At 43.6% G+C, this 57,671-nt stretch carries 44 protein-coding genes (2 of these 44 cut by a window edge); 28 read left to right on the top strand and 16 right to left on the bottom strand.

From position 1 onward, the window contains the following. On the bottom strand, positions 1-35 hold the beginning of the coding sequence (locus AC1DXF_RS15675; protein ID WP_477449664.1) for a TlpA family protein disulfide reductase. The gene continues 553 nt to the left of window position 1, outside the view; the window shows 35 of its 588 coding nt (coding positions 1-35); its start codon is at positions 33-35; its stop codon lies off the left edge, out of view. A 327-nt stretch (positions 36-362) separates the two neighbouring features. Between AC1DXF_RS15675 and AC1DXF_RS15670 the strand changes: the two genes are divergently transcribed. The 13 genes from AC1DXF_RS15670 to eutC all read left to right on the top strand — a co-directional run bounded on the left by AC1DXF_RS15670 (position 363) and on the right by eutC (position 16,962). Beyond that, positions 363-911: a hypothetical protein gene (locus tag AC1DXF_RS15670; RefSeq protein WP_477449663.1), complete on the top strand. Its 549-nt coding sequence runs from the start codon at positions 363-365 to the stop codon at positions 909-911. A gap of 243 nt (positions 912-1,154) precedes the next feature. Further along, positions 1,155-2,087 (top strand): hypothetical protein, encoded by a 933-nt coding sequence (locus AC1DXF_RS15665; RefSeq protein ID WP_477449662.1) that lies wholly within the window; start codon positions 1,155-1,157, stop codon positions 2,085-2,087. Between the two features lie 28 nt (positions 2,088-2,115). Continuing rightward, positions 2,116-3,669 carry a vanadium-dependent haloperoxidase gene (locus AC1DXF_RS15660; RefSeq protein ID WP_477449661.1) on the top strand — a complete coding sequence of 518 codons (1,554 nt, stop codon included), beginning with the start codon at positions 2,116-2,118 and terminating at the stop codon, positions 3,667-3,669. A 28-nt stretch (positions 3,670-3,697) separates the two neighbouring features. Next, on the top strand, positions 3,698-4,513 hold the full coding sequence (locus AC1DXF_RS15655) for a hypothetical protein (protein WP_477449660.1): 816 nt from the start codon (positions 3,698-3,700) through the stop codon (positions 4,511-4,513). Positions 4,514-4,610: 97 nt separating this feature from the next. Then, the gene (locus AC1DXF_RS15650) at positions 4,611-5,720 is read left to right on the top strand and encodes a hypothetical protein (RefSeq protein WP_477449659.1); all 1,110 of its coding nucleotides are present in this window, start codon (positions 4,611-4,613) and stop codon (positions 5,718-5,720) included. A gap of 203 nt (positions 5,721-5,923) precedes the next feature. Next, a complete protein-coding gene (locus AC1DXF_RS15645; RefSeq protein ID WP_477449658.1) occupies positions 5,924-6,388 on the top strand; it encodes a RidA family protein in 465 nt (154 codons plus the stop codon). 175 nt (positions 6,389-6,563) lie between these two features. Then, the gene (locus AC1DXF_RS15640; protein ID WP_477449657.1) at positions 6,564-7,697 is read left to right on the top strand and encodes a D-TA family PLP-dependent enzyme; all 1,134 of its coding nucleotides are present in this window, start codon (positions 6,564-6,566) and stop codon (positions 7,695-7,697) included. Positions 7,698-7,708: 11 nt separating this feature from the next. Next, positions 7,709-8,779 (top strand): dipeptidase, encoded by a 1,071-nt coding sequence (locus AC1DXF_RS15635; RefSeq protein WP_477449656.1) that lies wholly within the window; start codon positions 7,709-7,711, stop codon positions 8,777-8,779. 323 nt (positions 8,780-9,102) lie between these two features. Continuing rightward, positions 9,103-11,700: an MGH1-like glycoside hydrolase domain-containing protein gene (locus tag AC1DXF_RS15630; protein ID WP_477449655.1), complete on the top strand. Its 2,598-nt coding sequence runs from the start codon at positions 9,103-9,105 to the stop codon at positions 11,698-11,700. Between the two features lie 417 nt (positions 11,701-12,117). Beyond that, on the top strand, positions 12,118-13,050 hold the full coding sequence (locus tag AC1DXF_RS15625) for a sugar phosphate isomerase/epimerase family protein (RefSeq protein WP_477449654.1): 933 nt from the start codon (positions 12,118-12,120) through the stop codon (positions 13,048-13,050). Between the two features lie 250 nt (positions 13,051-13,300). Continuing rightward, a complete protein-coding gene (gene eat / locus AC1DXF_RS15620; protein WP_477449653.1) occupies positions 13,301-14,647 on the top strand; it encodes an ethanolamine permease in 1,347 nt (448 codons plus the stop codon). A gap of 87 nt (positions 14,648-14,734) precedes the next feature. After that, entirely contained in the window at positions 14,735-16,114 is a 1,380-nt protein-coding gene (locus AC1DXF_RS15615) for an ethanolamine ammonia-lyase subunit EutB (protein ID WP_477449652.1), read from the top strand. Positions 16,115-16,209: 95 nt separating this feature from the next. Then, positions 16,210-16,962, top strand: a complete 753-nt coding sequence (gene eutC, locus AC1DXF_RS15610) for an ethanolamine ammonia-lyase subunit EutC (protein ID WP_477449651.1) — start codon at positions 16,210-16,212, stop codon at positions 16,960-16,962. A gap of 178 nt (positions 16,963-17,140) precedes the next feature. On the opposite strand, the gene AC1DXF_RS15605 is transcribed toward eutC, so the two are convergent. The 3 genes from AC1DXF_RS15605 to AC1DXF_RS15595 form a co-directional block, all read right to left on the bottom strand. Further along, on the bottom strand, positions 17,141-17,665 hold the full coding sequence (locus tag AC1DXF_RS15605; protein WP_477449650.1) for a DUF4251 domain-containing protein: 525 nt from the start codon (positions 17,663-17,665) through the stop codon (positions 17,141-17,143). A 130-nt stretch (positions 17,666-17,795) separates the two neighbouring features. Beyond that, positions 17,796-19,679 (bottom strand): molecular chaperone HtpG, encoded by a 1,884-nt coding sequence (gene htpG / locus AC1DXF_RS15600; RefSeq protein WP_477449649.1) that lies wholly within the window; start codon positions 19,677-19,679, stop codon positions 17,796-17,798. Positions 19,680-19,956: 277 nt separating this feature from the next. Continuing rightward, complete coding sequence (locus AC1DXF_RS15595; protein WP_477449648.1) at positions 19,957-20,478, bottom strand: NADPH-dependent FMN reductase; 522 nt, start codon at positions 20,476-20,478, stop codon at positions 19,957-19,959. A 163-nt stretch (positions 20,479-20,641) separates the two neighbouring features. Between AC1DXF_RS15595 and AC1DXF_RS15590 the strand changes: the two genes are divergently transcribed. Then, positions 20,642-21,646, top strand: coding sequence for a hypothetical protein (locus tag AC1DXF_RS15590; RefSeq protein ID WP_477449647.1), 1,005 nt, complete (start codon positions 20,642-20,644; stop codon positions 21,644-21,646). A gap of 209 nt (positions 21,647-21,855) precedes the next feature. Here the strand turns inward: AC1DXF_RS15590 and AC1DXF_RS15585 are convergent, their stop codons facing one another. Both AC1DXF_RS15585 and AC1DXF_RS15580 read right to left on the bottom strand, forming a co-directional pair. Next, positions 21,856-23,205 carry a sensor histidine kinase gene (locus tag AC1DXF_RS15585; RefSeq protein WP_477449646.1) on the bottom strand — a complete coding sequence of 450 codons (1,350 nt, stop codon included), beginning with the start codon at positions 23,203-23,205 and terminating at the stop codon, positions 21,856-21,858. After that, positions 23,195-24,553 (bottom strand): sigma-54-dependent transcriptional regulator, encoded by a 1,359-nt coding sequence (locus AC1DXF_RS15580; protein ID WP_477449645.1) that lies wholly within the window; start codon positions 24,551-24,553, stop codon positions 23,195-23,197. Before AC1DXF_RS15580 ends, AC1DXF_RS15585 begins: the two co-directional genes overlap by 11 nt. A 910-nt stretch (positions 24,554-25,463) precedes the next feature. On the opposite strand from AC1DXF_RS15580, the gene AC1DXF_RS15575 reads away from it, so the two are divergent. The 5 genes from AC1DXF_RS15575 to AC1DXF_RS15555 all read left to right on the top strand — a co-directional run bounded on the left by AC1DXF_RS15575 (position 25,464) and on the right by AC1DXF_RS15555 (position 35,217). Then, on the top strand, positions 25,464-26,717 hold the full coding sequence (locus AC1DXF_RS15575; protein WP_477449644.1) for an efflux RND transporter periplasmic adaptor subunit: 1,254 nt from the start codon (positions 25,464-25,466) through the stop codon (positions 26,715-26,717). A gap of 267 nt (positions 26,718-26,984) precedes the next feature. Beyond that, positions 26,985-27,662, top strand: coding sequence for an ABC transporter ATP-binding protein (locus AC1DXF_RS15570; RefSeq protein ID WP_477449643.1), 678 nt, complete (start codon positions 26,985-26,987; stop codon positions 27,660-27,662). Between the two features lie 248 nt (positions 27,663-27,910). Next, on the top strand, positions 27,911-30,283 hold the full coding sequence (locus AC1DXF_RS15565; RefSeq protein WP_477449642.1) for an ABC transporter permease: 2,373 nt from the start codon (positions 27,911-27,913) through the stop codon (positions 30,281-30,283). Between the two features lie 140 nt (positions 30,284-30,423). After that, positions 30,424-32,790, top strand: a complete 2,367-nt coding sequence (locus tag AC1DXF_RS15560; RefSeq protein WP_477449641.1) for an ABC transporter permease — start codon at positions 30,424-30,426, stop codon at positions 32,788-32,790. A 72-nt stretch (positions 32,791-32,862) separates the two neighbouring features. After that, positions 32,863-35,217: an ABC transporter permease gene (locus AC1DXF_RS15555; protein ID WP_477449640.1), complete on the top strand. Its 2,355-nt coding sequence runs from the start codon at positions 32,863-32,865 to the stop codon at positions 35,215-35,217. A gap of 42 nt (positions 35,218-35,259) precedes the next feature. On the opposite strand, the gene AC1DXF_RS15550 is transcribed toward AC1DXF_RS15555, so the two are convergent. Together AC1DXF_RS15550 and AC1DXF_RS15545 are read right to left on the bottom strand one after the other, a co-directional pair. After that, complete coding sequence (locus tag AC1DXF_RS15550) at positions 35,260-36,246, bottom strand: aldo/keto reductase (protein ID WP_477449639.1); 987 nt, start codon at positions 36,244-36,246, stop codon at positions 35,260-35,262. A gap of 86 nt (positions 36,247-36,332) precedes the next feature. Beyond that, on the bottom strand, positions 36,333-36,602 hold the full coding sequence (locus AC1DXF_RS15545) for a hypothetical protein (RefSeq protein ID WP_477449638.1): 270 nt from the start codon (positions 36,600-36,602) through the stop codon (positions 36,333-36,335). A gap of 236 nt (positions 36,603-36,838) precedes the next feature. On the opposite strand from AC1DXF_RS15545, the gene AC1DXF_RS15540 reads away from it, so the two are divergent. The 5 genes from AC1DXF_RS15540 to AC1DXF_RS15520 all read left to right on the top strand — a co-directional run bounded on the left by AC1DXF_RS15540 (position 36,839) and on the right by AC1DXF_RS15520 (position 43,548). After that, a complete protein-coding gene (locus AC1DXF_RS15540) occupies positions 36,839-37,732 on the top strand; it encodes a helix-turn-helix domain-containing protein (protein ID WP_477449637.1) in 894 nt (297 codons plus the stop codon). A gap of 66 nt (positions 37,733-37,798) precedes the next feature. Further along, a complete protein-coding gene (locus AC1DXF_RS15535) occupies positions 37,799-39,937 on the top strand; it encodes a xanthine dehydrogenase family protein molybdopterin-binding subunit (RefSeq protein ID WP_477449636.1) in 2,139 nt (712 codons plus the stop codon). A gap of 63 nt (positions 39,938-40,000) precedes the next feature. Continuing rightward, complete coding sequence (locus AC1DXF_RS15530) at positions 40,001-40,474, top strand: (2Fe-2S)-binding protein (RefSeq protein ID WP_477449635.1); 474 nt, start codon at positions 40,001-40,003, stop codon at positions 40,472-40,474. Continuing rightward, the gene (locus tag AC1DXF_RS15525; RefSeq protein ID WP_477449634.1) at positions 40,471-41,121 is read left to right on the top strand and encodes a hypothetical protein; all 651 of its coding nucleotides are present in this window, start codon (positions 40,471-40,473) and stop codon (positions 41,119-41,121) included. The genes AC1DXF_RS15530 and AC1DXF_RS15525 overlap by 4 nt, the downstream gene beginning before the upstream one ends. Before the next feature lie 270 nt (positions 41,122-41,391). Next, a complete protein-coding gene (locus AC1DXF_RS15520) occupies positions 41,392-43,548 on the top strand; it encodes a xanthine dehydrogenase family protein molybdopterin-binding subunit (RefSeq protein ID WP_477449633.1) in 2,157 nt (718 codons plus the stop codon). Positions 43,549-43,593: 45 nt separating this feature from the next. Here the strand turns inward: AC1DXF_RS15520 and AC1DXF_RS15515 are convergent, their stop codons facing one another. The 4 genes from AC1DXF_RS15515 to AC1DXF_RS15500 form a co-directional block, all read right to left on the bottom strand. Further along, a complete protein-coding gene (locus tag AC1DXF_RS15515) occupies positions 43,594-44,853 on the bottom strand; it encodes a nucleoside permease (RefSeq protein WP_477449632.1) in 1,260 nt (419 codons plus the stop codon). A gap of 235 nt (positions 44,854-45,088) precedes the next feature. Next, a complete protein-coding gene (locus AC1DXF_RS15510) occupies positions 45,089-45,694 on the bottom strand; it encodes a bifunctional nuclease family protein (RefSeq protein WP_477449631.1) in 606 nt (201 codons plus the stop codon). Between the two features lie 24 nt (positions 45,695-45,718). Beyond that, the gene (locus AC1DXF_RS15505) at positions 45,719-46,696 is read right to left on the bottom strand and encodes an electron transfer flavoprotein subunit alpha/FixB family protein (protein WP_477449630.1); all 978 of its coding nucleotides are present in this window, start codon (positions 46,694-46,696) and stop codon (positions 45,719-45,721) included. Between the two features lie 35 nt (positions 46,697-46,731). Next, positions 46,732-47,469 (bottom strand): electron transfer flavoprotein subunit beta/FixA family protein, encoded by a 738-nt coding sequence (locus AC1DXF_RS15500; protein ID WP_477449629.1) that lies wholly within the window; start codon positions 47,467-47,469, stop codon positions 46,732-46,734. A 45-nt stretch (positions 47,470-47,514) separates the two neighbouring features. On the opposite strand from AC1DXF_RS15500, the gene AC1DXF_RS15495 reads away from it, so the two are divergent. Both AC1DXF_RS15495 and chrA read left to right on the top strand, forming a co-directional pair. Then, positions 47,515-47,856, top strand: coding sequence for a tetratricopeptide repeat protein (locus tag AC1DXF_RS15495; RefSeq protein ID WP_477449628.1), 342 nt, complete (start codon positions 47,515-47,517; stop codon positions 47,854-47,856). Between the two features lie 219 nt (positions 47,857-48,075). Beyond that, the gene (gene chrA / locus AC1DXF_RS15490; protein ID WP_477449627.1) at positions 48,076-49,275 is read left to right on the top strand and encodes a chromate efflux transporter; all 1,200 of its coding nucleotides are present in this window, start codon (positions 48,076-48,078) and stop codon (positions 49,273-49,275) included. Between the two features lie 150 nt (positions 49,276-49,425). Here chrA and dnaB read toward each other — a convergent pair whose 3' ends face one another. Then, on the bottom strand, positions 49,426-50,988 hold the full coding sequence (dnaB, locus tag AC1DXF_RS15485) for a replicative DNA helicase (protein WP_147059983.1): 1,563 nt from the start codon (positions 50,986-50,988) through the stop codon (positions 49,426-49,428). Positions 50,989-51,294: 306 nt separating this feature from the next. Between dnaB and rlmB the strand changes: the two genes are divergently transcribed. Next, positions 51,295-52,062, top strand: coding sequence for a 23S rRNA (guanosine(2251)-2'-O)-methyltransferase RlmB (gene rlmB / locus AC1DXF_RS15480; RefSeq protein ID WP_477449626.1), 768 nt, complete (start codon positions 51,295-51,297; stop codon positions 52,060-52,062). A 464-nt stretch (positions 52,063-52,526) separates the two neighbouring features. Continuing rightward, positions 52,527-54,722, top strand: coding sequence for a DNA helicase RecQ (gene recQ, locus AC1DXF_RS15475; RefSeq protein WP_477449625.1), 2,196 nt, complete (start codon positions 52,527-52,529; stop codon positions 54,720-54,722). 86 nt (positions 54,723-54,808) lie between these two features. On the opposite strand, the gene AC1DXF_RS15470 is transcribed toward recQ, so the two are convergent. The 3 genes in view from AC1DXF_RS15470 to AC1DXF_RS15460 are tightly spaced (at most 46 nt apart) and all read right to left on the bottom strand, a layout consistent with a single transcriptional unit that may run on beyond the window. Beyond that, the gene (locus AC1DXF_RS15470; RefSeq protein ID WP_477449624.1) at positions 54,809-55,507 is read right to left on the bottom strand and encodes a hypothetical protein; all 699 of its coding nucleotides are present in this window, start codon (positions 55,505-55,507) and stop codon (positions 54,809-54,811) included. A gap of 46 nt (positions 55,508-55,553) precedes the next feature. Continuing rightward, complete coding sequence (locus AC1DXF_RS15465) at positions 55,554-57,455, bottom strand: OmpA family protein (RefSeq protein WP_477449623.1); 1,902 nt, start codon at positions 57,453-57,455, stop codon at positions 55,554-55,556. 39 nt (positions 57,456-57,494) lie between these two features. After that, positions 57,495-57,671: the 3' end of a 7-carboxy-7-deazaguanine synthase QueE gene (locus AC1DXF_RS15460; protein ID WP_274213311.1), read on the bottom strand. The gene runs 447 nt beyond the window's last position; only the last 177 of its 624 coding nucleotides appear in the window; its start codon lies beyond the right edge, outside the window; its stop codon occupies positions 57,495-57,497.

The following is a 57,671-nucleotide window of genomic DNA, read 5'->3' as shown; positions in this document are numbered from 1 at the left end:
ATGTTTGATGCTGAAAAGTATTTTTTATTTATCATGTCATAAATTTAATTAGTGCCGGGATGCAACAAAGTAATAAATAATTGAGAATAATTTCCTGTCATCCTTTGTACCTACACATGACATGTTGTAGAATCCCAGACTTACGAAGTTTTAAAAACTTCGTAAGTCTTTCGCCGGCTTGTTATTTCCCCTTCAGAATTTCGCGAAATTTTATCACTCAACATGGCAATTATGCCCCTATATCTATTTATCAACGCCTGTTTAAAACGTTTTGAAGTACAATTTTTAATTTTATTTGTTTTAATACTATTGTAACAATATATTTACCGGTAATTATTACCCCTAATAGTTAATTTGGAGAAGTGAAAAGGTTTATCGCGATACTATTACTTAATGTGCATCTGTTCAATTTGGGCGGGTACCAGTTTGTATTCCAGTATTTTATTCACCAATCCGAAATACAGATCGTAAAAGAGATCTACGAAAACAAGATCGACGCAACGAAGCTTGTCGAAATCAAAATCCCTGTTCACCTTCCCGGTATAAAAAAATGGGACCACTACGTTAGGGATAACGGCCAGTTGCAGCTAAAAGGTGTTTATTATAATTATTTACGATACAAAATGTCGCCGGATACTATGTCGTTCATTTGTATTGCCAATAGTGTTAAAACCCGCCTGGTATCTGCCAACCTCATCATCGCTAAAGAGATTAATGATGTGCCGGTTAGCAAAAAGGGACATGATTCGCTCAAAAAATCCGGCACGGGAAACGAATATAGTTTCCATATAATAAATTACCAGTTCATGGCATTTTCAACGCTGCTTAAAGTTATTCCAAGCCCTATACTCTGCCAATTGAACAATCCCTACATTGAATCTCCCGGCAAACCGCCAAATTTTACCTGCTAATTATAGCTTATGAATTATGATGTTGAATTGTTCTTTTAATCAATAAAGCGCAGTTTGATTGGTTATTGCATTAGTACCTTTTATAGCCGTATGTGGCTTTGGCTGAGACTTTTTTAATAACACCTATCGTAAGCTTCCAATCTTATGCTGAATTAATGTTTTATGCGTTGTTTTAATGCTTAAAATCATTTTCTCTCAGTTAGTTTATTATTAAATTTTATTGAATTTCTTTACTTAAATAGAATGAAACATTCATTGCTGTATTTTTACAGATGCTGTATTGTTATGGCTGTTTGCCTTACTTTATCCAAACATGTACAAGCCCAAACCGATGCCGATGCGCTGATGATCCCCAAAAACTATGTTTGCGCAGCAGGTGTTTACACACACAGTCAATGGGACCATTATTGGGAAGGTACCTTTAAACGCGATGCACCCAACCTGGGTACGGTAAGCTCAAATGCTTATATGCTTGGCTTTGTTTACGGCCTTTCAAATAAAATAAACGTATCTGTAGCACTCCCTTATGTTACCACCAATGCATCGGCAGGAACATTACGGGGCGAACGCAATTTGCAGGATGTAAGCGCTTATGTAAAATGGCTGGCTGTTAAACATGAAATAGGTAAAGGATCGTTGAGTTTACATGCTATTCTTTCGGGCTCAATACCTGCAAGTAACTATGAGGCCGATTTTTTACCATTATCTATTGGTTTGCATAGTAAAAATGTTGCTTTGCGTGGCTTGGTCAATTACCAGGTTAGCCGGTTTTTTGTGGCCGGGGCCTATCAGTATGTGCGCAGGAGCAATATTACTATCGACAGAAACTCTTATTACACCACCGAGATGCATTACACCAACGAGGTACAAATGCCCGATGTTTCTAATTATTTAATAAGCGCCGGTTTCAGGAGCTTGCAGTTTAACGCCGAGGCTACCTTTACGCAGGTTGATACCCATGGTGGGTTTGATATCAGGAAAAATGATATGCCTTTCCCAAGTAATAAAATGAACTCGAAGCTTGCAGGCCTCATCCTTAAATACACGTTTACCAAAATACCCGGATTAGAGCTTACAGCAGGCGGCAATTATGTATTAAAAGGCCGTAACGTTGGTCAGGCGCGCAGCTTTTATGGTGGCGTTTACTATGTTTTTAATACCCGGAAAGAGAAATAATTTTTAATATTTATTAAAAGAGAACATGATGAAAAAATCATTACTTTATATAATACCATCGATGTTTATAGGTGTAGCTATATTTTGCTCATCTTGTAAAAAAGACATTGTAGACCGTACCCAACAATACCCTGCACTGGCACCGGCCAATATTGACCTTAATGCAGACACCTGGAAACCGGTACTGGTTAAAGATTTTACCGTACTTACCATTGCCGCGCCCGACGCGGTTACCTCGCCTGCTTACCTGGCCGATATCAACGAAATTAAAGCGGCACAAAGAAATTTAACCGACGACCAAAAAGCATCTATTAAATACTGGAGCGCAGGCGCTGTATTACGCTGGAACGAGATTATGCGCCAGCTGGTAGCTAAGCATAACGTTCCGCCGTATCAAAATGCCGATGGTACTTATCCCGCGCCAAGCTCGGCCAATCCTTTTAATTATCCGGAATTTCCCTTTTCGAACCCGCCATACGCTGCACGTGCTTACGCTTATGTGAGCGCCGCCCAATATGACGCTTTGCTGGCTGCCTGGCACTTTAAAAATGTGTATAAACGTACAGCGCCGTACAAAAATGATGCGGCTGTACAGGCGTTGGTGCCTGTATCTGAACTGCCATCGTACCCAAGCGAAGATGCAGTTGTTGCAGGCGCTACAGTTGAACTGATGAAGCTTTTGTTCCCTACTGAATTGGTTTTCATCAACCAAAAAGCCCAGGAACAAAAAGAATACCGTATTATGGCAGGTGCTAACACCCGCGGCGAGATTGCAGCGGGCGAATCATTAGGCAAACAGGTTGCCGCCCTATTTGCAGCCAGGGCCCGCGGCGACCGTGCGGGTAAAGCTATAGGTACGCCCGCAGTGTGGGCAACACTTGAAACCAATGCATTTGAAAACGGCAAATTTTGGGTGAGTTTGGAAACTCCTAAAAGGCCGCCGATGTTGCCTTTGTTTTCAAAGGTGCTTCCGTTTTTGTTTGATACATTAACCGTTGTTTCGTTACGCCCGGCAGCGCCTTATTTATCCAACTCGGCCCAGTATAAAAAAGAAGTTGATGAGGTATTGTCGATGAGTAAAGACCATAGCCGCGCACATGAAGAGCAGGTTGCTTTTTGGGCTGATGGGGTTGCCACTTATACACCGGCCGGCCATTGGAATGCTATTGCTGCCGACGAGTTTGTGAAACAAAATTATAGCGAAGTACGCTGGGCCCGTAACTTTGCCTTACTAAATATGGCCGAAATGGATGCTGCTATAGTTTGCTGGGATACAAAATATTTTTACTTTAACCAACGCCCATCACAGGTAGATCCGTTGATTAAAACACTTACAGGTGTGCCAAATTTCCCGGCTTATACATCGGGTCACTCTAACTTTAGCGGCGCGGCGGCCACTGTGCTAACTTACTTATTGCCTGACAGGGGAACTAAGTTTACTGATTTGGCCCAGGCTGCTGCCATGTCAAGGTTGTATGGCGGTATACACTTCCGCAGCGATTGCGAGGTTGGTTTGGTAACCGGCAAAGCGGTGGGTCAATATGCGGTTAACAGGGGTAAGGCAGACGGAGCAGGATTATAACGAGCAGGGGACTTTAAGATACAAAAAAATGTCGCGTTTAATTTCAGATAAAAATATATACTACACGCTCAGGTTTGCATCAGCAATGTGTTTTATAGGTCATGGTGCTTTTGGCATCATCACCAAACCAATATGGTGTAACTATTTTGCCGTAGTTGGCATTGGGCACGATATGTCATACACGCTGATGCCTTATGTGGGCATGATGGATATTTTGTTTGGTTTATCGCTGTTAATATATCCAATTCGTGCGGTAGCAGGCTGGCTGGTAGTATGGGGAGTAATTACAGCCTCCATGCGCCCTTTATCCGGCGAGCCCTTTGCCGAGTTTATTGAACGCGCAGGCAATTTTGGCGCCCCATTCGTACTGTTGCTAATGCAGGGCGGTTTTAAAATGCCGCTAAAAAAATGGCTCGGCCGGATGGATGACGATGTAAACATGGATGCACACACCTTAAAAAATGTTTTAACTTGTTTAAGGCTGTTTGCATTCCTGCTGCTGTTGGGTCATGGTTGGTTAAACCTGATACAAAAGCAAGGTTTAATTAACCAGTACCATGCTTTGGGATTTAACAACCCGGACAAAATTGCGCTGATAGTTGGCATTTTTGAAGTTTTGGCAGCGTTTTCTGTACTTATTCGCCCTTTTGCAAATATCCTGCTGGTGTTTATTATCTGGAAAATAACAACCGAACTCTTTTACCCTAAATACGAAATATTTGAATGGGTTGAGCGGGGCGGCAGCTATGGGGTATTGTTATCCTTATGGTTTGCTGTTAAGCGATCGCCTTCCGGATTTTTATCATGGCCTTTTAAAAAGTCATCCCATTTACAAACTAATTAACTAACCTAAAATCCTGTAAAATGCAGGTTTAAGCCGGGTTTAATTACCCGGCTATACTATTCAATTACCCAAAACAATAATAACACTAAGAAAAACGATGAAACTAATTTTAAAATTGAGCTGTGTAGCAGCATTATTTGTACTTTTTACGACCGCGAAAGTAAATGCGCAGGGTTGCGTAGCCATCAGGAGTACGGGTGGTTTATGTACAATGGACGAACATCCGGATAGCGCCAATGCAGCCGCAGGAAGCTGGCTGATTAACAGCAATAGCCGCTATTTCAGGTCATACAAACATTTTGTGGGCACCAAAGAACAAAAACAACGTATAGCTGCGGGTACCAACGTTATTAACCATTCCTATACCAACGATATAACCCTTACCCGTGTGTTTAACAATCGCTGGTCGTTTGCTGTAGATGTACCTATTGTAAATAACGTGCGCTCGTCGTTATATGAGCATGGTGGTAAAGAGCGCTTAAATACACGCTCATTTGGCCTGGGCGATGTTAGGTTAACTGCTTATGCATGGTTGTTAAACCCGGCTAAGGCCCGTAAGGGAAATATCCAGGTAGGCTTAGGCTTAAAACTGGCTACCGGCGCCTATAACTACCAGGACTATTTTTACCACCAGGGCGGTACAGCCGATACCAAAGTGCTTGGCCCGGTTGATCAATCTATCCAATTGGGAGATGGCGGTACAGGTATCACGACCGAAATTAACACCTACTATAATTTTACCCACAAATTTGGAGTATATGGTGGCTTTTATTACCTGGTAAGCCCACGCGAGCAAAATGGCGTTTCAACAGCCCGCGGTGGTACTCCAAGTGCTAAAGCAATTGCTAACGGCAGCGATATTATGAGCGTGCCAGACCAGGTAATGCTTAGGGCTGGTGCAAGCTATGGCACAGGTAAATTTGATTTTTCGGCAGGCGCGCGTTATGAGTGCTTACCGGTTCATGACCTTGTAGGCGGCAGTAACGGTTTCAGAAGGCCGGGTAATATCCTTTCTGCCGAGCCTGGGGTTACATTCCGTGTAAAAACACTTTCTATTTATGCGTTTGTGCCGGTTGCCTTACGTCGCGAACGTACACAAAGCGTTGCTGACAAAATTTCAACCAACCTTACCGGAACATACGCACAAGGCGATGCGGCTTTTGCCGATTACGCTGTTAACATTGGAATTACGTACAGATTTAAATAAAGTTGATTTATGGTTTAAGCAGAAGCCGGGATTGAGACCCCGGCTTTTTTTGTTTTTATGGTAAACAACTCCGTAGTATATCGCTTCTTTCCGACCGTTTTTAATCAGTTCATTGCCATATTATAAGTTCTTAAAATATTTAAAGATGTTTGCACTGCTTATCAATAGTATTTATAGATTTGGAAATACTATAGTTTTACAATATGAACACTCCCGAAGAAAATTTTGCGGCGCTGGGTTTAAACCTGCCGCCCGCACCAAAGCCGCTTGGCGTTTATAAACCATGTTTAGTTGATGGAAAATACCTTTACCTATCCGGTCACGGTACGGTGCAGGATGATGGCACCCTGATTATAGGCCGCATTGGCGATACTATAAATATGGAAGATGGGAAGCTGGCCGCCCGGCAGGTTGGTTTAGCTATGCTGGCTACCATAAAAGCCAATATTGGCAGCTTTGATAAAGTAAAACGCGTAATCAAAGTATTGGGCATGGTTAACTGCACACCCGATTTTGAAAAACATCCTTTCATCATTAACGGAGCCAGCGAACTTTTTGCCAAAATTTGGGGCGAGGAAAATGGCATAGGCGTACGCAGCGCAGTAGGAATGGGATCGTTACCCGATAATATACCGGTTGAGATTGAAGCTTTGTTTGAATTAGTTTGATTTTAGTATCAAGTAGTTAGTATCAAGTATCAAGACTTTTAGGATGGGGTTGTTGGAATGTGGCAAACGCTGATTCGAATCGTTCCTGATGGCGCAAAACAATTGGGTTATCGTAAAACAAATGACAAAATACAGGGTTAGAAAAACTCGTTTGCGAATTCATTTTTAACTATTCATGACTCACCACTCACCACTCACTACTCAGCACTGGTTCACGATAGACAATATCGATAAGCTGGATACCCCGGCTTTGGTTGTTTATCCCGATAGGGTACAGGCCAACATCAATTTGCTTAAAACCATGATTGATGATGTTGCCCGGTTACGCCCGCACATAAAAACCTACAAAAACAGGGAGGTTACACAGCTGTTGCTGGATACGGGAATAAGAAAATTTAAATGCGCAACCATTGCCGAAGCCGAACTGCTGGGTACATGTAAAGCGCCCGATGTTTTGCTTGCTTACCAGCCCGTAGGGCCTAAGCTGGATAGGTTTATCAAATTAATACACACTTACCCGCAAACCCGCTTCTCGAGTTTGGTTGATAACGATTTAGCAGCCAAAGAAATTTCGGATGCCGCCGTAGTTGGTAAAATTACCATTGATGTTTACCTCGATTTAAATGTTGGCATGAACCGTACAGGTATTGCGCCCGGTTTTGATGCATTGCAACTATATATGGATTGCGCCGTATTGCCAGGGCTTAATCCGGTTGGCTTGCATGCCTATGACGGCCACATTCACGATGTTGATGTTGCAAAACGAAAAGAACGCTGCGACGCCGGTTTTATCCCTGTACTAAAGCTGCAACAGGATCTGAAGGCAAAAGATTACCCCGAACCGGTGATAATTGCAGGAGGCTCGCCAACGTTTACCATTCATTCAAAAAGGCCTGTTGTGGAATGTAGCCCCGGTACTTTTGTTTATTGGGATAGGGGCTATGAGTTGGAGATACCAGAGCAGGCATTTCTTTCGGCCATATTGGTAGTAACACGGGTTGTATCGTTGCCCGATGATACCAAACTTTGCCTGGATGTTGGGCATAAATCTATTTCGGCCGAAAATGAACTGGGCAAGCGAATTTACTTTTTGAATGCTCCCCAGCTGGTGCCCGTTGGCCAAAGCGAAGAGCATTTGGTTGTTGATGCTGGCAAGGGCCATAGCTATAAGGTAGGCGACGTGCTTTATGGCATCCCACATCATGTATGCCCAACAGTGGCCTTATACGAACGCGTTTATACCATCGAAAATAACACACTTACCGGCGAATGGCTTAACCTGGCCCGCGACCGTAAAATCACCATCTGATAATAAAAAATATGTTTGTAATTGATGCCCATTTAGACCTGAGCATGAACGCGCTGGAGTGGAACCGCGACCTTACCCGCCCGCTGGCCGAATTAAACCAGCGCGAAGAAGGGCTTACCGACAAACCCGACCGCGCCAAAGCCGTTGTTACCTTGCCCGAATTGCGCAAGGGCGATATTGGTTTGGTAGTGGCCACACAAATTGGCCGTTATGTGGCGCCCGGCAACCCATTGCCGGGTTGGCACTCGCCCGAACAGGCATGGGCGCAAACGCAGGGACAGGTAGCCTGGTACAAAGCTATGGAAGATGCCAGCCAAATGGTGCAGGTAAACGATTTGGCATCATTAGAGAAACATCTTGCTTATTGGAATGATGGGGCGCCAACAGAAAATAAAGCTATAGGGTATATCCTGAGTTTGGAAGGCGCGGATTCAATTATAACCGTACAACACCTGGAGCGCGCCTATAACTATGGCCTGCGCGCCGTAGGCCCCGCACACTATGGCCCCGGCAGGTACGCGCAAGGTACCGATGCAACCGGCTATATGGGGCCTAAAGGGCATGAGCTGCTCAAAGAAATGGAGCGTCTGAATATCATACTGGATGCAACGCATTTGTGCGATGATAGTTTTTGGGAGGCATTGGATCACTTCAACGGTCACGTTTGGGCCAGCCACAACAACTGCCGGGCACTGGTAAATCACAACCGCCAGTACAGCGATGAGATGATTAAAGCTTTGGTTGATAGGGGGGCAGTAATAGGTGCCGCATTGGATGCCTGGATGATGGTTCCGGGATGGGTGAGGGGTGTATCCACGCCCAAGGGGATGAACTGCAACATGGAGGTGATGATAGATCACATCGATCATATTTGCCAGGTAGCCGGCAACGCGTTGCATGTAGGCATGGGTACCGATCTTGACGGCGCTTTTGGCCGCGAGCAATGCCCATACGACCTGGAAACCATTGCCGATTTACAAAAAGTGCCTAATTTGTTAAAAAAACGCGGTTATACCGCTGCGGATATTGAAAATATGATGCACGGTAACTGGCTAAGGTTTTTGAGAAAGGCCTGGGGATAAAATGTCCTTCACAGCGGTAACGAAATCAAGACAGTTTGTTTACTTAATGTGTAAACCTATTTCAGGACAAGATAATCTTATTTGTTAAATGATTGATAGTCAGGCGATTTAGTGTTCCATGGCGTATTCTTGCAAAATCATAAAGTGTTGATAGTCAACACCAAGGCGTTCCAGAGCGTTCCGCATGATCCAGGCGTTCCGGTGGAACGTTTTTCACCGGTTTAATTTGCTGTAAAGCCCTGCTAATTCTATCGTTTTCTCACTTCCGTGTAAAACAAATCCTACAATTGGGCTAATTGCGGCAAATAAGCCAACTTTGCGCGATGAATGCAGAACAAGCGAGGCTAAAGGATACAAGTTGGAAAAAGTGGGGCCCCTATGTAAGCGACCGCCAATGGGGTACAGTTAGGGAAGATTATAGCGCGAATGGTGATGCCTGGAATTATATAACTCATGATATGGCCCGCAGCAAAGCCTACCGCTGGGGCGAGGAAGGCATAGCCGGTATTTGCGACCGCCAGCAAAATCTTTGTTTTGCTATAGCCCTCTGGAATAAAAAAGACCCAATCATCAAAGAACGCTATTTCGGCCTAAGCAATCCCGAAGGCAACCACGGCGAGGATGTAAAGGAATTATACTATTACCTGGATAGTACGCCTACCCACTCGTACATGAAAACCCTGTACAAGTACCCGCAAAATGAGTTTCCGTACGCCTGGCTGGTTAACGAAAACAAACGCCGTACACGCAACGATCCCGAATTTGAGTTGATGGATACCGGCATTTTTGATAATGACGAGTATTTTGATGTTTTTACAGAATATGCCAAAAACGCGCAGGATGACATCCTCATAAAAATTACCGTACATAACAGGGGCGGCAAAGATGCGGCGTTGAATGTTTTGCCTACCTTATGGTTCCGCAATACCTGGAGCTGGGGTTATGACGATTATAAGCCACAAATTTCGGCCCATGGTAATTGCACAACTGAGATATTTCACGAAGATCTTGGTCAGCTTTGGTTGCATGCCGAAGGTAATCCCCGGGTATTGTTTTGCGATAATGAAACAAATATGCAGCGGCTGTACAATTATGATAGTGGCTATAAATACCATAAAGACGGCATTAATGACTATATAATTCACGGCGCGAATACCATCAACCCCAAACAAACGGGTACAAAAGCTGCCGTTAATTATGATATTACGGTTGCAGCCGGTAAAAGCGTTACTTTAAAGCTAAGGCTTTCGCCGGATGCCAATTATAGCTTTGAAGATTTTGACAACGTCTTCGATATTCGCCTAACCGAGGCCGACCAGTTTTACAACGATGTTTACAATGATAAAGAGGACGCCGAAAGGTGCCTCATTCAACGCCAGGCGCTTGCGGGCATGCTTTGGAACAAGCAGTTTTACTACTCCGACATCCGCCAATGGCTAAACGGTGATCCTGCTCAACCAAGGCCCTCGGCACAACGGGAGGATGCCCGTAACCATAAATGGAGGCACCTGAACACTAAGGATATAATTTCTATGCCCGATAAATGGGAGTATCCCTGGTTTGCCGCCTGGGATTTGGCCTTCCATTGCCTGCCATTGGCAACTGTAGATATGGCATTTGCCAAAAATCAGTTGATACTGCTTACCCGCGACTGGTATATGCACCCTAATGGGCAACTGCCGGCCTACGAATGGGATTTTAGCGATGTAAACCCACCGGTACATGCCATGGCAGTTTGGAATATTTACAAAACCGACAAAGCCGCAAATAACGGAAAGGGCGACACCTACTTTTTAGAAAGGATCTTCCACAAACTGATGCTCAATTTTACCTGGTGGGTAAACCGTAAGGATGAGGCCGGTAACAATATTTTTGAAGGAGGTTTCCTCGGGATGGATAACATCGGCGTTTTCGACAGAAATACCCGGCTGCCTTCCGGCCAGCACCTGGAACAGGCTGATGGTACCAGTTGGATGGCTATGTACTCGCTTAACCTATTGCGGATTGCAACCGAGCTTGCGGAAACCGATAAAGCTTACCAGGATATAGCCTCTAAGTTTTTTGAGCATTTTATCTATATCGTTGGGGCTATGTCAAACTTTGGCGAAAGCAACGAAGGGCTTTGGGATGATGAGGATGGCTTTTTTTATGATCAGATCCGTTTCCCCGATGATGGTTCGGTTAAAATGCGCGTAAGGAGCATAGTGGGCCTGATACCGTTATTTGCGACCGAAGTTTTGGATGAAGTAGATATAGCCGACAGCCCCATATTTAAAGAACGAATGAAATGGTTTGCCGAAAAGCGGCCCGACCTTGCTTCGCTGGTATCGCGCTGGAACGAAAAAAATAGCACCGGCCGGCATTTGATCAGCCTTTTGCGTGGTTATCGTATGAAATCCCTGCTGAAATACATGTTGGATGAAAAGGAGTTTTTAAGCGATTATGGTATCCGTTCATTGTCAAAATATCATCTGGATCATCCTTATAAAATAGCAGTCAACGGAGTCGATTTTGGCATCGCCTACAAACCTGGCGAAAGCGATAGCGGCCTGTTTGGGGGTAACAGTAACTGGCGTGGCCCTATCTGGATGCCGATAAACTACCTTATTATTGATAGCCTTCAACGTTTTTATAAATATTACGGTGATGATTTTAAAGTGGAATGCCCCACCGGATCGGGTAATTTCATGAACCTGTCCGAAGTAGCCAATGAACTATACAGCCGGGTTTCTAAACTGTTTTTGCCCGATGATAAGGGGCACAGGCCATTGTTTGGCACAAATCACAAAATGCAAACCGATCCTCATTTTAAGGACCATGTACTTTTTTACGAATATTTTGACGGCGATACAGGTCGTGGTTTGGGGGCGTCCCATCAAACCGGCTGGACGGGGCTGATTGCTAATTGTTTGTTTAAATAGGCACCTGCTGATGACAGCGCTTTACGAGCGCCAAAACCAAGTGTAAATGCAGCATAAAAGCATTTAATTGGGTTAACATAACTTAACACATTTTGAATTGAATATAATATAAATATTTGGTAATCAATTAATTATATTTTTTTCATGGTTAACACGAAACTTACGTTTTGGGCAAATTAAACGCAGCCCCATTTGTGTGCCTGTTGGCCAAAATAGTTGCCGGTAGTTTGGGTTTTTAAGCAGGATCAGGCAGTAAAAGCAAGGTGTCATTTGATGCTTTTATCTGCCCGACATCATAAGCTTGTCGCTACCGGGATGATCAGCTGAGTTAATGTGTAAAAAAGACACAATAAGTTTTAATTTGCTGATAATTATTATTTAGATTTACTGTACCACATTAAAACTAAAATTATCAGCATGAATTACAACAGGAGGAAATTTATCCAAAGCTCCGGTGCACTGGTGCTTGGCGGTATTGCATTATCCGGCAAAGCCGCTTCTTTATTGAGCAATATGGCAGCTCCGCATGCCGTCGGCTTGCAACTCTTTACATTTTTTGGGGTTATTGATGAAGATGTAAAAGGTACGCTAACTAAAATAGCAGCCCTTGGCTTCAAAGACATGGAATCGGCCTTCAGCAAAAAAGGAGGTTATTACGGCATGACACCCAAGGAATTTAAAGTCATGGTGAATGACCTGGGCATGAACTGGACATCGCACCACGTTTTGGGTGCCCCATTCAAACTTCCTCCGGGAACAAAATTGCCAAACGGTGCCGATGGTAAGCCAATGGTAATTCCCCCAATGAAAAACCTGCGTGATAATATGCAGGAATTGGTTGATGATGCGGCAGCAGGCGGCATTAAATACCTGGTATGCGCCAATTCGCCCACAGCAACGCTGGAAGAAATAAAATCGACTATAGAAGTTTTAAATAAAACAGGAGAAGCTGCCAAAAAGGTAGGTATTCAGTTTGCCTACCATAATCATGATATGGAGTTTCATGCTGTTGATGGCAAAGTGCCTTACGATCTTTTGCTAAGCGAAACTGATCCCCAAAATGTTAAAATGGAGCTCGACCTGGCCTGGGCCATAAAAGGAGGCAAAAATCCGGTTGAAATGTTTAAACAACACCCCGGCCGTTTCCCGCTTTGGCACGTAAAAGATCTGGATGCCGAACGTAAAACCATTTTACCGGTAGGCAGCGGCACCATCGACTTTAAGCCAATCTTCGCAGCTGCAAAATCAGCCGGCATGAAACATTTCTTCGTTGAACACGATGGCCCGAAAGATCCGCTGGCAAGCATTACCAGCAGTATCGGGTATTTGAAAAATACGTTGAAGGTCTAATTAGTTCATTGGTTCACTTGTTCATTTGTCCTGTCTGAAGGTTAATCATTAACCCGGTAGCCGTGAGACTTCCGAAGTTTTAAAAACTTCGGAAGTCTGGTGCGTCGACGGCTTTTTGCCCGCTATGCCCACGTTCCAATGAACCAATGAACCAATGAACCAATGAACTAACAGGTTAACAATTCCATAACATACGTCAATTTTGATATTAGCCCCGCAATAAGTATCTTAAGGCGGCAAATCAAAACGTATGGCAACACCCCCGGCAGAGCAATTAAAGAGAGTTTTAAAACCAGTTCATTTATGGGCGATAGCTGTCGGGCTGGTCATCTCTGGTGAGTACTTTGGCTGGAATTTTGGGTGGGACGTTGCCGGTACAATCGGGATGCTTATAGCCACAGTGGTTATAACCGTGATGTATATCACGTTCATTTTCAGCTACACAGAACTTACCACGGCAATTCCGCATGCAGGCGGCGCCTTTGCTTACGGTTACCGGGCCATGGGGCCATTTGGCGGCCTGATAGCCGGTTATGCCACACTTATAGATTTTCTTTTTGCATCACCGGCAATAGCTATTTCGTTAGGAAGTTACCTCCATTTTTTATACCCGGATATCCCGGTTATGCATTCGGCCCTGGTATTTAATGCCGCATTTTTGTTGCTTAATGGTTTGGGAGTAAAAGAATCTGCCGCATTTTCGGTATTCATCACCATTTTGGCGGTTGCCGAATTGGTTTTGTATTTAGGTATAGTTTCGCCTCATTTTAAAATGAGTAACTACATGAGCAACCCAATGCCTTTTGGCTGGGGAGGTGTGTTTGCTGCCCTTCCGTTCGCCATATGGTTTTATCTTGCTATTGAAGGTGTAGCGATGGTTGCCGAAGAAGTAAAAGACCCCAAAAAAGATATACCCAAAGGTTACATCAGTGCCCTGGCTACATTGGTAGCATTGGCATTAGGTGTGATGGTTGTTACCGGTGGAATAACCGATTGGCGTAAACTAAGTACTTTAGATTACCCCTTACCCGAAGCAATAGGTATTGTACTGGGCAAAGCAAGCGGCTTAACCAAAATATTTGCCAGCATCGGCTTATTTGGGCTGATAGCATCACTTCATGGTACAATTCTGGCATCGTCAAGGCAGGTATTTGCAATGGCCAGGAGTGGTTATTTACCAAAAGGATTAGATAACCTAAACCATCGGTTTAAAACACCGCATTGGGCACTGGTTGTGGCTGGGGCTGTTAGTTTTATAGCTATTTATATAGGCACCCACACCAAGAATGGTACTTCGCAAATCCTGGTACTGTCTGTATTAGGGGCAGTTGTTATGTACATTATGTGCATGGTGAGTTTGTTCATCCTACGGAAAAAGGAGCCGAAGCTTCCCCGGCCATTTAAGGCGCCTGTGTATCCGTGGTTTCCGGGTATAGCGCTGCTTATAACAATAATAAGTTTATTTGCCATTATGTGGTTTAACTTTACGGTGAGCATTATATTTTTTGCAGGCCTGCTCCTGATCAGTATTATATTTATCATTATGGGTAAACACAAAGTAGCCCTTACAGACGAAATGATGGCAACACCTGATTAGGTCATTGGGGCATTAGGTCATTTTTGTACAATGACTAATGACGCGAAGCAAATGACCCAATGACCAATGACGCGAAGCAAATGACCAATGACTAACTACCGCCACACTATACGACATAAGGTTTACAAGTTTCAGGATTTGAAAACTTTGCTGGGCAAGGCATCGCCCTACCGCTCGGGCGATGAACTGGCGGGCGTATGCGCCGGTAGTTATGAAGAACGGGTTGCCGCGCAAATAACCCTGGCCGATGTGCCGCTCAAAACGTTTTTAAATGAGGTTATTGTTCCTTACGAACAGGATGAAGTAACCCGTTTAATTATTGATAATCATGATGTTAAATCATTTAATCAAATAAACCATTTAACTGTTGGCGAATTACGCGATTGGCTGTTAAGCGATGAAACAGATACCCAAACTTTAACCGATATTGCCGACGGATTAACGCCCGAAATGGTTGCAGCGGTATCTAAACTAATGCGCAACCAGGATTTGATCGCGGTAGCCAAAAAATGCAGGGTAGTCACCCGGTTTCGGAATACTATTGGGTTAAGCGGGCATTTTAGTACCCGTTTACAGCCAAATCATCCAACAGACGATCCGAGAGGCGTGGCTGCCAGCATTATTGATGGCCTTTTGCACGCCAGCGGCGATGCTACCATTGGTATAAACCCGGCTACTGATAGCCCCGCAGCGGTAAGTAGCTTATTGAGGCTTATGGATAATATCAGGCAGCAGTTTAATATCCCCACACAAACCTGTGTATTGAGCCATATTACCACCACTTTGCAACTGATTAATGAAGGTGCCCCGGTGGATCTTTGCTTTCAATCAATAGCCGGTACCGAAAAAGCCAATACAAGTTTCGGCATCAACCTTAATTTAATTGAAGAGGCTTACCAGGCAACGCTATCACTTAAGCGTGGCACGGTGGGCAATAATGTGATGTATTTTGAAACCGGGCAGGGAAGTGCGCTATCTGCCAATGCCAATTTCGGCGTCGACCAGCAAACCTGCGAGGTAAGGGCTTACGCCGTAGCCCGGAAGTTTAAACCCCTGCTGGTGAATACGGTTGTGGGTTTTATAGGGCCTGAATATTTATATGATGGTAAACAGATTATTCGCGCGGCATTGGAAGATCATTTTTGCGGTAAACTACTTGGTCTGCCCATGGGCTGCGATGTTTGCTATACCAACCATGCCGAGGCCGACCAGGATGACATGGACAACCTGTTAACTTTGTTAGGAGTGGCAGGCTGTAACTTTGTTATGGGCATACCCGGTGCCGATGATATTATGCTTAATTACCAATCCACCTCATTTCATGACGCCCTATATTTGCGTAAAGTACTTGGTTTAAAACCGGCGCCAGAATTTGAACAATGGCTGATAAAACAAGGAATTATCGATATTAAGGGTAATATGATCCCCATTGACCCGGCGCACGGATTGTTGGGAGCGATGGTTTAGGAAGAGGTGGTGAAAGGATAAAGGTGAAAGGCAAAAGGAAAAAAGGGCCGGGTAAAGGATAATACAAAAACTGCCTTTTTCTTGTATATAGAAAGATGAAAAGAAACATCCCCCACGAAATAGAGCCATTGAAGGCCTTGCAGGAGTTTACTACTGCCCGGATAGCTATTGGCCGTGTGGGGACAAGTATCCCGTTGAAACAATCTCTTGATTTTAAACTGGCTCATGCTCATGCCCGCGACGCTGTTTATTCTGAGTTGAATATCAACCACTTAACCGATGTATTTAAACAATTTAACTTGCCCATTCTACAGCTACACAGCCGGGTAGCCGACCGCCGGCAATACCTGCAACGGCCGGATTTTGGCCGTAAACTGAATGAAGCTTCGTTAAACCAACTGGAAGATTACTTTATCCAAACTGATATCGCCATCATTATAGCCGACGGACTTTCGGCAACGGCCGTAAATGAAAATACATTTGGCCTGCTAAAAGAGCTTATCCCGCTGCTATTGGCCGCCGGTTTTAAGTTTGCCCCAATAAGCCTGGTTGAACAGGGCAGGGTAGCTATAGGCGATGATATAGGCTATAACCTTAAAGCGCAACTATCTCTGATGCTCATTGGCGAAAGACCTGGGTTAAGCTCGGCAGATAGTTTAGGGGCATACCTTACCTATGCCCCTAAGCCCGGGCTTACAGACGAATCGCGAAACTGCGTTTCAAATATCCGCCCCAAAGGGCTTACCTATAAAAAAGCAGCCAAAAAGATATTTTACCTTATAAGCGAAGCTTTTAAACGTAAATTGTCGGGCGTAGACTTAAAAGATAATGCCGGATTATTAAGCTGAAAGCAGAAAGCCGAAGGCCAAAAGCATCCTGCATAAAAAGCTTTGAGCTTTATGCCTTCTGCTTTTAGCTACTTCTTAGCCGGATTATTAAGCCGAGAGCCCAAGGCCCAAAGCAGAAGGCTTAAAGCAGAAAGCATCCCCATTAAAAAGCTTTTAGTTTTAAGCCTTCTGCTTTGAGCTACTTTTTCACAGGTCTTTTTTCAATTGTGCCGTTAAAGGAAATAGGATCGCGGTTGGTGCTGATCACCTGTAATGAAGCATATCCGTCGGAACTGATGGTTAAGTACAAGGATTGTACATCCCTTGAATCACTGATGTTTTTAACCGTTGGTTTGATGGTGATATTCCAGCCATCCTTTTTGCCGGGTTTAGCTACATAAATAAACTTGGTGGTAGTAAATTTAATCCCGCCTTCGGTCGATCCGTATGCCGGGGCTACTGTGGCCACGCCAAAGTAGGGTAGGTAGGCGATGACGGTATCCTTGGTAACTGTAAGGTCATAGCTTGAAGTGAGCGCCCTGCTGTTTAAGCGTGTTGGGTTTACATAGTTGGCGTTAAATACAAAGTTTTGGGCCTCAACAATGGCCTTTATTTCGGCAAGGTGCGCCGCTTTTCTTTCTTTACGGGTAGTTTGAGCGTTAACAACAGCGGTTCCCATCAATACCATTGCTATCAATAACGAAAATCTCTTTAATGGTTTCATATCCAAATGATTTAATATTTATGACAAGGATGCAGTTGTATGGTTTATTCCATATCAAATTTAAATAATATTCAAATAAAAAAGCCACCTGTTTTTTGCAGGCGGCTTTAGTATTACTTAAGCAGATCGCTTAGATCAAATTAACACTTCGGTTTACAAATTCGGTAAGTTCTGCGCCGGTTAATAATCCTTGCGAAAGCAGGGCCAGGTCAAATGCCTGTTTTGATAACTGGGTTTGTACTTCTTCGTTCTCTTCCTGTAAAATACGGCTTATCAGTTTGTGGTTTCCGTTTACAATCACCTTGTAATTATCGGGCATATTGCCATAAAAGCCCATGCCGCCGCCCATCGCTGCCATATCTTTCATGCGGCGCATAAACTCATCCATGGTTACGGTTACCGGTAATTCATCCGGGTTAAGACTCTCTAATTGAACACTATACGCCGGTTTGTTAATCGCTTTGTTGAAGATGTCTTTAACCTTTGTTGATTGCTCATCGGTTAAGACTGATTCAGGCGCTTCGTCCTTTTTAATCAGCTTATCGGCCACATCAGCGTCAACACGTTTCAATGAAGTTTTCTCCATTTTCTGCTCCAGCTGGCTAATGAAGTGATTATCAATAGGCGAGTTCATCACCAATACATCATAACCTTTTTTGTTGGCCGATTGAATAAACGAATCCTGTTTAGCCGGATCGTTGGTATAAATATAAACCAGCTGCCCGTCTTTATCAGTTTGGATAGCTTCAACTTTCTCCTTGTATTCAGGTAAAGTAAAGTTCTCTTTTTGTGTATTGCTTACTAAAACAAAGTCTTTGGCTTTATCATAAAACTTGTCTTCGCTTACCATGCCGTATTTTACAAACAGGCCAATGTCTGTCCATTTTTCTTCGTAAGCTTTGCGGTCGGCTTTAAATAGTTCTGACAATTTATCAGCTACTTTTTTGGTGATATAGCTGTTTATCTTTTTAACATTGCTATCGGCTTGTAAAAAGCTGCGCGAAACGTTTAGCGGAATGTCTGGCGAATCAATTACACCATGTAACAGCATCAAAAACTCAGGCACAATATCCTTAACTTCATCGGTGATAAATACCTGGCGGCTAAACAATTTGATCTTGTTTTTTTGTACCTCAAAATCATTTTTCAGCTTAGGGAAGTATAGTACACCGGTAAGGTTAAACGGATAATCAACATTCAGGTGGATCCAGAATAGTGGATCTTCGCTGAAAGGGTAAAGCTGTTTGTAAAAGTTAAGGTAATCTTCGTCTTTTAATTCAGATGGTGCTTTTGTCCAGATAGGGTTGGTATCGTTAATGATATTATCTTCCTGAACGTCAATGTATTTAGGTTTACCTTCTTCGTCAACGCCATCTTCAACAGATTCGGTTTTGGTGCCAAATTTAATTGGTACAGGTAAAAATTTACAGTACTTGTCAAGTATCTCCTGCAATTTGTATTTGCTCAGGAACTCTTCCGATTCGCTGTTGATGTATAAGGTAATCTCGGTACCGCGTTCGGCCAAAATGCCTTCGCCAATTTCAAATTCGGTGCTGCCATCGCAAACCCAATAAGCCGGTTCGGCGCCTTCCTGGTAGCTAAGTGTTTGTATTTCAACTTTATCTGCAACCATGAAAGCAGAGTAAAAACCTAAACCAAAGCGACCGATGATTTCATTGGCATCCTTAGCTTCTTTGAATTTCTCCATAAACTCAGTAGCGCCCGAGAAAGCTATCTGGTTGATGTATTTTTTTATTTCTTCGGCGGTCATACCCAAGCCATTATCGCTAATGGTGATGGTTTTCTTAACCTCGTCAAATGCAACTTCAACGCGCAGATCGCCAAGTTCGCCGTTATATTGGCCTAAAGAAGCCAGGCGTTTTATTTTCTGGGTAGCATCTACAGCGTTAGATACCAGCTCGCGCAAAAATATCTCATTATCAGAGTAAAGAAATTTCTTAATTATCGGAAAAATGTTTTCGGTGTGGATTGAAATGCTGCCTTTTTCTTGCATAATATTGATATATAAATGGATTAATATTAATTTCTACCTGCAACCATCAATGCATGTTCCAAAGCAGGCGAAGTTGTCAAATTGGCAGTGTAATATGGAAGATAAATTTTTAACGTTATGATAAAAAGGCTGTTTTAGATAACTTTTGAAGTACCTATGCTAATTTTTAACCTACTTTTTTACATTTTTAAGCATTTTTTTCAAGTTTTTTGCAACTTCTTACCAACGACGTTTTCCTAAAGGAAAAACAATTGGCGCGGCCGGAAAAACTGAGATTTTAAATCCTGCTCAAAAAAGTTTTCAAAACTACGTTCAATGATTGCGCGGTATCCTGATCTGTAATATTTCCATCCCCATCCATCTTCGACCTAATAAAAGATATATTCAACGTGGCTCCTTCAGCAACCTGCGCGTTCAGAGCACCCAAGATCAATAGCATGGCGGCATGGGCAGCTTCGCCGCCTAAGGATGCGGTGATGAGTGCTACCGGCTTTTCTGAGAATGAGCCGCTGGAAACCGTCCAATCCAGCATGTTTTTTAGCTGGCCGGGTACGCCGAAAGCATATTCGGGTGTGCAAATGATAACGCCATCAGTCTGTTTTAACAGTTCCCTTATTTCAAAAACTGGTTCGGGTGGATAGTCATCATCATTTCCGGGATCAAAAGGAGGGATGAGGGCAAGTCCATCATAAATATGGTAACTAACACCCGCAGGAATTAGGTTGCTAAAATATTTTAATATGTGGTGATTTGTTGAACCGGACCTTAAACTGCCAGATATGGCCAAAATTTGCTTCATGGTAAAATTGCTTTGTTCAATGATAGTAAAATGTAGAATTGCTTAACGGCTGTTTGCAGGATTATGGCAGATTGCTGACGATGCCCGCCATTAATAAATAATACAAACCCTTGTGTGTAATATAAAAAACCTACATTCGTTTATTACCGAAACCGCTAAACCGATGCCTAAAAGATATTGCGTGTTATTTTCTGTGTTCTGCATGTGTATGATTGCCTGTAACCGGTGGCACACTGCCGATTTACCCAAAGTTGTATCGCTATCAAAGCTCAGGCAGACCTCCTTTGTGCCTACGTTGGAGAATGAGATTGCGGCAGATAAAAATGTTATCTACGCCCCCTCGTTTTTGTTTGCCTGGGATAAGTTGAAACAACTGTTAAACGCTCCTATAACAATATTGGGTTCAAATTCAGGCGAACTCGGCTTGGTAAATCAATCTGCATCTTATAAAAAATCATTAAATGATAATGAATACGAATTGAAAGCCACTGTGGATAATGGAGAGATTGTGGCCGAAGCATTTTTTAACAAAGCGCTGCCATTTTCAAAGACACTTCAGAAGGTAAATAGCGGGATTTTGTTCGACGGAGCAAGGGTTAAAGCATTCGGTATGAACACGCTTGATTACGAGATAGAAGATTTTACGCAGATACTTTTTTATAAAGATGATGATAATTTTATTCTGCAGTTGACACCTGGTGATACATCCAACCAAATCATATTCGTAAAAGGACTGCAAAACATCAAAACATTAGCTCAAGCTATCAAACAAACCAATATTTTAACCCAACAGGGGGGCCTGCAAAGGCATAGCAACAATGAATTGTGGAAATACCGGTTTTATGAAACTGATAGCTTCGTAATACCAGTGATCCGGTTCAATATCGAAACTAATTATAAAGGCTTAGAAGGGATGACTTTTGCCGCAGGTGACAAAAAACAAACTATCAAAACAGCATATCAACGCACAGCCTTCTCGCTTGATGAAAATGGCGCAATAATAGAAAGCGCGGCTTTGGTCGCGGCCGCCGACTCCGTGGCTGCACCGCTTCATCCTAAAAAACTGATTTTTGATAAACCTTTTTTTATCATCATTAAGCATACCGCCCAGGCTAATCCGTACTTTGTAATGAAGGTAGAGAATGGGGAGTTGATGGAACGGAAGTAATAAAATTCCGCCCCGTTATACAATAATGCGCAGCTACATGCAGGGCGTAAAAAGATTTCTTTCCCGCGGTCTGTGTCTTCACAGACCGCTATCCGGTTGCGGGTAAACCGACGACGTGTCGGGAAGATGCATGTGAGGACACAGGCATCGGGAAAAATCTTTTCTATACTAATCAAAAAGTTCCCCCTTCAGGGGGTTAGGGGGCTGTCTTACGGCACAAACTGTAATATAAACGATGATCCCTTGCCTTCGGTAGATAATACCTGGATGTTGCCTTTATGCAGCAACATGATCTGTTTACACAAACTTAGTCCGATACCGCTGCCGGTTTTTTTGGTGCTGAAGAAGGGGATAAAAATTTTATCCAGCAGCTCATGCGGCATACCCATGCCGTTATCGGTTATTTTAACCAGGGTTTTGCCGTTGTTTTGCGCCTCGGCAGATAGGGTAATGCGGGGTTCATCACGGTCTTTAACGGCTTCAATGGCATTCACCAACAGGTTGATCATTACCTGCTCTATCAGGTTTATATCCGCCTCAATGGCCAGGGCAGGGTCGCGCAGGATGATTTCCAGTTCGATGTTCTTTTTAGATAGCGTTGGTTTCATCAGGCTGTTCAGGTTCTCGAACAGGTTGCGTACCAGTATCCGGTCGCGCTCCAGCTTGGTTATCTTGTTCAGGCTGCGGTAACTCTCGGTAAATTTAAGCAGGCCATCGCTGCGGCGTTTAATGGTATCTATGCCCAGCTCCAGGTCTTCCAGTTCGGCGGCCTCCATCGTTTCAGTAATTTCGGGACTTTGCAGGCGGTTTTTCAAGGTATCTGCCAATGATGAAATTGGGGCAACCGAATTCATGATCTCGTGCGTCATCACGTTTAGTAATTTCGACCATGCTTTTGATTCCGTTTCGTCCAGCGCTTCGCTCACATTTTGAAAAGCCAGCAGTTTATACAGTTTTTCATCGCTGCGCATCATGCTGGATGTTATCAAGATTTTCACCATTTGCTGGTTGCGGATAATGCTGATGATATTGCTGTCGCCGGGTTTTAGTTTAAGCAATTCGTGGTAAAGCACCGGCTCCCGTTTCTCAAGCGACTGGATAGTTTTAAGGTAGGGGATGCTCAGCAGCTTTTTAAACGCCTCATTTATCCAGCTGATAGTGCCGGTTTCTTCTTCATATGATAAAATTCCGGTATCTACCAGTTCCAGAATCTTTTGCAGGTAATGGTACTGTGTTTCACGTTCGCGGCTAATGAGTTTGAATGTGGTATTGATATCATTAAATCCCTTGCGCAACGGCTTTAATTCGTTTGGCGCTTTGCGCACATCAAAATGACGCGAGAAATCGCGGTAGTGGATTGATTCGACAAACTGGTTCACCTCGTCCTGCGCTTTTTTCTGAAAGCGGATCATTTCTATCACGGCGTAAACTACCAGCGGTACAAATATAACCAGGTATAGCGGCTGCCCTTTAACCGTTACATAAGCGGCGGCGGTGAGTGCCAGGAATAATAAAAATACGCGGAGCAACAGCCGCCATTCGTAACGGTTAAATATCATATTTGCTTAATCTGCGGTACAGGGCGGTACGGGTTAATCCCAGTTCTTTGGCGGCACGGGTAATGTTGCCGTTATGTTTTTCTATCACTTTTAAAATGGCATTCTTCTCCAGTGTGCTCAGCTGAATGTTATCATCATTGATGTTGTTGTCTGTTGGCGTTTCCAGGATCGAAAAGATGAGGTCGTCGGGCCTCAGCGTACTGTCATCGGCCATAATAACCGCGCGTTCAATGGTGTATTGCAACTCGCGCACGTTACCGGGATAGTTATATGATTTTAATTTTGTTAAAGCCGGGCCATCAAAATCAACAGCAGCTTTAAGGTACTTGGTGGCATAAAGTTTGGCAAAATGTTTGGCCAAAATTACAATATCCTCGCTGCGGCGGCGTAAAGGCGGCATATTAATTTCTACGGTGTTTATCCGGTAAATTAAATCTTTCCTGAAACGGTTTTCGTTAGCCAGTTCGCTCATAGGCACGTTGGTAGCGCATATCAGCCTGATATCTACATCCACAGCCTTATTGGTTCCTAACCGGGTTACCTGCCGGTTTTGCAGTATAGTTAGTAATTTAGCTTGCTGCTGTAAGCTGATGTTGCCAATCTCATCTAAAAACAGTGTGCCACCATGGGCATCTTCAAAACGGCCGGCGCGGTCTTCCCGTGCATCGGTAAAAGCGCCCTTTTTGTGACCAAATAATTCACTCTCAAACAATGTATCGGTAAGGGCGCCTACATCAACCTTAATAAAAGGCTTGTCGGCGCGTAACGAGCGTTCATGAATGGCTTTGGCCATCAAATCTTTACCGGTGCCGTTTTCGCCCAAAAGTAAAATATTGGCATCGGTAGGGGCTATTTTATTTACCTTATGAAAAATATCCTGCATCACTTCCGATTCGCCCAATATCGATGTATCCCCGGCGGTATTTTTCGCAGGCGTTTTGGTGATTTTGGCGCCGCTTTCTTTTTTATCCAGTAATTCCTTTATAGTGGCTATCAGTTTTTCGTTATGCCATGGCTTTACCACAAAATCATCGGCGCCCTCTTTTAATGATCGTACGGCCAGGTCAATATCGCCGTAAGCGGTTATCATAATTACACAAACGTTGGGCTTCCAGTCCTTCAGTTTACGCAGCCAGTACAGGCCCTCATTGCCGGTATTAATGGCGCTGTTAAAGTTCATATCCAGCAAAACCAGGTCAACCTCGTTGCGTTGCAGCAGCCAGTTCAGGTTTTCGGGATTTTTCTCGGTTATCACCTCGCCGGCCTGGGTTTTTAGCAACAGCTTTACCGCCGTAAGCACATCCGGGTCGTCATCAACAATAAGAATCGTAGCTTTTTTAAGTATCATAGCCAAGTATCAAGTATTTAGTATCAAGTAGCAAGTATTTTTTATTGATAGCAGCCAAGTATCAAATATTTTGTATCAAGTAGCAAGTACATTGATTTATTTATCCTGTGCCTTTGTTATTATTGATGATAGTTTATAGTAGACGCATGGTGCCTGGCAATCGTTACTTTTTTTGTAAATCTTGTTATGATTTATTAACCACCCCATTTTTATTTATTACCTCTCTATGCGACGCAGTCGGAGAGAGAGGGCAGACGTCCGTTAGCTAACGGATCGTCGGGGTGAGTCGACTCGCCGACATGCAATATACGTCATTCCACTTTCAACGTTTCGCCAAATTTTATCACTACTCATTACAAGCCGCAACCAAACACCTGCTATCAACTATGATCTGTGAACAATCATATGCCGGCAATGAACCATGAACATCCCACAACAAACCTCCTGCCATGAATCAAAAAAACTTTCTGCAAATTAATAATTGAATATTGAAGTTTCATACGGCCGGCATAAAAATGATGAGTGGTGAGTTGTGAATGGTGAGTTGAGAGGTATATTTGTGTGATTGACAAGGGCTAAGTGAGATGAGATTTATGCTCTGGAAGGGAAGGTATAAGGGAGATTAGGCGGAAACCAATGTATTTGTGAGGCGCGGGAAGAAACACCTTCCGGCCTATACGCTCATTCGGCGCGCCTTTCCCGGGAAATTGAATTTTAGTATAAACAGAAAATCTACTACCCATTTACCATTCACTGCCCACCACTCATTCACATTGTATCATTACCGTACACCCGATGTAACAGAAGCGTACGCCCTGAATGTACAATATGTATTTAATACATTGAAAAACAGTGATTTAATTTGTGGCATGTGTTTTTGTAACCATTAATCAAAATATCATAAACTACAGTGGACAGAAAAATTGAGAAAAAGACCTGGAACAGTAAACGAATACTAACTATCGCTGGTATCACAGGCATAATTTTATTAATAGGGGGCGTTATTTATGGAACCTCGGGTAAAAGCAAACTGGATGTTGATACCGATCGCATAACTATCAGTACTATAACTAAAGGCCCGTTCCAGGAGTTTATACCTGTTAACGGTACCGTGATGCCATTAACCACTATTTTTCTTGACGCAACAGAAGGCGGCGAGGTTGAAGAGCGCTATGTGGAAGATGGCGCCATGCTTAAAAAAGGCGACCCAATATTGAAACTGAGCAACGTTGATGAAGAACTAAACCTGGCTGCACAGGAATCGCAGGTATTTGCAGAGCAAACCCAGATGCAGATTTCGCACAATAACGCCAACCAGGCCACTATTAACAAGCTGAACACCATGGCCGATGTGGAGAATGCATATAAAGAAGCCAAAAGGATTTATGACCTTGATAAAAGGCTTTATGACCAAAAAGCAATTGGTTTACAGGAGTATCAATCGGCAAAAAATAGCTATGATTACCAGGTAAGCCGCCGCAAACTGGCGATGCAGATATTGAAACAAGATACATCATTGGTTAAACAGCAAGACGTGCAATCGCAGGAACACTATGCCCAGATGAAGACAGCATTAGCTTTGATGCGTAAAAAGGTTGCCAGTTTAACCCTAAGGGCGCCGATTGACGGCCAGCTGACCAACCTTGACGCCGAAGTTGGACAAAGTAAAACAAAAGGTATGCGGTTGGGCCAAATTGACGTACAATCGGGCTTTAAAGTAAGGGTGGATATTGATGAGCATTACTTATCGCGGGTGTTTCCGGGTTTAAAAGGCGATTTTCAGTTTGCCGATAAAACGTATAACATGGTGATTAAAAAGGTTTTTACAACGGTAACTGCCGGCAGGTTCCAGGTTGATATGCAATTTGTGGGCGAAGTACCTAAAGGGATTCGTAAGGGACAAACGTTACAGGTTAGATTGGCGCTGAGCGATGAAACCACGGCGGTATTGGTGCCTAAAGGTGGCTTTTACCAGCAAACCGGGGGTAACTGGATATTTAAAGTGGCCGAAGATGGCAAACGCGCTTACAAGGTGAACATTCAGCTTGGCCGCCAAAGCCCGGATTATTATGTAGTAACCGATGGCTTAAACCCTGGGGATAAGGTAATTACATCGAGCTATGAAACGTATGGCGACATACAGGAACTGGTGCTGAAAAAATAAGCAGCAGCCCCATAGCCCCCTCTAAATCTCCCCCGGCAGGGGAGATTTTTTTAAAGTCCTCCCTACCGGGGAGGGTTTGGGTGGGGCTCCCAACCGGGAGAGATTTACAGGGGGCTGGCTCGGGGCCGATAGATAAAATGCTTTGTTACTGCAACGAAACGTTGATGCTAAACGTCATATAAACAGGTAATTAATTTAATAAATAAGAATATAAACCAAATCAAACAAACATCGTCTGCCGAAAGGCAGATTATTCAGGAGGGGCAAATGATAAAAATTACTAATCTCGAAAAATTTTACCGCACAGAAGAGGTAGAGACCATAGCCTTAAACAAGCTATCAATGGAAGTTGCAACCGGCGAATTTGTGGCCATAATGGGCCCGTCTGGTTGTGGTAAATCAACATTGTTGAATATCCTGGGTATGCTTGACGATCCTGATGACGGCAGCTATGTTTTCAACGACGTTGAGGTGGCTCATTTTAACGAGCGTAAACGCGCCGATCTGCGCAAGCACAACATCGGCTTTGTTTTCCAGAGCTTTAATCTTATTGATGAGTTAACCGTGTTTGAAAACGTCGAACTGCCGTTGATTTATACAGGCGTACCATCGGCCGAGCGTGTTAAAAGGGTAGAAGAGGTGTTGGATAAAATGCAGATCATGCACCGCCGTAACCACTATCCGCAGCAATTATCGGGCGGTCAGCAGCAACGTGTGGCCATAGCCCGCGCTGTTGTAAATAAACCTAAGCTAATCCTTGCAGATGAGCCTACCGGTAACCTGGATAGCACCAACGGTAACGATGTAATGGAACTGTTAACAGACCTGAACGAGCAGGGTACAACCATCATCATGGTTACACACTCTGAGCATGATGCCCGTTACAGCCACCGCATTATCAGGTTGCTTGACGGTCAGGCCGTTGTAGAAAACATTATGGTTTAAACCAAGGTGCCATCTGCCCCAACAAAAAGATAGTTTATATAAGTTAATGTTGTTAAAGCCGGCCCCTCCGCGATGGAGGGGCCTCGCTTGTTCATTGGTTCACTGGTTCATTAGTTCATTGGTTCATTGGTGGAAAGCGGGTATAGCGAACAAATGGCTGTTGGCGGCACTATTACAGCACTAACCGCCAGGAAAGACCAATGAACTAATGAACCAGTGAACTAACGAAGTGAACTAATAAACTAATTATGATCAGGAACTACATAAAAACTGCCATCCGCAGCCTTACAAAAAATAAGGCTTACAGCTTTTTAAATATTTTTGGTTTATCCATAGGCATAGCCTGTGCGGCGCTGATATTTTTATGGGTTGAGGATGAGGTGAATTTTGATGACGTATTCGCAAAAAAGGATAACCTGTACATCGTTCGCGAAAATCAGAAATACGACACCTATGTATTTACAGAGAGTTCGACACCCGGACTGATGGGGCCGGCAATAAAGGCCGAAATTCCGGGAATTGCCAATACCTGCCGCACGAGTGAAGGTACCACATCGTTATTATTTTCAAAAGGCGATAAATCTGTTTTTGCCGGTGGCAAATATGTGGAGGCATCGTTTTTTAGCATGTTCAGCACATCGTTTGTACAGGGAAACGCTGCCTCGGCCTTTAACGATTTGCATTCGATAGTAATTACAGAAAAGGCAGCCATTAAATTTTTCGGCAACAATAAAACCGCGCTTGGTCAGTACATAAAAGTTGACAATAAGCAGGATTATGTAGTTACCGGCGTTGTAAAAAATTTACCGGCCAACTCTTCCATACAATTTGAGTGGCTGATGCCATTTAAAATCTATTTTGATCAAAGTCCCTGGCTTAAAAATTGGGGAAACCAATCGTTATCAACCTATGTGGAGCTAAAGCCCGGTGCCAGCGCCGCCCAGGTAAATAAAATTTTATATAACTACATTATTAAGCGGTCGCCCCGGTCATTAGGCCATGCGTTCCTGTTTGGCATGTCCCAGTGGCATCTTTACGACGATTTTAAAGATGGCCGGCAAACAGGCGGCGGCCAGATAGAGTACGTGCATTTGTTTACCGTTATAGCCTGGATAATACTTTTTATAGCCTGTATCAACTTCATGAACCTGGCTACCGCCCGCAGCGAGAAACGCGCCCGGGAGGTTGGCGTTCGTAAAGTATTGGGCGCTGGTAAAAGTTCGCTTGCACTACAGTTTATAGCCGAAGCTGTTTTTATGTCGTTAATAGCAGCTGTTATAGCTGTAGTTATCGTTTATGCTGCATTGCCGGCATTTAATACGCTTGTTCAAAAACAGCTGATAACAGGTTTTAATAAGCCCTTACATATTGTTGGTTTGCTGCTTATTACGCTTATTTGCGGTTTGGTTGCGGGCAGCTATCCATCGTTGTACTTATCATCATTTAGCCCGGTATCAGTTTTAAAGGGTGTTAAAATAAAAGATAGCGGCGCGTCATTTATCCGCAAGGGGCTTGTTGTGCTACAGTTTACGGCATCAATTGTGCTCATCATCAGCACCGTTATTATTTACCAGCAAATACAGCATATTAAAAGCAGGCAGTTGGGTTTCAATAAAAACAACCTTATCGAAATTGACCTGCAAGGCGACTTAGCTAAAAACTTCGATGCCGTTAAGCATGATCTTTTAAGCTCGGAAAATGTTGACAACGTTGCCCTTAGCGACCACGCTATTATTTACGGCGGCAATAACACATCGGGACTTACCTGGGATGGAAAACCTCCCGGTTCGCAAGTGCTGATATCGCAACGCTATACTACGCCGGGCTTTTTTGAAACAGCCGGTATGGACCTGATAGAAGGCCGTAACCTCACCGTTGCCGATACCGGACGCCCTTTGCGTATGGTAATTACCAGTTCGCTTGCCAAATTAATGGGTAAGGGCAGTGCTATAGGTAAAAGAGTACATGGCGAGGGCGATACTACCTCGGCCACAGTGGTTGGTGTGGTTAATGATTATGTATACGGCAACATGTATGGTAAGCCCGATCCGGTTATGTTTTTTAGCACCGATCCTAAAAATACCACAGTAATGTATGTGCGGATTGCCCGGCGTAAACCAATTGAAACATCGCTGAACGTTATTCGCGATGTGCTGAAAAAAAATAATCCGGCTTATCCCTTTGACTATCGTTTTGTAGACGATCAATTTAACCAGATGTTTTTAAACGAAATGCTGATCAGTAAACTTTCAAGGGTGTTTGCCACGCTGGCTATTATCATTTCATGCCTCGGCCTGTTTGGCCTGGCTGCCTATACCGCCGAGCGGCGTACAAAGGAAATAGGTATCCGCAAGGTTTTAGGCGCAAGTGTGTTAAACGTTGCAAGCCTGCTTTCGTTTGATTTTTTAAAGTTGGTGGCATTATCATGTTGCGTAGCCTTTCCGGCCGCTTATTGGGTTATGCAAAATTGGCTTAAAGGATATCAGTATCATATCGGCATTAACCTTTGGGTGTTTGCCGCGGCAGGCGTTGCCGCGGTTATCATTGCGGTAGTGACAGTAAGCTTTCAATCTGTTAAGGCGGCGATAGCCAACCCGGTGGATAGTTTGAAAAATGAATGATGTAGTGAGTGGTGAATAGTGAGCGGTGAGTAGTTATTTGGAATTAGAAGCCAATTTTGAGTTTAGAATTTAGCTTTTAGAGATTGGGTTTAGAATTTCGGGTTTAGAGTTTAACGTCTTTGGATTTAATTTTTATAATCATGATCAAAAGTTACATCACTATCGCGCTCAGGAATATCCGCCGTAACCTGAGTTATGCTTTTCTGAACGTTTTTGGCCTTACTTTGGGCGTAGCCGCTTGTTTGGTAATTTTCCTTATTGTGAGGAATGAGCTGGGTTTTGACAGCTACAACAGCAAGGCCGACCGTACTTACCGGGTAACATTAAACGCGCTTGATTTTAATTCGAACGTGTCTTTGGCGATAATCCCGGCTATGCGCATTGATTTTCCTGAACTGGAGCACGCCACACAGCTTTTTTACCTGTCGGAAGGGATGATCAAGATTGGCGAAAACCGGTTTAAAGAAAAGAACATCGTTTTTGGTGATGGGCAAACTCCGCTGGTTTTTGACTACCAATGGCTGGCCGGCGACCCTAAAACCGGGCTTTCGCAACCCAATAGCGTAGTACTTACAGAAACTATTGCCAAAAAATATTTTGGCAACGGTGAAGCTATGGGGCAATCCATCAACTTCGAAAATCAGCTGGATGTTAAAGTAGTTGGCATTATTAAAGATTTGCCCCCCAATTCAAGCACACCAACCTCATTCCTGATCTCGCTCAAAACCATCGAACAGAAGTTAAAAGGCGCCATGGGTAATTTCTGGTCTATCCCCGGTGGTAGCTATGCCTATATCGTAATCCCTAAAAATTATTCCATCCATCAGTTGGAAAGCAAAATACCGGCTTTTATAAAAAAGAACTGGGGTGCCGATATTGCCAAAAGCGCTCATTTGCCGTTGCAGCCATTAAAGGATATTCACTTCGATCAGCGTTACATTAATAACATCATCACGCCAACATCAAAAGATACCTATTACGCGCTGATAGGGGTGGCCCTGCTTATCATTATCACCGCGTGTATCAATTTTATAAACCTGGCCACCGCGCAGGCCATCAGGCGTGCCAAAGAGGTTGGGGTACGCAAGGTTTTAGGCGCTACTAAATCGCAGTTGGTAAAGCAGTTTATGGGCGAAACCACCGTATTGGTGTTATTATCGGTAATTTTAGGCGTGGTGGTGTCTGCTTTTTTTCTTGCAGAAGCAGGTAAATGGATGTCGATAACTATTGATGCCAACCAGCTATTACAACCTGTTGTGATCGGCTGGATAGCAGGGACAACTTTGCTGGTGATATTATTAGCCGGGCTGTATCCCTCATTCGTGCAATCGGCATTCCAGCCGGTCGAATCTTTAAAAAGCCAGGCAGGTATGTCATCAAAAGGCTTAAGCTTACGTAAAGGGCTGGTTATAGCGCAGTTTGCCATCTCGCAGATCTTAATCGTTGGCACACTCATAGTTGCCCACCAAATGGACTTTTTTAAAAACCAGGACCTTGGTTTTAATAAGGAGGCCGTAATTACGGTTGGTATACCGGCAAAAGAAAAGCGCGACGTTTTTAAACAGCAATTAACTGCAAACCCTGGCATCAATGACCTTAGCTTCTCTAACGGCGGCCCGGTTTATAATAATAATTTTACCAGCTTTCAATCGCCCGAGCTTGGTCTTACCAAGGACGATGTAACCGAGGTGAAATATGTTGATGAAAAATATATCGATATGTTTCAGTTGCACATGCTGGCCGGGCAAAAAATCTGGAAGAAGAATGATAAAGATACCCTGCACAGCGTAGTGATCAACGAAACCATGATGCAAAAACTGGGCATTCACGATCCGCAGCTGGCCATAAACAAACACGTAAAATTAAACGGCGATCAGCAATCAACCATAGTTGGTGTGATACAGGATTTTCAGAGCGAATCAAAACATAAAAAACGCAGGGCCTGTGTATTAGAGTATAATTCGGGTGGTTTCTATATGGCCAGCATCCGGTTAAAACCTGCTGCAATGAATAAAACTATTGATTACATTGGCAAACAGTGGCTGCAGCTTTTTCCCGATAATGTTTTCCAATACGAATTTATGGACGAGCATATAGCCAATTTTTACAAGCAGGAGCAAAAGGTTTATACGGCTTTTCAGTTGTTCTCCTACATCGCCATCCTCATCGGTTGTTTGGGGTTATATGGGCTGATAGCTTTTGCCGCATCGCAGCGCACAAAAGAAGTAGGTATTCGCAAAGTGTTGGGGGCACCGCTGCACAGCATAGTAGCCCTGTTTACCAAAGAGTTTATTTACCTGATAGGAATAGCCTTTTTAGTAGCCGCGCCCCTGGGTTATTATGTAATGCACAGCTGGTTGCAAAATTTTGCTTACCATATTACCATAGGGCCGGGTATATTTATTATAGCCATAGTATTATCATTTATCATAGCTGCGGTAACTATCGCCCACCAGGCGATAAAAGCGGCTTTGGTTAATCCCGTAAAAAGCTTAAGAAGCGAATAATTTAATGTTATTGATGCAACGTTGTGAGGAATAGTTTCGTCTTTATAATAGAATTCAACTTATCGGGATTATATGATTAAAAATTTTATAAAAATAGCCTGGCGTAATTTATTGCGCAATAAATCATTTTCGCTGATCAATATATCGGGCCTGGCCATAGGGATGGCCAGCGCGGCGCTTATCCTGTTTTGGATCCAGAACGAGTTAAGCTATGACCAGTTTCATCAAAATCGTGACAGGCTATACCAGGCGTATAACCGGGCCGTTTTTGACGGCAAGCTTTGGTGCTGGGGAAGTACACCCAAGATCATGTCGAAAACCTTAAAGCAGGATTATTCGGCTGTTGAACAAAGCTGCCGCACAACATCGGCCAATTTCTTGTTTACCCTTGGCGATAAACACCTGAACCTGGAAGGTAACTTTACCGACCCTGATTTTTTGACCATGTTCAGCTTTCCGCTGGTAGCGGGCAATCCTAAAACGGCGCTAAATACCATTAACTCCATTGTTATTACGCAAAAACTGGCAAAAAAACTATTTGGCGAACAAGACGCCATGGGGAAGGTGGTACGTATTGATAGCGTTGATCATTTTACGGTAACAGGGGTAATGAAAGATTTGCCCAACAACACACGTTTTGATTTTGAATACCTGATGCCCTGGAGCTACCTGAAAAAAACAGGCGGCGATGATGAGTACTGGGGCAATAATTCGGTACAAACCTGGGTGCTTACTAAGCCCAATGTAACCGAAGATCAGCTTAATAAGCAAGTGCTCAATATCACCAAATCGCACTCCGACCAAAAAGACCAGGAAGTGTTTATGCACCCTGCTGCCAAATGGCATTTATATTCCAAATTTGAAAACGGTAAAATAACCGGCGGCAAAATTGAATCGGTAAGGTTGTTTGCTGTTATAGCCGCATTCATTTTATTAATAGCCTGTATTAATTTCATGAACCTAAGTACAGCCCGGAGCGAAAAACGCGCCCGCGAAGTTGGCATCATGAAAGCGATAGGTGCAAAAAAAGGCTCGATTATAACACAGTTTTTAGGCGAAAGTATCCTGATAGCTTTTATCGCCGGTATAATAGCCATTGTTATTGTGCAAATCAGCATGTCGGGCTTTAACCAGTTAACCGATAAGCAATTGTTTGTGCCTTATGGCAGTATTTATTTCTGGCTGGCCGGTTTAGGTTTTGTTTTGTTTACCGGGGTAATAGCGGGCAGTTACCCGGCTTTCTTCCTCTCGTCATTCAAACCGGTTAGTGTTTTAAAAGGATCATTTAAAAAGGTAGATGCCGCAATTAGTCCGCGCAAAATATTGGTAATAGTTCAATTTACTTTCGCCATTATCCTCATCATTTGTACTATCCTCATCCGCGACCAGATGCAATACGCCCAAAACAGGGATCTTGGATACAAAAAAGATAACCTGGTGTACACCATGATGTCGGGCAGTATCGATAAAAACTTTAAAATGATCCGCAATGAGCTGGTAAGCAGCGGGGCGGCAGTGTCGGTTACCAAAACTAATTCGCCGGTTACCCAAAGGTGGAGCGATAGCTGGGGTTTTGACTGGAAAGGAAAAGATCAAAGCCAGAAAATAGATTTTATCATGTACAATACCGATGGTGACTTTGTAAAAACCATGGGTTTACAAATAGCAGCAGGCAGAGATATTGATGTAAATACCTATCCTACAGATTCAACCGCTATTTTGCTTAATGAGGCTGCGGTAAAAGTAACCGGCTTTAAAGACCCGATAGGACAGATCATTAAACGGGATAACCATAATTTGGTGGTAGTTGGCGTGATTAAAGATTTTATAATCGAATCGCCATATCAGCCCATTAAAGCCATGATTATCCAGGGGCCCAAATCATGGTTTAACGTGGTGCATTATAAGCTTAACCCTAATAACACCACAGCCGAAAACCTGAAACGCGCAGGAGCTGTGTTTAAAAAATATAATCCCGAATATCCTTTTGAGTACCATTTTGTTGACGATGAATATGCCAAAAAATTCAACGACGAGCAAAAAGTGGGCACTTTGGCCAGCCTGTTTGCAGGGTTAACCATATTTATATCATGCCTTGGATTATTCGGCCTTGCCGCTTATATGGCACAAAACCGTCAAAAGGAAATCAGCGTGCGTAAGGTTTTAGGTGCATCTGTATCAAACCTTACCGGCATGTTATCAAAGGAGTTTTTGATGTTGGTGCTTATTTCTTTCGCCATAGCATCGCCAATTGCCTGGTGGGGCATGCACAAATGGCTGGAAACCTACACTTACCGTATCACCATCCAGATTTGGGTATTTGTAATAGCGGGCCTGGTAACTGTAATAGTTGCATTGGCAACCGTAAGTTTTCAATCGGTAAAAGCGGCGTTAGCCAACCCCATTAAGAGTTTGCGAAACGAATAGTTTCAGTAAATGGATATCGTTTTCACAGTTTATCGTTTTATATTATAACCCAGTTGTTTTTTCAATATTTTCCGGGTAGCGGTTGCCTTCTATCTTCACCTGTTCTAATGCAGATTCGATGCTGCTCAGGTCACCTGGTGTTAACTCAATAGCCGCTGCTCCTAAGTTTTCCTCCAGGCGATGTAGCTTGGTGGTACCCGGAATAGGTACGATCCACAGCTTGCGGCTAAGTACCCAAGCCAGGGCAATCTGAGCCGGCGTGGCGTTTTTTTGACGGGCAACTTCCTGTAGCGGGTCAATCAGTGCCTGGTTGGCCTGCATTGCTTCCGGGGTAAATCGCGGCAATAACTTCCTGAAGTCGTTTTCAGAGATCGGAGTATCCGCGCTCATCTTACCCGTAAGGAAGCCTTTACCCAGCGGACTGTAAGCCACAAGGCCGATTCCCAACTCTTCAAGCGCAGGAATTACTTCTGTCTCATGTTTCCTGGTCCACATGGAGTATTCATTTTGTAAGGCAGTTAAAGGCTGTATAGCGTGCGCCCTGCGAATAGTTTCAATCCCGGCTTCTGACAGGCCAAAGTGCATTACCTTACCTTCGCCGATTAAATCTTTTACCGTTCCTGCCACATCTTCGATGGGTACATTGGGGTCAACACGGTGCTGGTACAATAAATCGATCACTTCAACATTTAAACGTTTCAGCGATCCTTCAACCGCTTTCCTGATGTGCTCAGGCCGGCTGTTTACGCCGGCTATTTTACCATCATGGATATTAAAGCCAAATTTAGTAGCAATTATCACATCCTTACGGAAAGGTGCTAATGCTTCGCCCACAATATCCTCGTTTGTAAACGGGCCGTAAACTTCTGCGGTATCAAAAAAGGTAACACCTCTTTCTACAGCATCCCGCACAAGTGCGATAGCAGCCTTCTTTTCCAGCGCATGTCCGTACGAAAAATTCAGGCCCATGCAGCCAAAACCGATAGCTGATACTTTTAATCCACTCTTTCCTAATGCTCTTTTTTTCATGGTTATTGGTTTACTGTTGTATTTCAATTCAGAATACTGCAAAGCTCTCACTTCTAATTATTTACTTGCTTATATAGATTACAGTATTACTTACCATTATTACTGATGTTAAACGACAATTTTGTAAGCCATTTTTTCACATCTTCTTCTATTTGATTTGCCCTTTCTCCTTTGATAACCAATAGCTGCCCGTCCCGTTCCAGGCCGCCCCTGGTCGAAAAACCCTCCAATACTTTACTATCCCGGCAAAGCTCCCGCACTGTCTGAAAAGCGCTGCCAATGCCGTAACCGCCGTTTGTATTGTATGGAATACCCGCAACCAGGATAAACAATTTAAATGCGTTGTTTGCTTTCATTTGAAATTTTGCTTTACTTATCTATGACCTCCCATCCGCTTTACAATTGAGGGGTAGCGGTGACAAATAATTCGAAACTTGTTTTTGCACCGGTAACGGGGTACAAAGTTCCCGTCTCTTTCTCGGGTTTCACTTATATATATTACTGTATTTCCTACCAAAATCACTGATTTCTATGCTATGTTTCAAAATGGTTAAAACAATGGTTAGTTTTGATAGAGAAAAAGGGATGAGCTATGAAAAATTTTATCAGCTTTGACACCATAGGTCAATACAATAATTTCAACAATAATGTGACCAGGCACCCTTTGGTAAATATTGTTGATATGTCAAAAGCCCATCCCCGAACTCATCAGCGGCAGCATTTTGGCTTCTACACGATATTTCTGAAAGAGATCAAGTGCGGCGACCTTCGCTATGGTTGTAATTATTATGACTATGAAGAAGGGACCCTGGTATTTGTAGGCCCCGGACAGGTTATTGGGTTTGAAAGCGACGAATACTTCCAGCCGCAGGGAAAGGTATTGGTTTTTCATCCTGATTTTATAAGGGGAACATCGCTTGGCAAGCATATCCAGGATTATAATTTTTTTGCTTATGAGGTACACGAGGCGCTTCATTTGTCGGATACAGAACGGCGGGTTATCTATGATTGCCTTCAAAAAATCGAGATGGAATTGCAGCATGCCGTAGACAAGCATAGCAAAACATTAATTGTTACCAATATTGAATTGTTGCTTAACTACTGCACCCGGTTCTATGATCGCCAGTTTATTACCCGCGACATAGCCAACAAAGGGATTTTAGAACGATTTGAAGATTTGTTAAATGTTTATTTTGAATCAGATAAGCCGCAGCATCACGGTCTTCCTTCAGTAGCCTATTGCGCCGGAGAGCTTCACCTGTCTGCCAATTATTTTGGCGACCTGATCAAAAAAGAAACCGGTAAATCGGCGCTTGATCATATTCAGGCCAAAGTAATGAATATGGCTAAGGAAAGGATTTTTGATCCGAAAAAATCATTAAGCGAAATCGCATACGAACTGGGTTTTAAATATCCGCAGCATTTTACGCGGCTGTTTAAACAACGTACAGGCCAAACACCGCAGGAATACCGCTCTTTGAACTAACACCGGCATTTGGGGAAAGTTAAACCGTAGACAAATGCCGGTAAACCAATATAAACCAACAAGACAATGAATACAACCTCCAGGCGCGACTTTATAAAAAGCACGGCGACATTAGGTTTTTCGCTTTGGCTTGGCCTGTCGGCCAAAGGGACAGTGCTGCAAGGCACCACTGATGGTATAACAAAAAACTTTTCGCCGTTCATCCTGGTTGAGTCAAATGGGCATATTACAATTTTTAGCAATAAGCCCGAGATAGGCCAGGGCACTTTTCAATCAATTCCGGCTTTGATTGCCGAGGAATTTGAAGTTGATTTGAACCAGGTTTTAATCAGGAGCACTAATGGTGAGCCTGAATTTGGGCCGCAGTATGCCGGTGGAAGCTCATCCGTAAGGGGAAGCTACACGCAAATGCGCAAGGTTGGGGCGGCGGCCCGCGAAGTTTTCATCCAGGCAGCGGCCAATAGGTGGCAAACAGATGCAGCCAATTGTTATGCGGAGAACGGAATGGTTATTAACCGTTTAACACAAGCAAAAACGCCATATGGCGACCTGGTTGAGGACGCTTCTAAAATTGAGCTGCCAAAAGAGCCAAAATTAAAAGATGCCAAAGATTTTAAAATTCTTACCAAGGTATCTAAACGTGCAGACATTCCGCTGAAAACTAATGGCGCGGCCGAGTTTGGCATTGATACACGAGTACCCGGCATGGTTTACGCAACGGTAGAAAGATGCCCGGTATTAGGAGGCACATTAAAAAGCTTTGATGCCACTGAAGCCTTAAAAGTGCCTGGTGTACAAAAGGTTGTTGAAGTGGAGCGGGTGTATGGAAAATATACTTCTAAAGGAACAGCGGTAATTGCCGACTCTTACTGGGCAGCGCTTCAGGGGCGTAAGAAGCTAAAAATAACCTGGGACACCAAAGGATATGAGACTTTTAATTCCGGGGCATTTGAAACACAACTCAGGGAACTGGCTAAACAGCCGGGGCTGCCCGACAAAAAGAAAGGTGACGTAGGTGCTGTGAAAATTTCTGCTAACAACACAATTGAGGCTTTTTACGAGACTCCTCAAATTGCCCATCACGCGCTTGAACCGCTCAATTGCGTTGCCCAGATCACAGGCGACAAACTGGAAATCTGGACGTCGACACAAGTGCCCAGCGCCGTAACGGGTGCACTGCCGGGAATGGTGGGATTTAACCCGGGGAGCGTAAAATTAAACAACAAATTTACTGGTGGTGGTTTTGGCCGCAGGTTGCAAATGGATTACATCATTGAAGCGGTAAACGTAGCCCGGCATACCGATAAACCTGTCAAGGTGATCTGGTCGCGTGAAGATACAACCGAGCAGGGTTTATACCGCCCGATGACCTTTTCGAAATTAACCGGTGGGTTTTCTGAAGACGGAAAGCTGGTTACTTTTGAGCATAAGGTCATTAGCCCATCTTATGGAGAAGCCCAGTCGGCAAAGTACGATAAAAACAAAGTCGACGCAATTATGGTTGAAGGGATAGGCGAACAGGCTTACGAAATCCCTAATATACAAACATCATATGTACGGGCAGATTATCATGTTTCGCTTGGCGCCTGGCGCTCGGTTACAAGCTCTACAGTGGCTTTCGCTCATGAGTGCTTTATAGACGAGCTGGCTTATAAAGCAAAACAAGATCCGCTTGCATTCAGGCTTGGCCTGCTATCTAAACCTTCAGACACCAAGAAAGTATTACTGAAACTAAAAGACCTTTCTAACTGGGATAAACCTATGCCAAAAGGCAAGGGGCGGGGGATAGCAGTGTGGGAGTTTTTCGCCGGGCTTAGCGGCCAGGTTGTTGAAGTTACATACAACAAGGACAGGTCAATAAATATTGATAAAGTTATAGTTGTTATTGATTTAGGCGAAGTAGTTAACCCGGACAATGTCCGGAACCAGGTAGAAGGGGCCATCGTTATGGCGCTTGGCGCAGCTACTAAACCCGGAATAACTTTAAAAAATGGCCGGGTTGCCCAACACAACTTTTATGATAATCCATTAGTGCGTATCAATGAAGTGCCAAAGATAGAGGTCCACATCCTGGCGGATGGGGGGAAGGTGAAAGGGGTAGGCGAACCAGGCGTACCTCCGTTTGCTCCGGCATTGGCTAATGCCATATTTGCTGCCACCGGCAAACGCATCCGCCGGATGCCTTTTGATTTGAAGGTGGTTTAACAGGATAAAAATTAACAGATATAACCGGCTATAAATATAAATCTATCAAAAGATAAATAAATTATGATTTCACTAAACGTTAACCAGAAGACATATCAGATTGATGCTGATCCAAATATGCCGCTATTGTGGGTGATCAGGGATATCATCGGTTTAACCGGTACAAAATACGGTTGCGGCGTCGCACAGTGCGGCGCATGTGTGGTTCACCTGAACGGCGAGGCCGTTCGGTCATGCGTAACTAAAGTAAGCCGCGCTGCAGGTCAAAAGGTGGTCACTATAGAAGGCTTGTCCAAAAACAACGACCATCCCGCCCAGGTAGCCTGGAACGAAGAAAATGTGCCGCAATGCGGCTATTGTCATTCTGGCCAGATCATGTCGGCAGCGGTTCTGCTGCGGGAAAACCCGAACCCGGACGATAACGATATTGATGCGGCCATGGCGGGTAATATTTGCCGCTGCGGAACTTACCTGCGTATCCGCAAAGCCATTCATTTAGCTGCTGAATTGCAGAGAAAGGAGAGCGCGGTTAAATGAAAAAGCAAATAAAAAACAAAGTAAACTACAAAGGCACTGTAAGGGCATTTGCAGTGATAGGAATATTGTTATCCGTGATCTGCCTGATGGCATTCGGGTTGAATACCGGCAAAGACGGGGGGAAAAATCCGGAATCATCGATGCCTGTTGTAAAAAAGGACAGCGTTACATCCGTAAAAGCTTTTAAGCAGGTTTACACGGTATTGATGAGCGCGCGTTGCATGAACTGCCACCCCTCAGGCAATATTCCCTTGCAAGGGGACGACAGTCACCTGCATACCATGTCGCCTCAAAGAGGTACCGACGGTAAAGGTGTTTATGCTATGAAGTGTGCTAACTGCCACCAGCCAACTAATACGCCGGGACTGCACAGCCCTCCAGGCAATCCAAATTGGCATTTGCCACCGGCCGATATGAAAATGGTTTTCCAGGGCCGGACACCCCGTCAGTTGGCCAGGCAATTGATTGACCCTAAACAAAACGGGCATAAAGACCTGAAGAAACTGATTGAACATGCCGATGACGGCCTTGTGCTGTCTGGCTGGAAACCGGGAGAGGGCCGCAAGCTGCCGCCTATGAGCCATGCAGCTTTCAAAAAGGCCTGGATCACCTGGCTTACTACCGGTGCCTATGCCCCGGAGCGGTAAATAGTTTAATTTAAAAAGATACACTTAACTGTTACTATCTATGGCGTGTTTCGGTTCAAATGACAATCGGCTTGGGACGCCGGTCAAGACTCAGCCTCTCTCCGGCTTATGTCGCAAAGAGGCTGAAGGTCATTTTTTTATTTTTTCGCCCCTCTATGCGCGAAGCGGAGAGAGGGGCAGACGGGCGTAGCCTCGTCGGGGTGAGTCGGCTCGCCGCCATGCGGTACACCTTATTCCCCCTTCAGAATTTCACAAAATTTACTATTACCAATGAGTACAAGTAACATATCAAGAAGAAGTTTTTTACGCACCACCGGCATTACCGGCGCTGCGCTTTGTCTCGGCTTTTCATTAGTTTCGGCTAATGATGAGGCCGAAGTTGTAAATGCAGCTACGGCAGATCACCCGGAGATTGAGCTGAATGCCTGGATAAAAATTGATGCGAACGGTAAAGTAACGCTGGTAGATCACCGTGCAGAAATGGGCCAGGGATCATATCAATCGGTACCTCAAATACTGGCCGAAGAGCTGGAGGTTAATCTAAATGATGTGAATATTGTATTTGCCCAGGGCAATAAAGAAAAATACGGGAGCCAGATAACCGGTGGCAGTTCTACCATCCGCGGATCGTATAAAAATTTATTGAAACTTGGCGCAACTGCCCGCACTATGCTCACAACTGCTGCCGCAGCAAAGTGGAAGGTACCTGTTGTGGAGTGTTACGCTGAAGCAGGTAATATTATCCATCGCCCCACAGGAAAGAAATTCCATTACGGCGAATTGGTGTTGGATGCATCTAAAATGGAGCCGCCTAAGGATGTCGCCTTGAAACCAAGATCGGCTTATAAGCTAATCCGTAAACCCCTGCACCGCCAGGACACGCCGCTTAAAACCAATGGCACTGCAGGCTTTGGCCTGGATAAAAAGTTACCAGGCATGCTATATGCAGCTGTGGAGCGGAACCCCAGGCTGCGCGGTAAAGTAAAAAGCTTTGATGACAGCGCTGCCCGTAAGGTTCCCGGCGTAAAGCATGTTTTTAAAGTAAGAATGGGTGTTTTTAAAACCTTTCGTGAAGGAGTGGCTGTAGTGGCCGATTCTACCTGGGCCGCTATACAGGGCAAAAAGGCTTTACGTGTTGAGTGGGATGATACCGGATTTGACCACGTAAATACAGCTGATATTTTTAAAAGCCAGCAGGAAAAGCTACAGGCTGAAGAAGGACTGATCCTGAAAAAACAGGGCGACCCGGACGCAGCATTACAAAATGCTGCAAAAAAACTGGATGTGGTTTATCAAACGCCCTATCAATCGCACAGTGCAATGGAGCCACTGAACTGTGTGGCCCATTATCAAAACGACAAGGTAGAAATATGGGGACCAATACAGGCACCGGAATGGGTACAGGAATATATTGCCGGACAATTAGGCTGGCCGAAAGAAAAAGTAATTGTTAATATGACTTTTCTCGGCGGTGGTTTTGGCCGTAAAGCTTTCATGGATTATCCGCACGAGGCGACTATGATCTCTAAGGAAATTGGCGCACCCGTCCAGGTAGTTTGGACCCGTGAAGACGATGCTACCCAGGGGCCGTATCGCCCGGGTATCAGTTATCGTTGCCAGGGCGCTATTGACGGCGGTAATATCAGTGCCCTCAAGTTTAGAATGGCCGGGCAGAATAACGATCACTGGAGAGACGGCCCAAGCGGCAAGGCTAACCGTAGTACGTCAGAAGGTTTTTTAAAACCATATTATGAGTCGATAAAAAACATCAGTTTTGCTGAAGTGATTTTTGAAACGCCGATACCAACGATGTGGTGGCGCTCGGTATATGCCTCTACCAATGGTTTTGCTTACGAAAGTTTTTTAGACGAGATGGCGCACGCTGCCGGAAAAGATCCCCTGGATATGCGGAGACAATATCTCGGGGATGAAAGAAGCCAGAAACTGATAGACAAAATGGAAGAAGTTTCGGGATGGAAAAGCAGGAAGAATGGCGAAGGTTACGGTACGGCTATTACCGAATGTTTTGCGAGCACGGTAGGGCAGGTGGTAAAGGTGTCTAAAAATAATGAGGGCAAGCTAAAGATTGACCATGTATTGGCGGTAATTGATTGCGGCTGGTATGTGAACCCGGATATTGTTAAGGCACAGGTAGAAGGAGCGATTGTGATGGCCTTGGGGGCTGCCACAATCCACGAGATCACTTTTAAAGATGGTTTGGTTGAACAGCGGAATTTCTACGATTACAAAATGCCGCGGATCACCGACATCCCACCGATAGAAGTTTTCATCATGGAAAACGATGCTGGCGCCGGCGGCGTGGGTGAGCCCGGTTTGCCTGCATTTGCGCCGGCCCTGACCAATGCCATATTCGACCTGACAGGTAAGCGCATCAGGAAACTGCCTTTTGATATGGCCTCCGTTTAAAAATAACGGAACAAATTAAAAAAATAGAAGTGTTGAAACATACAATTAAGCGTGCTTAATTGCATGTTTCAAGGCAGCATTATGCCTGTACCTGAATACGAATGGGAAAATAATAGCTATAACTAAAGCATAACCGGCAAAGCTAAGCCAGATGCCGTGCCAGTCTTTACTTTGATCGGCATGCGTAAAAAACTTATCGATAACGATGCCACTTATACGGCTGCCAAAAAAGGCGCCGAAACCGTTTACCATCATCATAAATAAGCCCTGCGCACTTCCGCGTATTTCGGGCGCTGCCTGTGTCTCGACAAATAATGATCCCGATATATTAAAGAAATCAAACGCCATCCCGTATACTATACACGATAAAACTATCATCCACAAGCCTCCGGCAGGGTCGCCAAAAGCAAACAAACCAAATCTTAGCACCCAGGCCAGCATGCTGAAAAGCATCACATACTTAATACCGAACTTACGCAGGAAGAAGGGGATAGCCAGGATAAACAATGTTTCGGAGATTTGCGATATCGACATAATGATAGCCGGGTACTTTACAGCTATTGAGTCTTTATACATGGTTACATTAGCAAAATCGTGAATAAAGGTATCGCCATAAGCGTTGGTGAGTTGCAAGGCGGCTCCCAGTAACATTGAAAAAGTAAAGAAGATAACAAACTTAGGGTCTTTAAATAAAGCAAACGCATTTAACCCCAACGAATTTGTAAATGATTTCTTCTCGGATTTGGCCGACAGCGGAGGGCATTTTGGTAACGTAAATGAATATAAACCCAATACTAATGCAACTGCACCAGCTATATAAAATTGATTGGCCGAAATTTCGCTGTGCGTTAAACTCACTGTCCACAATGCCGCAATAAAACCAATGGTACCCCAAATCCTGATAGGTGGAAAATCTTTAACAACGTCGATGTTATTACTTTTTAATGCAGAATAGGATACAGTGATGGACAGTGACAAGGTGGGCATGTAAAACATCATATTCAGCAAAATCACCCAAAAAAAAGTTGAAGGATTTGTAACAAGGGGCAAGCTGAATAAGGTTAGCGCCCCAAGGATATGCATTATGCCATATAGCTTCTCTGCATTAATAAACCTGTCTGAAATGATACCTGTAATGGCGGGCATAAAAATAGATGAAATGCCCATCGTTGAAAAAATAGCACCGAATTGTGCCCCCGACCAGTGTTTGTTTTGAAACCAATACGCGCCGATAGTAAGCAACCAAGCTCCCCACACAAAAAATTGCATAAAATTCATCAGTATTAAGCGGAACTTAATATTCATACGGTACTGGGTTTAAATAATTTTAGTCAGTGTTAAATTAAAAACGGAAAGTAGTGAAATAAATGTAAACCAAAAAGCTAAGGGGTGCAGAATTTAGCAAAATGAGTTTAAATGTTAAGCTTTGCTACTGAGTTCGAAAAAGAGGGCTTTATTAGATAGGTGTGGGATAATAGAATTTGAGATTTCGATACAGGTTATATTAATAAATCCGAAATCGAAATTCTCAAATCCCAAATCAGGAGGCTTTCCGTTTATTCAGCTCATCGCGGATCTTGGCTGCCTTTTCGTATGATTCTTCGGCAAGGGCTTCCTGCAATTTTGTCTTTAGCTCGTCAATACTTAACGAAGCAAAGCCACTGCCTACTGTTGAGGTATTAACGGTTTTTTCTTCCTGGCTTTCGTTTATATTTTCAAGGTAAACAAAGTCGTTGCCTTCAATTACAATTCCGGCTGTCGACAGGATGAATTCGTAGGTGAAAATTGGGCAATCAAACCTAACCGCGATAGCGATAGCATCAGATGTTCGGGCATCAATTTCAACCGAACGTTTACCGTCGCTGCAAATCAATTTGGAATAAAAAATGCCGTCGACCAGGTTGTAGATGATAATCTCTTGCACCTCTATCTGGTAAGCCTGCGCAAAGCTTTTAAAAAGATCGTGCGTAAGCGGACGGCTTGGTGTCATTTTTTCAATTTCGATGGCGATAGCCTGGGCCTCAAAACTGCCTATGATAATAGGCAGCCTGCGCCGGCCGCTAACTTCGCCTAAAACTAAAGCATAAGCGCCGGACTGTGTTTGGCTGTATGACAAGCCTACAATATCCAGCTTAATTTTTTTCATGTTATTACCCATCGCACCTAATATTTATGCTGAAGCTTTATATTCTTTTACTGCCGCTATTAATTGGGGCACCACTTCAAAGGCATCGCCAACTATTCCGTAATCTGCCACTTTAAAAAACGGCGCTTCGGGATCCTTATTGATAACCACTATTACCTTTGAAGAACTGATACCTGCCAGGTGCTGAATAGCGCCTGAAATTCCTATCGCAATATACAAATTTGGACTGACAGCTATACCAGTTTGTCCAACATGTTCGCTATGTGGCCGCCATCCTGCGTCAGATACCGGTTTTGAGCAAGCTGTAGCAGCACCAAGTAAATTGGCCAGCTCCTCTATCATACCCCAGTTTTCGGGGCCTTTTAACCCACGCCCGGCAGATACAACTATTTCGGCATCAGGCAACGAAACTTTATCAGTAGCACGAACAATCTCTTTTATTATCGCCTTAAAATCCGATTCTTTGGTTGCTGCTGCAAAATCTTCCACCTGCGCGGTGCCGCCGGTTTCTACAACTTTATAGGAGTTTGGAATGAGCGCGATAACCTTATTTGCCGAAGTTAACTCAACTATCGCGAAGGCCTTTCCCGAGAAAGCTGTTTTTTTAACCCTGAATTTACCATCATTTTGCTCAGGAAGTGCCACTGCGCCATCGGCAACACCGGCTTCCAGCTTAACGCCCAAACGCGGTGCCAAACCACGGCCCGAAAATGTGTTTGATAATACAACAATATCGGCGCCTTCTTTTTTTGCAGCTTCGGCTATGATAGAAGCATAGGCCTGGTTTATGAAGTTTTTTAGCTTATCGCCCGATACGTTAAGCACTTTTTTTGCCCCGTACTTGCCCAAGGAGGCTAATCCAGCAGTATCTACGTCGCCGATAGAAATGGCTATAAGATCGGTATTATTTTGATCGGCAGTGGCTTTGGCATAGCTTACAGCTTCAAAAACTGATTTTTTGAATGCGCCGCCTGCATTTTCCGCATATATTAAAACTGACATATATAATGAGTTTCGTAAAAACGATTTGAATTAAATTAGATAACGCGAGCTTCGGTATGTAAAAGTTCAACCAATTTGGCTGTGTCATTCGGAGCCACCAAAGTTACCTGTCCCCGAGGGGCCGGTGTCTCATAACTAATGATTTCCGAAAATGTTTTTACCTCAACGGGCTCCACCACAACTAAAGGTTTGGTACGTGCCGACATAATGCCGCGCATGTTCGGGATCTTTGGTTCGGCAACACCCTCGGCGGTGCCGGCAACAAAAGGGAACGGAATGGTCAAAATTTCTTTGCCGCCTTCTATCTCCCGCTCAACCGTTGCCTCTTTATCGCCTGCATCCAGCTTTTTAATGATGGATACAGATGGAAGATCCAAAAGCTCGCCCAGCATGCCGGCAACTTTTGATCCATTGTAATCAATAGATTCACGACCGGTAAGGATGAGGTCGAAAGCGTTAGCTTTTGCATATTGGGCAACCTGGTAAGCTACGTACCATGCATCATGCGGCTTAGCGTTAATCCGTACCGCATCGGTGGCCCCAATGGCCAGCGCTTTGCGAATTGTGGCCTCGGTACTTACTTCGCCAACATTGATAACTGTTACTGTGCCTTTACCGCCGTCGGTTAATTCAATAGCCCGTGAAAGTGCTATCTCGTCGTAAGGATTTAATATAAATTGAACACCGTTGGTATTAAATTGGGTGTTGTTATCAGTAAAAGTTATTTTTGTGGTGGTATCGGGAACATTACTTATACATACCAAAATCTTCATAACAATAGGTTTTGGCAAATTTAACTAAAAAACATAGAGTTTAAAATGGAGTTGAGCAGATTAGATAAGCTACTGGAATTTATTAAAAATGAACCTAACGACGAGTTTTTAAAATACGCGCTCGCTACCGAATATCTGCGTCTTAATCAGGTAGATAAGTCGCTTGAATATTATGAAGACCTGGTAAATAACCACCCAGGTTATACCGGCACCTATTACCACTTAGGTAAACTTTATGAGGCCCTGAACCGCAAAGATGACGCTATTGCCATCTACGAAAACGGCATGAAAATCACCAAAGCCAAGCGCGATAACCACGCATTTTCGGAATTGCAGGCCGTTTACCGGCAGGCTAAAGGGATTGAGGAAGACGATGACGACTATTGATTTTGCTTATAGTTGATGGTTCATAGTTCATGGTAGCTTCATTGTATTAAAAAAAACTATCATCAAATTAGCCCTGAATTAACAATCAACGATGTATAACATTTTGCTTGTAGTTGAGGGTTCATAGTTCATGGTAGCTTCATTGGATTTTAAATAACTATTGCCAAATTAGCCGTGAACTTACCATGAACCATGATCTATGAACCATGAACTAACATAATGACCAAGCGCCATCTATTATTTCATCGCGATGTTTTGATGTACACCTTTACGGCCTTTGGCGGCCCACAGGCGCATATAGCTGTTTTGCTGCGCGAATTTGTGCAAAAGCGCCGTTATATCACCGAGGAGGAATTGATGGAGCTGAACGCCTTATCGCAGGTATTACCCGGCCCTTCATCAACCCAAACCCTGGTAGGTATAGCCTGGAAAGTTGGGGGCTTACAATTAGCCCTGATAACTTTTTTTATCTGGATTTTGCCATCGGCCACCATAATGGGAATGGCCGCCATCAGCTACAAAATGTTTGCCAACCAGGCTAAGTTTAATCATGTGGTAGGTTATGTACAGCCCGTGGCTGTGGGTATTGTTGCCTACGCAACCTTCAGTTTTGCCCATAAGTTTTTGAAAACTAAGGTGAGCACCATGCTGGCTATTGGATCATTAATTGCTACGCTGATATTACAAAATGCCTACGCTTTTCCGTTGTTGATTTTGTTAGGAGGCATCCTGTCATCCGCGATGGAAACACAGCCACAGGAAAACGAACTGAGGGTAAAGCTTTACTCGAATGTAAACCCCAATAAGGTAGCTTACTTTATTGGTATCCTGTTGTTTTTTGCCGCACTGGGCGCTGTTATTAACCAAACATCGCCGTTCAGTTTGCCCATCCGCCTGTTCGAAAATTTTTACCGCAACGGCATCCTCACTTTTGGCGGGGGGCAGGTAATGGTACCCTTGCTTTATACCGAATTTGTTGAGGTGAAGCATTACCTGAGCAGTTCGGAATTTCTTTCGGGTTATGCCTTACAACAGGCATTGCCTGGGCCCACGTTTTCATTTACTTCCTTTTTGGGAGGAATAACTTTAGGTAATAAAGGGTATGGTGTTGGAGGACAGGTAGTTGGTAGCCTGGTAGCGGTGATTGGCGTAAACACTCCCGGTTTAATTCTGATACTGTTCATTGTCCCGTTTTGGGAGGATCTTAAAAAAATAACCCGCATCAAAAACTCGTTAAGCGGCATAAACGCTGTGGCAGTAGGCTTTATGGCAACAGCGTTTATCCTGTTGGTACGCCCATTCGGCGGCAACTGGGTGGCTTATTTGTTAATGGCTTGTACGTTTCTTTTGTTAAAATTTACAAAGATTAAGGCACCGTTGATTATTGTAATGGGGGTGGTTTTAGGGTTGATAGTTTAATTGCAGCTGAAAGCTGCAACCAGTGTTCACCACGAGCTGGAAGCTCGCGGTAGCGATATTTGAACAACGCTAAAAAAATAAAGCCCAACTCGATAAGAGCTGGGCTTTATTTTGCAAATCAAAAACTCCCCCTTTAGGGGGCTGGGGGGCCTAAAACGGTGGCTCATCATCAATATCATCCATCCTTGACGGGCGGATAATAAAGTTGCTTTGCTTTTCAAAATCCTGTGATGGTGCAAGGCCACTGAAGGCGTTGCCTGCAGCAGGAGGGAAGCTGTCCATGCCTTCTTCGAGGTTGGCAAATTTTACATATTTACCTACGAATTTAAGCCTTACTGTGCCGGTTTCACCGTTACGGTGTTTAGCGATAATAACCTCGCCTACGCCCTGGGTTGGGTTGCCGTCTTCATCTTCGGTTAAGCCATAATATTCGGGGCGGTAAAGGAACAATACCATATCCGCATCCTGCTCGATAGAGCCCGACTCACGTAAATCCGACAGCATTGGTCTTTTAGCATTACCCGGCCTGGTTTCTACGGCACGGCTTAACTGCGATAGCGCGATCACCGGGACGTTTAATTCCTTGGCTACAGATTTAAGGGCACGCGAGATGCTACCAATTTCCTGCTCACGGTTACCACCACCTTTACCATCTGATGATTTACCATGCATCAGCTGCAGGTAATCGATGATGATTAACTGGATATCATGCTGCGATTTTAAACGGCGGCATTTGGCCCTGAACTCAAATATATTCAACGCCGGGGTATCATCAATAATAAAAGTAGCTTTCTCCAGGCGGCCAATTTTAGAGTGAATTTGTTGCCATTCCCACTCCTCCAACGTTCCTTTACGGATCTTTTCCTGCTCAATTTCGGCCTCGCCTGCAATCAAACGATTTACCAACTGGACTGACGACATCTCGAGCGAGAACACTACGACAGGTTTATCAAAATCAACCGCGGCGTTGCGGGCACAGCTTAACACAAAGGCTGTTTTACCCATCGCGGGGCGGGCGGCTATAATTACAAGGTCGGATTTTTGCCAGCCGGATGTCATACGGTCAAGTCCGGTAAACCCGGATGCAACACCGGTCAAGCCATCTTTTTTATCTTTTAGTGATTCGATATCACGCAAGGCCTCCTGCACCAGGTCGTCCATTTTACGGGCGTCACGGCGTAAATTGCTTTGGGCTATTTCAAACAGGTTTTTCTCCGCCTTATCCAATAGGTCAAGCACATCACTGGTGTCTTCATAGGCGCTGTTGATTGTTTCTGTAGAGATGCGGATCAGCTCGCGCTGAATGTATTTTTGAATGATAATACGCGAGTGGAACTCGATATTGGCGGCAGACGCCACACGGCTGGTTAATTCGGTAATGTAGTATGCCCCACCAATCATTTCCAGGTCGCCTTGTTTGCGTAACTGGGCGGTAACGGTAAGGATATCTATCGGCTGGGATTTTTCGAAAAGTTCTTTTATCGCCGAAAATATTTTCTGGTGATTGTCGCGATAAAAAACTTCGGATTTTAGTACGTCGATAACTGATGACAGTGCATCTTTTTCCAGCATCAGCGCACCTAAAACGGCCTCCTCCAGGTCTGTAGCTTGCGGGGGTAATTTGCCCATTCCGGTATAAGGAGTTGGGTTGGTAATTCGGCTGCGGCGTTCGTTTGTATTAGGCTTGTACTGATTCTCGTTCTCAAAACTCATAAGGCAACAAAAATATACAAAAAATAGTTTACCGTTGCTACTATTCCATCCACATAGTGTATTGAGGTTTTAAAGCAATCATTCTCAATTTAATAATTTATAGTGTTATGGATATGGGATATTAACAAACAATTGTTGGTAAGATGTTAGTAGGCATAATAAGTAGCTGATTATCAACCGTCTAATTTGATGTTAATAAAGTTTGAAAATGTTAGTTATAATGTCGTGAACCAAAATGTCAATTGAGTTCAATAACCGCTTAATCAATTAATATAGCTATTTTTGCCAAAATATACCATACTAAAAATGACATTTAATTCAAGACCTCAGCGCGAAAGTAACCAGATGGTGTTTGGCATCAGGGCTATCATGGAAGCCATTACTTCGGGCAAAGAGATTGAGGCATTATACATACAACGGGGTGCAGCCGGCGGCTTATCGCACGAGTTGAAGGCCCTGCTTACCGAATATAATATTACTGCCCAACAAGTGCCCATCGAAAAGCTGAACAGGCTTACCGCCAAGAACCACCAGGGCGCTGTTGCGTTTATTTCGCCAATTGTTTATCAAAAAATAGAGAATATTATCCCCGATGTTTTTGAAAAAGGGGAGGTGCCGCTAATATTGGTACTGGATTCTATTACCGATGTGCGTAACATGGGCGCCATTGCCCGTACTGCCGAGTGTGCCGGTGTGCACGCCATCGTTATCCCTGCAAAAGGATCGGCACAAATTAACCCCGATGCTATCAAAACCTCGGCCGGTGCACTGTATAAAATACCGGTTTGTCGTCATGATAACTTTATGCAAACCGTCAGGTTTTTGCAGGAATCGGGCCTGCAGCTGGTTTGCTGTACCGAAAAAACCAAAGAGGACATTTACGTACCGGATTATACGGCCCCAACAGCCATCATCATGGGATCGGAAGAAGATGGCATCCGCAATGAGATTATCCGCATAGCCGATCACCTGGCTAAAATCCCGATGTTTGGTGAAATTGAGTCGTTAAATGTATCGGTATCAACCGGGGTTATTTTATATGAGGCGATAAGGCAGCGTGGGTTGATTGGGTAAATGGTTGATTAAGCGAATAGTTGATTGGGTGGAGCAGTTGATTAAGTTAAATTATCGACGATCTATGTAATCGACATTTCTATAAACGGTTCTTTTAACCACTTAGCCATTAGATTCACTTTGCTCTAACTAAATTGTTTTAGCTTATTGGTGGTTTTACTTGCCAAAAAAGTCCCTGTTTTATCTGCCTTGATAATGATTTAATAGTTTTTATTAGTGCTGTTGTCATGGAATTTTAATTTGGTTTCGCGGGCGTAAAACTGTATATTAATCTGTTAATTATATGCCAGTTAAAACATAATAGTTATAAGGGCAATTTGACAGAAATTTAAATGGGTTGAGCCGGTAAAATGTTTTTTATGCATTAATCATATTTGTTTAAAATTAAAAAGTAAATCCATCGTTTATTCATAAAATTTTGTTACTTTAAACTTTTAAATCGGACTTTAAGATTATTTAAGATAATGATAGAAACTAAGAGGTCGCTATTTGATAACCTTCAGAATTTTTTCGGATTCGACAACTTTAAGGGGGAGCAGGAAGCGATAATCACTAATATCCTGGCGGGTAACGACACATTCGTAATAATGCCTACAGGTGGTGGTAAATCCATGTGTTATCAGTTGCCGGCGCTAATGAGCGATGGTACTGCAATTGTAATTTCGCCATTGATAGCCCTGATGAAAAACCAGGTAGATCAGTTAAGGGCCTTCGGAGGCTCAGATAGTATAGCTCATTTTTTAAATTCGTCGCTTACCAAAGCAGATATTGGCCGGGTTAAAGAAGACGTGTTGGCCGGCAAAACCAAGCTATTGTATGTAGCTCCTGAGTCATTAACCAAACAGGAAAATATTGATTTTTTACGCCTTAACCAGGTATCATTTGTTGCGGTGGATGAAGCGCATTGTATCTCGGAGTGGGGGCACGATTTTCGCCCCGAATACCGCAAGATAAGGCAGGTGATCAGTAACATTGGCGATAATATTCCAATTATTGCCTTAACGGCTACAGCAACGCCAAAAGTTCAGCAGGATATTCAAAAGAACCTGCAAATGAACAATGCTACCATTTACAAATCATCATTTAACCGTTCGAACCTTTTTTACGAAGTGCGCGCCAAGCGCAACGTGATTAAAGAGATTGTAAAGTTTGTAAAACAAAACCAGGGTAAATCGGGCATTATTTATTGCCTGAGCCGTAAAAAGGTTGAAGAGGTTGCCGAAGCCCTTAACCTGAATGGGGTAAAAGCCCTGCCATACCATGCCGGCTTAGATCCTAAAGTACGCGCCGATACACAAGATAAATTCCTGATGGAAGATGTTGATGTTATTGTGGCTACCATCGCCTTTGGGATGGGGATTGACAAACCGGATGTGAGATATGTAATTCACCATGATGTGCCTAAGAGCATGGAAGGCTATTACCAGGAAACGGGTAGGGCAGGCCGTGATGGCGGTGAGGGCGTTTGCGTTGCTTTTTATTCTGAAAAGGATATCGACAAGTTGCAAAAATTCATGAAAGATAAACCTGTTGCCGAACGCGAGATTGGCACACAGATATTAAAAGAAGTTATTGATTATTGCGAATCGTCGGTTTGCCGCCGTAAACAGTTGTTACATTATTTTGGTGAGAACTTTAACGAAGCCGGCTGTAACAATATGTGCGATAACTGCTGTGGCCACAAAGATCATTTTGATGGCGAAGAGCATTTGCATAAAGCCCTGAGCCTGATTAAACACATTGGCGAGAAGTTTGACGATCATCACATCATCAGTATCCTGATGGGCGAAGAGAACGCTCAGATTAAAAATTACGAGCACGATGCCCTTGATTATTATGGATCGGGCAAGGAGCAGGGTAAAAATCTGTGGAATTCGTTGTTACGCCAGGCATTATTAAGTAATTATCTATCAAAAGATATTGATCAGTATGGTTTACTCAGGCTAACTAAGCTGGGTAATTCGTTTATTGAGAACCCGCACAGCATCCGTTTTGTGATGAACCATGTGATAGAGGGCACCGATGACGATGATGAGGCAGACGGCCCTAAACAAGGCGGTGGCGCCCTGGATACCCAGTTGCTGCAAATGCTGAAAGACCTGCGTAAAAAGCTGGCCAAACAAAAGGGACTGCCTCCGTTTGTTATTTTCCAGGATCCATCACTGGAGGAAATGTGTACACACTATCCGGTGAATACCGAGGAACTAAAACAAATTTCGGGAGTAGGTGCCGGTAAGGCTTTAAAGTTTGGTAAGCCATTTACCGATCTGATTCAGAAATATGTAGACGATAATGATATTGACCGCCCGGTTGATATGGTAATCAAAAGCGCCGCCAACAAATCGGCACTTAAGGTTTTCATTATCCAAAACATCGACCGTCATTTAAACCTGGATGATATTGCCGCTTCAAAAGGGCTTACCTACGAAGAGATATTGAAAGAAGTTGAAACGATAGTTAACTCGGGCACTAAACTTAACCTTAACTATTATATTGATGAGGTGATTGATGAGGATAAGCAGGAAGAAGTATTCGATTACTTCCGCACCGCCGAAGCCGACTCGATAGATGACGCCCTTGCCGAATTAGGTAATGACGATTACACCCGCGAAGAGGTACAACTCATGAGGATTAAGTTTTTATCAGAAATGGGGAATTAAAACGATAAATATAAAATACAAAAGGCCTTTGAAATTACCTCAAAGGCCTTTTGTGTTTTGCGGCTATCAAGTTTGCTGAATGATATTCAAAGGCTTTTTCTTTTTATCTGTTTTAACCTATAAAATGCGCCATCATGATACTCGTATATGCCGTCGGTGTCGCCTGATATTACTTTTGGATGCTTTAAATACCAGGTTCGATGTTTTTGATAAACGCTGGTCTTGCAAACAGTTTTGATTTTTAATATTTTATCGCTCAAGTTGATCTTGCAATCACAATTTGTAGTAGTAGTTTTTTGTCCACGATCTGTTCGGGCTTCGTAATGTTCATCGCTTTCATTAGGGTGCTTTTTGGGCTGATCATTCCAATCCTGAAATTCAATATGGCGCTCAATTTGAATATATGAGTGATTTTTCAGGTTCAATATATATTGATTTTCTGTAGACCAGGTTGAATTTTTTGAACTGCCGCCGCGTCTGTCGCTAAACAAAACAAATGATCCGTTTTGTTCAAAATAATTTAAATCATCTATATCACCGGGTAGTTGATATACAACCCATGATGCTTTGTTTTTTTCGAGGAGCGAGGCGAAGTCTTGTTTTTTGTTTATCGATAACAGTACATTACCATTTTCAAAGGCCAGGGGGACATTAAAATCCGAACTCTTTTTTTCTTCACTTATGGTATCAACGGCATCTAATTTCTGGAACTCAATTTTCTCCTTTATTTGTGCAATTGCCGGCCGATAAATAAATAGTAATGCTAAAACGGCGAATATCCTCATCTGGCATGTGTTACTTAAAATGAGTTATTATTATTTAATGCTGTGCCTATTTCGCAATAATCATAAACTCCGTTCTTCTGTTTTTGGCCTTGTTTTCATCGATGGTATTTGGTGCAATAGGCTGGGTTTCGCCGTAGCCTTTATAAACAAGGCGGGCAGCGGGTATTCCGTTGGTAACAAGATATTGATAGACCGATTTCGCCCGGTTTTCTGATAACGTTTGATTAAACTGAACTGCGCCTACGTTATCTGTATGGCCTGATATTTCGATATGAACAGTTGGGTTTACATTTAAAAACTCAACCAGTTTTAACAATTCTGCTTTTGATTCGGATTGCAAATCGAATTTGTTTGTATCAAAGAAAATATTTTTCAGGATCACTTTATTGCCAACCTCGATGGGAGACAATAATGCTTTAATATGAAAAGGTTTTTGCTCCTTGTAGCCAATTAGCGAGAAATTATCTGAATAAAACAAGTAGCCGCTTTTTGAAATATTAAGCCCATAATTTTTACCTGATGTTATCGTAGCCAAAAAGTCGCCCTCGTTGGCACTGCTATAGTCCTGGTAAACTGGTGTGTTATTTTGCAAATCAATGATCTCAACGGCGGCCTCCAGCGGTTCATGGGTTTTTATATCGTTTACGTTCCCCTTTACATAAGTTACAATATGCGGCCTTAAGCTTTCGGGGAGTTCAAATGTATAAATATCATACCCCCCGAAGCCATTAAGGTTATCCGAGGCAAAAAAAGCGTAGTTACCGTAGGCCGTAAGCGTAAGGCCGTTTTCGTCGCCATTGGTGTTGATAGGATAACCCAGGTTTTGGGGCTTTTGCCATTTGCCGTCCTTACCCAGCCGACTTACAAACAGATCTTTATTACCTAAGCCCGGCCATCCGTTTGAGCAAAAATAAAAGGTGCTGTCATCCGCATGAATAAATGGAGATTGCTCGTCATAGGTGGTATTAATATTAGGTCCCATATTTTCGGGCTCGCCCCAGCCTTTATCGGTCAGAGACGATTTCCATATATCGTAACCACCGTAACCTCCTTTTTTATTACTTACAAAATACAGCGTACGCCCATCGGCGCTTATTGATGGCTGCGATTCCCATCCCCCTGTATTTATGGGCGGGCTTAAATCAAAAGGTTTACCCCAATCGTCGCCTCTTTTTTGCGCAATGTAAATATCACAACGACCACGGCCATCAGGGCGGTTACAGCCGGTAAAAAACAGGTATTTACCATCCTGCGATATGGATTGCGCGCCTTCGTTGTATTGATCGGTGTTAATGCGGTTGCTCAGGTAAGTGGCGGTGTCCCACTTGCTGTTAACTTTCAGGCTTTTATAAAAATCTTCGTTTTTATTTATTTTACGAGTAAAAATGAGCATACTTTCATCGGCAGTGGCCACGGGCAGGTATTCATCATCGGCGGTATTGATATTGGCGCCCATGTTAATGGGTTTAAACGGCACGGGATGTTGTATGGCCTGGATGCTAAACTTAGTATCAGCAATCAGCTTTTGAGCAAACGCATTATTCTGGGGTGTTAAATCAGGGTAAGTAAGGTATTTTTCCAGGTGTTGTTGCGCTTGTGGATATTTGGCTTCAAAAATTTCCGTTTCGCCAATTCTCAGGTAAATGGAGCGGTTAAACTCGGAGTTTAACTGGATCACCTTGAGGTATTGTTCAATTGCCTGCTTATAAAGGTGCCGCATTTTCAATACGTCGGCCAGTTGCGCGTGGGCTTCGACAAACTTCGAATCTTCGGCGATAGCCTTTTGCAGGTTCTCGATGGCATCATCATAATAATGCTCATCCAGGTTTTGACCGGCCTGGGCAAAATACTTTATTGCCTCGCTGTTTTTGGTGGAGTATTGCCTTTGCTGAGACCATCCGGCAATAGAAAAGAACAAAAACAGGGCAAAGACGATTACAACTCTCATCTGTTACAATACGATAATTTATATCGTAAGTTACAAATATTACGGGATATTCAGGTATTTATGCGTTTGCAACGAAATTTCCCATTGAGGATTGTTCATTACATAGTCCACAATAAGCGGGGTCATTTCTTTTGATTTTGACCATTCTGGTTGTAAATATAGCTTACAATCAGGCGATACCATTTTGGCGTGATATTCAGCCCATTCAAAATCCGA

The organism is Mucilaginibacter sp. P2_A5 (assembly GCF_056404995.1).
Note: the sequence above shows the minus strand (reverse complement) of the source record. Positions and strands in the feature narration are given on the sequence as shown.

What these genes read in the sequence shown, in the direction of transcription:
- AC1DXF_RS15665 (WP_477449662.1), top strand. Translation starts at nt 1,155, where the DNA reads ATGAAACATTCATTGCTGTATTTTTACAGATGCTGTATTGTTATGGCT.
- AC1DXF_RS15660 (WP_477449661.1), top strand. Translation starts at nt 2,116, where the DNA reads ATGAAAAAATCATTACTTTATATAATACCATCGATGTTTATAGGTGTA.
- AC1DXF_RS15655 (WP_477449660.1), top strand. Translation starts at nt 3,698, where the DNA reads ATGTCGCGTTTAATTTCAGATAAAAATATATACTACACGCTCAGGTTT.
- AC1DXF_RS15650 (WP_477449659.1), top strand. Translation starts at nt 4,611, where the DNA reads ATGAAACTAATTTTAAAATTGAGCTGTGTAGCAGCATTATTTGTACTT.
- AC1DXF_RS15645 (WP_477449658.1), top strand. Translation starts at nt 5,924, where the DNA reads ATGAACACTCCCGAAGAAAATTTTGCGGCGCTGGGTTTAAACCTGCCG.
- AC1DXF_RS15640 (WP_477449657.1), top strand. Translation starts at nt 6,564, where the DNA reads ATGACTCACCACTCACCACTCACTACTCAGCACTGGTTCACGATAGAC.
- AC1DXF_RS15635 (WP_477449656.1), top strand. Translation starts at nt 7,709, where the DNA reads ATGTTTGTAATTGATGCCCATTTAGACCTGAGCATGAACGCGCTGGAG.
- AC1DXF_RS15630 (WP_477449655.1), top strand. Translation starts at nt 9,103, where the DNA reads ATGAATGCAGAACAAGCGAGGCTAAAGGATACAAGTTGGAAAAAGTGG.
- AC1DXF_RS15625 (WP_477449654.1), top strand. Translation starts at nt 12,118, where the DNA reads ATGAATTACAACAGGAGGAAATTTATCCAAAGCTCCGGTGCACTGGTG.
- eat (WP_477449653.1), top strand. Translation starts at nt 13,301, where the DNA reads ATGGCAACACCCCCGGCAGAGCAATTAAAGAGAGTTTTAAAACCAGTT.
- AC1DXF_RS15615 (WP_477449652.1), top strand. Translation starts at nt 14,735, where the DNA reads ATGACTAACTACCGCCACACTATACGACATAAGGTTTACAAGTTTCAG.
- eutC (WP_477449651.1), top strand. Translation starts at nt 16,210, where the DNA reads ATGAAAAGAAACATCCCCCACGAAATAGAGCCATTGAAGGCCTTGCAG.
- AC1DXF_RS15605 (WP_477449650.1), bottom strand. Translation starts at nt 17,665, where the DNA reads ATGAAACCATTAAAGAGATTTTCGTTATTGATAGCAATGGTATTGATG.
- htpG (WP_477449649.1), bottom strand. Translation starts at nt 19,679, where the DNA reads ATGCAAGAAAAAGGCAGCATTTCAATCCACACCGAAAACATTTTTCCG.
- AC1DXF_RS15595 (WP_477449648.1), bottom strand. Translation starts at nt 20,478, where the DNA reads ATGAAGCAAATTTTGGCCATATCTGGCAGTTTAAGGTCCGGTTCAACA.
- AC1DXF_RS15590 (WP_477449647.1), top strand. Translation starts at nt 20,642, where the DNA reads ATGCCTAAAAGATATTGCGTGTTATTTTCTGTGTTCTGCATGTGTATG.
- AC1DXF_RS15585 (WP_477449646.1), bottom strand. Translation starts at nt 23,205, where the DNA reads ATGATATTTAACCGTTACGAATGGCGGCTGTTGCTCCGCGTATTTTTA.
- AC1DXF_RS15580 (WP_477449645.1), bottom strand. Translation starts at nt 24,553, where the DNA reads ATGATACTTAAAAAAGCTACGATTCTTATTGTTGATGACGACCCGGAT.
- AC1DXF_RS15570 (WP_477449643.1), top strand. Translation starts at nt 26,985, where the DNA reads ATGATAAAAATTACTAATCTCGAAAAATTTTACCGCACAGAAGAGGTA.
- AC1DXF_RS15565 (WP_477449642.1), top strand. Translation starts at nt 27,911, where the DNA reads ATGATCAGGAACTACATAAAAACTGCCATCCGCAGCCTTACAAAAAAT.
- AC1DXF_RS15560 (WP_477449641.1), top strand. Translation starts at nt 30,424, where the DNA reads ATGATCAAAAGTTACATCACTATCGCGCTCAGGAATATCCGCCGTAAC.
- AC1DXF_RS15555 (WP_477449640.1), top strand. Translation starts at nt 32,863, where the DNA reads ATGATTAAAAATTTTATAAAAATAGCCTGGCGTAATTTATTGCGCAAT.
- AC1DXF_RS15550 (WP_477449639.1), bottom strand. Translation starts at nt 36,246, where the DNA reads ATGAAAAAAAGAGCATTAGGAAAGAGTGGATTAAAAGTATCAGCTATC.
- AC1DXF_RS15545 (WP_477449638.1), bottom strand. Translation starts at nt 36,602, where the DNA reads ATGAAAGCAAACAACGCATTTAAATTGTTTATCCTGGTTGCGGGTATT.
- AC1DXF_RS15540 (WP_477449637.1), top strand. Translation starts at nt 36,839, where the DNA reads ATGAAAAATTTTATCAGCTTTGACACCATAGGTCAATACAATAATTTC.
- AC1DXF_RS15535 (WP_477449636.1), top strand. Translation starts at nt 37,799, where the DNA reads ATGAATACAACCTCCAGGCGCGACTTTATAAAAAGCACGGCGACATTA.
- AC1DXF_RS15530 (WP_477449635.1), top strand. Translation starts at nt 40,001, where the DNA reads ATGATTTCACTAAACGTTAACCAGAAGACATATCAGATTGATGCTGAT.
- AC1DXF_RS15525 (WP_477449634.1), top strand. Translation starts at nt 40,471, where the DNA reads ATGAAAAAGCAAATAAAAAACAAAGTAAACTACAAAGGCACTGTAAGG.
- AC1DXF_RS15520 (WP_477449633.1), top strand. Translation starts at nt 41,392, where the DNA reads ATGAGTACAAGTAACATATCAAGAAGAAGTTTTTTACGCACCACCGGC.
- AC1DXF_RS15515 (WP_477449632.1), bottom strand. Translation starts at nt 44,853, where the DNA reads ATGAATATTAAGTTCCGCTTAATACTGATGAATTTTATGCAATTTTTT.
- AC1DXF_RS15510 (WP_477449631.1), bottom strand. Translation starts at nt 45,694, where the DNA reads ATGAAAAAAATTAAGCTGGATATTGTAGGCTTGTCATACAGCCAAACA.
- AC1DXF_RS15505 (WP_477449630.1), bottom strand. Translation starts at nt 46,696, where the DNA reads ATGTCAGTTTTAATATATGCGGAAAATGCAGGCGGCGCATTCAAAAAA.
- AC1DXF_RS15500 (WP_477449629.1), bottom strand. Translation starts at nt 47,469, where the DNA reads ATGAAGATTTTGGTATGTATAAGTAATGTTCCCGATACCACCACAAAA.
- AC1DXF_RS15495 (WP_477449628.1), top strand. Translation starts at nt 47,515, where the DNA reads ATGGAGTTGAGCAGATTAGATAAGCTACTGGAATTTATTAAAAATGAA.
- chrA (WP_477449627.1), top strand. Translation starts at nt 48,076, where the DNA reads ATGACCAAGCGCCATCTATTATTTCATCGCGATGTTTTGATGTACACC.
- dnaB (WP_147059983.1), bottom strand. Translation starts at nt 50,988, where the DNA reads ATGAGTTTTGAGAACGAGAATCAGTACAAGCCTAATACAAACGAACGC.
- rlmB (WP_477449626.1), top strand. Translation starts at nt 51,295, where the DNA reads ATGACATTTAATTCAAGACCTCAGCGCGAAAGTAACCAGATGGTGTTT.
- recQ (WP_477449625.1), top strand. Translation starts at nt 52,527, where the DNA reads ATGATAGAAACTAAGAGGTCGCTATTTGATAACCTTCAGAATTTTTTC.
- AC1DXF_RS15470 (WP_477449624.1), bottom strand. Translation starts at nt 55,507, where the DNA reads ATGAGGATATTCGCCGTTTTAGCATTACTATTTATTTATCGGCCGGCA.
- AC1DXF_RS15465 (WP_477449623.1), bottom strand. Translation starts at nt 57,455, where the DNA reads ATGAGAGTTGTAATCGTCTTTGCCCTGTTTTTGTTCTTTTCTATTGCC.